General features: G+C 43.7%; 34 protein-coding genes and 2 pseudogenes. 17 read left to right on the forward strand and 19 right to left on the reverse strand.

Annotated elements, in window-relative coordinates; all coding sequences use genetic code 11:
* Positions 1–162: 162 nt before the first annotated feature.
* Entirely contained in the window at positions 163–1,269 is a 1,107-nt protein-coding gene (locus P5683_RS02350) for a hypothetical protein (protein ID WP_006619712.1), read from the reverse strand.
* 180 nt (positions 1,270–1,449) lie between these two features.
* On the opposite strand from P5683_RS02350, the gene P5683_RS02355 reads away from it, so the two are divergent.
* The 9 genes and pseudogenes from P5683_RS02355 to P5683_RS02395 all read left to right on the forward strand — a co-directional run bounded on the left by P5683_RS02355 (position 1,450) and on the right by P5683_RS02395 (position 6,009).
* Positions 1,450–1,578 carry a hypothetical protein gene (locus P5683_RS02355; RefSeq protein WP_257720193.1) on the forward strand — a complete coding sequence of 43 codons (129 nt, stop codon included), beginning with the start codon at positions 1,450–1,452 and terminating at the stop codon, positions 1,576–1,578.
* An 88-nt stretch (positions 1,579–1,666) separates the two neighbouring features.
* Positions 1,667–2,434, forward strand: a complete 768-nt coding sequence (locus P5683_RS02360) for a HAMP domain-containing protein (RefSeq protein WP_006619711.1) — start codon at positions 1,667–1,669, stop codon at positions 2,432–2,434.
* Positions 2,435–2,491: 57 nt separating this feature from the next.
* The gene (locus tag P5683_RS02365) at positions 2,492–2,710 is read left to right on the forward strand and encodes a PAS domain-containing protein (RefSeq protein WP_273249788.1); all 219 of its coding nucleotides are present in this window, start codon (positions 2,492–2,494) and stop codon (positions 2,708–2,710) included.
* 174 nt (positions 2,711–2,884) lie between these two features.
* Positions 2,885–3,601 (forward strand): adenylate/guanylate cyclase domain-containing protein, encoded by a 717-nt coding sequence (locus P5683_RS02370; RefSeq protein ID WP_006625716.1) that lies wholly within the window; start codon positions 2,885–2,887, stop codon positions 3,599–3,601.
* Between the two features lie 431 nt (positions 3,602–4,032).
* Positions 4,033–4,236 carry a hypothetical protein gene (locus P5683_RS02375; protein WP_315669409.1) on the forward strand — a complete coding sequence of 68 codons (204 nt, stop codon included), beginning with the start codon at positions 4,033–4,035 and terminating at the stop codon, positions 4,234–4,236.
* A 225-nt stretch (positions 4,237–4,461) separates the two neighbouring features.
* Positions 4,462–4,822: pseudogene (locus tag P5683_RS02380) on the forward strand (hypothetical protein).
* Between the two features lie 313 nt (positions 4,823–5,135).
* Positions 5,136–5,426 carry a hypothetical protein gene (locus P5683_RS02385; RefSeq protein ID WP_006669170.1) on the forward strand — a complete coding sequence of 97 codons (291 nt, stop codon included), beginning with the start codon at positions 5,136–5,138 and terminating at the stop codon, positions 5,424–5,426.
* A gap of 45 nt (positions 5,427–5,471) precedes the next feature.
* The gene (locus P5683_RS02390) at positions 5,472–5,708 is read left to right on the forward strand and encodes a diguanylate cyclase (protein WP_273249494.1); all 237 of its coding nucleotides are present in this window, start codon (positions 5,472–5,474) and stop codon (positions 5,706–5,708) included.
* A gap of 25 nt (positions 5,709–5,733) precedes the next feature.
* Positions 5,734–6,009 carry a diguanylate cyclase domain-containing protein gene (locus P5683_RS02395; RefSeq protein ID WP_260379065.1) on the forward strand — a complete coding sequence of 92 codons (276 nt, stop codon included), beginning with the start codon at positions 5,734–5,736 and terminating at the stop codon, positions 6,007–6,009.
* Positions 6,010–6,015: 6 nt separating this feature from the next.
* On the opposite strand, the gene P5683_RS02400 is transcribed toward P5683_RS02395, so the two are convergent.
* Complete coding sequence (locus tag P5683_RS02400; protein ID WP_006625708.1) at positions 6,016–7,344, reverse strand: hypothetical protein; 1,329 nt, start codon at positions 7,342–7,344, stop codon at positions 6,016–6,018.
* 218 nt (positions 7,345–7,562) lie between these two features.
* On the opposite strand from P5683_RS02400, the gene P5683_RS02405 reads away from it, so the two are divergent.
* The gene (locus tag P5683_RS02405) at positions 7,563–11,291 is read left to right on the forward strand and encodes a PAS domain-containing protein (protein WP_046319750.1); all 3,729 of its coding nucleotides are present in this window, start codon (positions 7,563–7,565) and stop codon (positions 11,289–11,291) included.
* A gap of 66 nt (positions 11,292–11,357) precedes the next feature.
* Positions 11,358–12,608, forward strand: a complete 1,251-nt coding sequence (locus P5683_RS02410) for an ATP-binding protein (RefSeq protein WP_046319748.1) — start codon at positions 11,358–11,360, stop codon at positions 12,606–12,608.
* Between the two features lie 6 nt (positions 12,609–12,614).
* Here the strand turns inward: P5683_RS02410 and P5683_RS02415 are convergent, their stop codons facing one another.
* The 4 genes from P5683_RS02415 to P5683_RS02430 all read right to left on the reverse strand — a co-directional run bounded on the left by P5683_RS02415 (position 12,615) and on the right by P5683_RS02430 (position 17,268).
* Complete coding sequence (locus tag P5683_RS02415) at positions 12,615–13,565, reverse strand: NAD(P)H-dependent glycerol-3-phosphate dehydrogenase (protein WP_006625705.1); 951 nt, start codon at positions 13,563–13,565, stop codon at positions 12,615–12,617.
* A 69-nt stretch (positions 13,566–13,634) separates the two neighbouring features.
* Complete coding sequence (glpD, locus tag P5683_RS02420; protein ID WP_006625704.1) at positions 13,635–15,329, reverse strand: glycerol-3-phosphate dehydrogenase; 1,695 nt, start codon at positions 15,327–15,329, stop codon at positions 13,635–13,637.
* Positions 15,330–15,430: 101 nt separating this feature from the next.
* Positions 15,431–16,939, reverse strand: a complete 1,509-nt coding sequence (gene ggpS, locus P5683_RS02425) for a glucosylglycerol-phosphate synthase (RefSeq protein WP_006625703.1) — start codon at positions 16,937–16,939, stop codon at positions 15,431–15,433.
* Between the two features lie 182 nt (positions 16,940–17,121).
* The gene (locus P5683_RS02430) at positions 17,122–17,268 is read right to left on the reverse strand and encodes a hypothetical protein (RefSeq protein WP_008050757.1); all 147 of its coding nucleotides are present in this window, start codon (positions 17,266–17,268) and stop codon (positions 17,122–17,124) included.
* Between the two features lie 192 nt (positions 17,269–17,460).
* On the opposite strand from P5683_RS02430, the gene gghA reads away from it, so the two are divergent.
* From gghA to P5683_RS02455, 5 genes are all read left to right on the forward strand, one after another.
* Positions 17,461–19,968 (forward strand): glucosylglycerol hydrolase, encoded by a 2,508-nt coding sequence (gene gghA, locus P5683_RS02435; RefSeq protein WP_006619699.1) that lies wholly within the window; start codon positions 17,461–17,463, stop codon positions 19,966–19,968.
* 205 nt (positions 19,969–20,173) lie between these two features.
* Positions 20,174–20,389, forward strand: a complete 216-nt coding sequence (locus tag P5683_RS02440; RefSeq protein WP_006669175.1) for a hypothetical protein — start codon at positions 20,174–20,176, stop codon at positions 20,387–20,389.
* 310 nt (positions 20,390–20,699) lie between these two features.
* Entirely contained in the window at positions 20,700–20,870 is a 171-nt protein-coding gene (locus P5683_RS02445; RefSeq protein WP_315639505.1) for a hypothetical protein, read from the forward strand.
* Entirely contained in the window at positions 20,867–22,684 is a 1,818-nt protein-coding gene (locus P5683_RS02450) for a polysaccharide biosynthesis/export family protein (RefSeq protein WP_006625699.1), read from the forward strand. Before P5683_RS02445 ends, P5683_RS02450 begins: the two co-directional genes overlap by 4 nt.
* Positions 22,685–22,708: 24 nt before the next feature.
* Positions 22,709–24,355, forward strand: coding sequence for an AarF/ABC1/UbiB kinase family protein (locus P5683_RS02455; RefSeq protein WP_006625698.1), 1,647 nt, complete (start codon positions 22,709–22,711; stop codon positions 24,353–24,355).
* Between the two features lie 6 nt (positions 24,356–24,361).
* On the opposite strand, the gene P5683_RS02460 is transcribed toward P5683_RS02455, so the two are convergent.
* The 13 genes from P5683_RS02460 to P5683_RS02520 form a co-directional block, all read right to left on the reverse strand.
* Positions 24,362–25,024 carry a Na(+)/H(+) antiporter subunit B gene (locus tag P5683_RS02460; RefSeq protein WP_006625697.1) on the reverse strand — a complete coding sequence of 221 codons (663 nt, stop codon included), beginning with the start codon at positions 25,022–25,024 and terminating at the stop codon, positions 24,362–24,364.
* Positions 25,024–25,653, reverse strand: a complete 630-nt coding sequence (locus tag P5683_RS02465) for a DUF4040 domain-containing protein (protein WP_006625696.1) — start codon at positions 25,651–25,653, stop codon at positions 25,024–25,026. Before P5683_RS02465 ends, P5683_RS02460 begins: the two co-directional genes overlap by 1 nt.
* Positions 25,643–25,924, reverse strand: coding sequence for a monovalent cation/H(+) antiporter subunit G (locus P5683_RS02470; protein ID WP_006669178.1), 282 nt, complete (start codon positions 25,922–25,924; stop codon positions 25,643–25,645). Before P5683_RS02470 ends, P5683_RS02465 begins: the two co-directional genes overlap by 11 nt.
* A gap of 3 nt (positions 25,925–25,927) precedes the next feature.
* Entirely contained in the window at positions 25,928–26,188 is a 261-nt protein-coding gene (locus P5683_RS02475) for a hypothetical protein (protein ID WP_006625694.1), read from the reverse strand.
* The gene (locus P5683_RS02480; protein ID WP_006625693.1) at positions 26,185–26,583 is read right to left on the reverse strand and encodes a Na+/H+ antiporter subunit E; all 399 of its coding nucleotides are present in this window, start codon (positions 26,581–26,583) and stop codon (positions 26,185–26,187) included. Before P5683_RS02480 ends, P5683_RS02475 begins: the two co-directional genes overlap by 4 nt.
* Positions 26,580–28,040: a cation:proton antiporter gene (locus P5683_RS02485; protein WP_006625692.1), complete on the reverse strand. Its 1,461-nt coding sequence runs from the start codon at positions 28,038–28,040 to the stop codon at positions 26,580–26,582. Before P5683_RS02485 ends, P5683_RS02480 begins: the two co-directional genes overlap by 4 nt.
* Positions 28,037–28,375, reverse strand: a complete 339-nt coding sequence (locus P5683_RS02490; protein WP_006625691.1) for an NADH-quinone oxidoreductase subunit K — start codon at positions 28,373–28,375, stop codon at positions 28,037–28,039. The genes P5683_RS02485 and P5683_RS02490 overlap by 4 nt, the downstream gene beginning before the upstream one ends.
* A gap of 135 nt (positions 28,376–28,510) precedes the next feature.
* Positions 28,511–29,971, reverse strand: a complete 1,461-nt coding sequence (locus P5683_RS02495; protein WP_187757830.1) for a cation:proton antiporter — start codon at positions 29,969–29,971, stop codon at positions 28,511–28,513.
* A 191-nt stretch (positions 29,972–30,162) separates the two neighbouring features.
* Complete coding sequence (gene adhE / locus P5683_RS02500) at positions 30,163–32,829, reverse strand: bifunctional acetaldehyde-CoA/alcohol dehydrogenase (RefSeq protein WP_006625689.1); 2,667 nt, start codon at positions 32,827–32,829, stop codon at positions 30,163–30,165.
* 245 nt (positions 32,830–33,074) lie between these two features.
* Positions 33,075–35,681, reverse strand: a complete 2,607-nt coding sequence (locus tag P5683_RS02505) for an adenylate/guanylate cyclase domain-containing protein (RefSeq protein ID WP_006669181.1) — start codon at positions 35,679–35,681, stop codon at positions 33,075–33,077.
* A gap of 128 nt (positions 35,682–35,809) precedes the next feature.
* Complete coding sequence (locus P5683_RS02510; protein ID WP_006669182.1) at positions 35,810–36,943, reverse strand: glycosyltransferase; 1,134 nt, start codon at positions 36,941–36,943, stop codon at positions 35,810–35,812.
* Positions 36,944–37,045: 102 nt separating this feature from the next.
* Positions 37,046–37,843 (reverse strand): DUF3153 domain-containing protein, encoded by a 798-nt coding sequence (locus P5683_RS02515; protein ID WP_006669183.1) that lies wholly within the window; start codon positions 37,841–37,843, stop codon positions 37,046–37,048.
* Positions 37,844–37,926: 83 nt separating this feature from the next.
* Positions 37,927–38,742 (reverse strand): carbohydrate ABC transporter permease, encoded by an 816-nt coding sequence (locus P5683_RS02520; RefSeq protein ID WP_315639504.1) that lies wholly within the window; start codon positions 38,740–38,742, stop codon positions 37,927–37,929.
* Between the two features lie 850 nt (positions 38,743–39,592).
* Here P5683_RS02520 and ltrA point away from each other — a divergent pair.
* A pseudogene (gene ltrA, locus P5683_RS02525) lies at positions 39,593–41,372 on the forward strand (group II intron reverse transcriptase/maturase).
* Positions 41,373–41,764: the final 392 nt, after the last annotated feature.

Consider the following 41,764-nt stretch of genomic DNA (forward strand, 5'->3'; position numbering starts at 1 on the left):
TAATCTACAACCGTCTAATATAATTCTACCACAGCTTCAGCGATCGCTTTACTTCTATATCTCCTCAAGCCTGATTTGGCACAAGCTGCCCCTACCCTCCTGACCCGGAAGGCCAAGGGCAAGCTCCGTTTTTCTGTTACTGACAGCCTAATCTACAACCGTCTAATATAATTCTACCACAGCTTCAGCGATCGCTTTACTTCCATTTTTATCTAAAGTTTCCGATAAGCGAGGGGGGTTCAGGGGTTCGCGTAGAAATTCCCAATTTCCCGTCAAAAACTCCGCAGCCGTCAGAATTTGGTGGAAACCATAATTTTCTAACCCCTCAATTAATATCGGAGACTCAGCAAAACCAGACCGCACCAAAGACACTAGGGGAATATCCAACCGCAATGCTTCCGAAAATGTACTATAGCCTGGTTTAGAAATAACTCGCCCACACAAAGGCATCAAATCTACCGGACGCAGGCGGGAATATTCCGCTAATGAAGGGCTAGATTTCACCATATCTCTAGGCTTAATTAAATTATCCATATCCGGGGAATTACTATCAAAAGTAATGAACTGATAATCAGGAAACAGCCCTAAATTATTATAGGGAATTGCGTCTAGTCCTAAGCCTCCAAAAGTCAGCATAATAGTTTTTTCTACAGGGGATTTAATCTGAAAGTCTGACCTAATTTTGGATAAATTATAGCGAGGATCACCACCAGTTAAACCCATATCTTCAATGACAGGAAATGCCGTCATCTGCTCATGAAGAGGCAGCCTAAATAAGCGATCGCATTGCCCAAAACACTCCCCAATCCAATCCGCTATTTCCTGGAATTGCTCCCCCCAATCACGATAAATAAAATCCCACCCAAAATTACTCATCATCCAACCAGGAACCCCAGCCGACCGAGCTATAGGCGCAGCCAAAGGTGGAATATCCGACAGCACTAAATTAATCCGATTTTGACGAATAAAATCAACTTCTCTGGCTACAATAGACCTCTGCCGCTGCTTAATATCCTCTAACTTGGAACGAGTCGCCAATTTATCCATAGTGATACTATCCGACTGAACTACCCCCACATCAAAAGCCCGCGATCGCACCACAAAATCACCCGAAATATAAGACTCCAATAACCAGCGGGGAGCCTGAGTTACTAAGAATAATAAAACATCAGGACAAAATTTCTGGATTTGAGCAGCTACAGAAGCAGCACGAACAGCATGACCAAATCCGTGATTAGTAATCGCAATATAAATAGCTGGCCTGGTCATAGTCGAAATTAACTCACTCAAATTTTGGTAACATATTTTACCCTAAATCCCCCCAGTGCGATCGCCTCAACATAATTCCCTCCACCAAAGAATTTAGAATTCCCAATCAATCCGGTATCAAATCGTGTCAGAATGTATTGGTTACATACAATCCATGTCTACTTTTTACTTTGATCAGTGGTGACAGTTTTCAGCGTCGGGGCGATCGCATTTAGTCAGGCTAGGGCTTCAATTAAAACCCTAGTTTTTGAACGACCCACTATGACTGTCTCTACCCCCCTACGGGATAATCAAGGTGAAACCCCATAGGTGTTCTCGCCGCTCACCTTAGCCTAGAGCAGATGGATCTCCGATTATCTTCGATTCTACTGGGCTAGGAGAACAAGGGGAAACCTATTTGATCAATAACTTGCGCGTATTTGTATCTGGGGAAGAGTTTGGCCGACAAGACCTTCCTAGAGGGGGTCACAGCGAAGGCATTGATCGCGGGTTGCAACGGGAAAATGGGCGCGGCAGTTATTTAAACTATGCTGGCGTTCCTGTACTTGGTGTGTTTCGCTGCTTAGAACACCAAGAACTTGTCCTATTAGTGGAAATGCCACGGTCGGAAGCCCTAGATCCCGCTCGTCAGTTGGCTTGGACTACTTTGGGGGTCGGTTTAACTTTTACCGGCTTACTCACTGTCGGCGTTTATCTATTGGCGAGCCAAATTTCTCGCCCTATATTGGCGATCGCTACTGTTGCTACCAAAGTCGCAGACGGCGACCTCACCCCTGTGGCTCCCGTAATGACCGATGATCAGGTGGGAACCCTAGCTATGGCTTTTAATCCCATGACTGGACAACTGCGACGACTCTATGCCGGTCTACAGGAAAAAGTTACCCTACTTCAACAGACTGAAGTTGAATTGAATCAGAGTCTTGAACAGTTACAGATCGAAAAACAAGCCGTTGAATATCACCAAGCCCAAATTAGTATTGCTAATCAGGAAATTACCTTACTTAACGATCGCCTCAAAAATGAAAATATAGATTTGGCTCAGGAGTTAAAGGTTAGTAATAAACTTCTGCGTCAGTTTCTCGAAGCTATGCCTTTGGCCGTTGTCGTTGTCGATCATCTTGGGCAACTTTACTATACTAACCAGGCCGCCCACATCCTCTTTTGACCAGGGACAGTCCTAGATGATTTCACTAATCAAAATTCTGTCATTTATCCTAGTTATATTGCCGGAACTGACCAACTATATCCCGATGATAATTTACCCCTAGAGCGAGCTTGGCGAGGGGAAAGTGTCGTAGTTGATGATATTGAAGTGCATCAACCTGATCGGATCATCCCTGTGGAAGCTAGGGCTAGACCTATTCATGATGCCCACGGAAATATTACCTTTGCGATCACTACTTTTCAAGATATCAATGAACGCCAAAAAGCTGAAGCATAACGACAAAGTTTTATCGAAGAAATGTTGATAGTTAACTGTGATTTATAACTAGCCCTTAATGAACAAGAAGAACTCACCGATGCCGCTGGCAGGTTTGTTCCTAATCAGTTTTTATCCTGCCTCGGTTATGAAAGTATTGTCGAAGTTAAATCAGGAGATGCCGTCGAAAAACAAATGTCCATTTTGTTTTCAGATATTCGCCAGTTTACCAATCTTTCTGAAAAGATGAGCTTGGCTGATAATTTTAAGTTTATTAATGCCTATTTATGCCGCATGGAACCGGCAATTATTGAAAATTGCGGATTTATAGATAAATATATTGGAGATGCAATCATGGCATGGTTTGGCCGCAGTGCTGATGATGCTGTCCAGGCGGGAATCGCTATGCTCAAATTATTAAGCCTCTATTATTCTACCCGCCAACGACCAGGAAGACCACCTCTGAAAATTGGCATTGGTATTAATACTGGAACTATGATGTTAGGTATTGTTGGAGGTAAAGATAAAATTGATACCACTGTCATTAGTGATGCCGTTAATCTCGCCGCTCGCTTGGAAGAGTTAACTCCCAAATATGCCGTGCCACTTTTGATTAGCCAACACACATTCCTGTCTCTTGAAAATCCTAATAGTTACGCTTTTAGAATTATTGATAAAGTCGCCGTCAAGGGGAAATCTGAAATGGTCTCTGTCTGGGAAATATTTGATGCTGACCCCCCAGAAAGTCGCGACGCTAAGTTGAAAACTAAAACTCAGTTTGAGTCAGCATTAACCCTCTATTATCTACATCAATATAAGCAAGCTGCTCAATTGTTGCAGATCTGTTTAGCTGAAAATCCTGGTGATGCTGTGGCTCAAATTTACTGGAAACGGGTTGTTGATCAGATGTGATCCTAGATTTACCCCTCCCACCCCTCGCTCACTATCCAACTCTAGGCAAATTATCAAAAATATGGTATCCTTAACTTGAAATCCATTAATAACAACATCCTATGCTCTGACCCCTAAGAAATGTCTCTCAATTTTTGGGAAACTTTATCCCTGGAAATTACCTCAACTATTTAAAGTCAAGCGGTACACCTACCAAAAGTTATTAAACCTTGAGTTATTCAACATAACATGAAACGAATTTTTGGAGAATTTTTGGAAGCACCAAGTACCAGCAATGAGTTTTTGGTGATTGGGTTGTCCCCCACTTCCGTTGAAACAAAGGTGGATAAATTATGGTCTATATGACAACTTTATGGCTGATTATGTCACTACATTTTTTCCAAACATGGAACCAGATCAAGACTCAGTTAGTCGCCAAATGAAAGTCAAAATTGCTGTCAATTTCGTGGCTCATGATTTATGGAAAAATGCTATTAAATTTAGCGATAAATCATCAACATATCAGATTAAATAAAATACAGCTATTTTGGCAGCACGATCATCTCTCATTTTTGGTGGCTAATAGTATCCAGAAAGACGCGGTTAGTTCTTTTCAAGACTACATTGAAGAGTTGCTGATTTCTGAACCTCAATAGATGTATATTCATCAGGTAGAAAAAAATGTAGAAAATGATACCGAATCCGGCTGAGGATATTTAACAATGGTTAATGACTATATGGCTAAACTAGGCTGGAAGTTTGAAACCCTAGAACCAGATCCCTCCCAGACTATTGTTACTACAATGGTTCAACTCACCATATAATCACCATCTCAAGTTGTTAAATATCATTTGTTAAAAACTTGAATACAGGAATTAAACATGGTAATTCAATCATATCAAACTCAAGATTATATATAGCATTGGTTACGATAGCCAAATCTCTACTATTGCCCGGAAAGGGTCTCTCAGACTCAATGGCATAAAAGAGTCGAATGCAGTGGTTAAATTACTTAATGATGTATTAGATATCGAACCTTCCCCAATTACCCTCAACCTTAGAGAGTTGCAATTTCTCAACAGTTCGGGAATTAATATGCTGTCTAAATTTGTGATTAAAGTGAGGCAGAAAAAAAATATGAACTTGGTGTTGTTAGCTTCTAGTAAAATACCTTGGCTAGGAACATCCCTCAAAAATTTGCAGCGATTAATGCCTAGCCTAGAATGGGAAATTGATGCCTAAATTTAACTAAATGCTATGATTTAACTCAACAATCATATATCCCTCACCGCCTAAAACTGGGTTAAATATCACTGAAAAACTTGTTCATCTCCCAGACCTATACTCAGTTAAATTATCCCAGTTACTCCAGAGCTTTATCTAGGTATTATTATCTAGGTATTCAATGATTGATGAACTGCTAGGTAGTCCCCAGCCAGCAATATAGATCATCAAAATTTGTCGAAAATTGACGACAGCTATCCGACTGCATTTATTTAATTTTAACCCTAGTATTTGTGCCTAATTAGAATTAATTTAGGGGGTCCGTATGGGGATGCCATCAGAATCTAATAGTGAGAGTGATTTGGTTTTACAAAATCATAAATTGCCGGAGGAAATTGAGAGACTGAAACCAGAAAAAATAGACCTGGAAATTTTACTAGAAACCACGATGCTTCATGCTGATTTGGTGGAACAGGAATTGTATCATTCTCATCATCAACTTCAGGAGGAAATCAACCAGCATCAAGTGACTGAGCAGCAATTGAGAACTTCTGAAAAAAAGCTACAATCTTTATTAGAAAGGTTATCTCAAACTAATACTGACCTAGAAATTATGTTATAGACAACCACGGCTCATGGTGATTTGATTTAAAAATTTTCCCATGACTTGAGTATTCGTGACTCTTTGACCGGATTATTTAATCGTCGCTATATGGAACAGTCCCTAGTCCGACATTTAGAACGCCCTAAAGAACAGCAAGAACCCCTAAGTCTTATTATAGGCGATATTGATGATTTTAAAGGATTTAACGATCGCTGGGGACATCAAGCTGGAGATGTCGTCCTGAAAGCCGTCAGCCGATTTTTAACAAAATCATACTCGCCTATCGGATACTACTTGTAGATATGGGGGAGAGGAGTTTCTCATTATTTTACCCTCCACCACTATTGAGGAGGCTCATAAAATTGCTGAATTTCTTAGGAAAGGTATCAAAAATCTATACCATCAATATTCCTATATTTTTATGCGGGGACTCACTATGTCTATGGGGATAGCAGGTTGTCCCATACACGCTGATTGTCAGTCTAGTTTAATTACAGCGGCAGACATGGCATTATACTATTCTAAAACCAACGGACGCGATCGCGTCACCATGGCCTCTTCAAATTTATGCCAAAGTCTCAAAAATGACCATCATTCATAACTTAATTTACAATTGACTGCGGGTATGTCGTGCTTTTTGTAACAGTTCTTGAGCCTCAGCATTAACAGTAGTTCCAGGTCGCACTAACTCTAATGTATAAATAACCTCGGATATCTTATTGTTTAAAGATGCAAAACTGGGATTAGAAGAAGCAGTCAACTGTCGCCATTCAACAATTAATTGTCTGGCTCTATCCATGGCGGCTACAGAATCTCTTTCATCCTGTAATCTTTGTTCAATTTGCCGACGATTTGACCGATATTGAGCTAGTTTTGTTTGAGCTTCTAAATAACTAGGATTGTCTTGATTAATCTGTTGTAAGCGTTTAATCGCCTCATCCCAATGCTCGATTACCTGCTGCCAATGTAATTGACTATGGGGTGGATTTTGAGCTTCATTAGCAGCCTTACTAGCAAAAATTTGCGCCGCCTCAATTAAAGTATTACCCTGTAAACGACCAGCGACAAACCCCACCTGCTGCTGAAAATCCCGTTCCGCAGTGGTTAACTGCTGTCGTGCATTCTTTCCAGACAAGGTGGCTTGGGGGATTGGTCGGAGTTGATCAATAGCCTGTTGCCAAACTATAATGGCTGTCTCTTTATCCGCCGCCGACTGTGCTTGATTATACTGTGCTGTAGCTACCTGTAAAGCCTGTTGAGCTTCCTGTAAGGCTTGATAAGCATTCTGTTCCTGGAAAATCTGCGCTTCCATGCGACCCACCAGTTTCCGGGCATTTTGATACTCATCAAAAGTAAAGCGCCAGGTGCAACCCAACAAATTGCAATAAGCCTTTGGGTAATATCCTAAAAACCATACAGGTAACTTATCCAAGTGATGTTGAGCCTGTAGGGCTTTCTCGCTTCCTAGTTCAAAGTCTGTGATGGCTGTGGCTCGATTCACCAATTGATCAGCCTGTTCTACTAAAGCGATCGCCTGTCGGTAGTTATAATCCATGCTAATATAACTGGGAAGCAACAGCAAGGGCGCAGTTCTAGCCACAGGTTGGCGGATCATTGGTAGTGGTAAATTAACTAACCAAACGACCCCGCCTAGTCCCCCTAGGACTGCTCCTCCCCAAAATATCTTTTTCAGCGCACCAGGCGGACGGTTAGCCCGGGCGGCTTGATCAATTACTTTGGGGTTAAAATCAGGAAACTGATCTGTAAGTAATTCCTCAATTTCCGATCGCGTCAGGAAATCTCCCGATGGCGATCGCCTTTTGTTCAACCGGGATACTACAAGATCAGCCCCAATTCTGTCAATGGGATTTTCTTTAACCCGCCGATTGATCTCGGTCAGCAGAATATCAAAGGATTTTGGCGAAAGTCGTGCCATAAGTACACCTTCCTACCCCAATGATTAAAGTTTATATTTTCTATAGGATAGCTCCTGTGCATCTACAAGCAATAGCTATATAATTCCTGAAATCGACTGACGATTTTAGGGATTATTAAGGTATCCCTACAGGTAGATGTGTCAATAGTAACAATAATTCATCCTTGAGATAGAGGCAATTTTTCTGTCAGCTTAGTCTTATACAAATTTCAGTATTAATGGTTTTAACAGTAATGGCAATGGTCAGTCAACTATCAGCCCCAGATCTAGCTTTAATCGCCCACCTAGGATTTATAGAGCCAATGGTGTTACCACAGAGGGTATCTTTTCTATTGGCGATCGCTGACTACATTCTCGCCCTGCTGTTATTCTACATCATCTGGAGCTGGCGGGATCTTCCCCTGCGCCGATTAATCTTTCTATGTGCGTTGTTTGTCCTCTGTACTGGTAGCTTTATTCTGTTACAGGGAGAGACTTGGTTAAATCCTACACCTAACCTGATTTTAACAGTAGGGGCGATCGCTTTCATTATTTCCCTATCAATTATCCAGGGACTACTTAAATTAATCCCCGGTCTGGGGCTGGGTGAGTCAACCCCCCAACTCCAAAACTCAAATGGTCTACTCCTCAACCCTAATTCTTGGCCAGAAACCACCCGCTACCCACGGCAACACACACAAGCACCTGTCAAAAATAGCCAATCAGATCTTCTGTTGACCATTCAAGATCAGACCGCTGAACTTCAGGAAACCATTAAACAATTAAAACTACAAATTCAACAGCAGCAAGTGATAGCCACGAATGCTACACAAGAGAAACATTTGCTGCAAGCTATTCTTGATAACTGTCCGGCGCTGATCTGTGCCAAAGATAGTCAAAACCGTTATATTATGGTTAATCGTCAGTGCGAAATTTTCTTAAATCGACCAGCCCAGGAGATTCTTGGTAAAACCAACTATGATTTATTGCCAACAACTATCGCCCAAAAACTACAAGAATCGGATCAAAAAGTTTTCGACAGTGGTAGAGTGCAGCAAACTCACCAAAATATAGTCAATTATCATGGTAAAATTCGCCAATTTATATCCGTAAATTTTCCGATTTTTAATCAAAATAGACATATTTTAGCCGTGTGTAATATTGGTAGTGATATCACGGAAGGCAAACACCAAGAACAGAGGCTTAGGTTACTAGAATCAGCCGTCAGCCACACCACTGATGCGATCGCGATCGCTCAATCTAACCCCGAAAACACGACGGATTCCCAGATAGTTTATATTAATAAAGCCTTTACTAATCTGACCGGATATCAGCCCGAAGGTATCATTGGTAAAAATCCCAATATTCTGCAAGGAATAGACACAGACGAGCAACAATTAAAGCGAGTTGAAGTCGCCCTCAGCCAGAGTGAGTCGATACAAGTGGAATTGATTAACTACCGTCAGAATGGCTCGAAATATTGGGCGGATCTTAGTATTTCTCCGGTCACTGATGACACGGGAAAAGTCAGCCATTTTGTCTTTGTACAACGTGATATAACATCCCGAAAACTGAAAACTAGCACCCTCCAAAAAGAGCGAGAACAACTCCAGCAAATTATTACTAATGCTCCCGTGGCTGTAGCCATTTTAGATTGTTCTATGCGCTATATAGCTTATAGCGATCGCTGGCTACAAGAGTATCATCTTCCCCAAGAATCCTTAGTTGGTCGTAGCCACTATGAAATTTTCCCCCATATCTCAGAAACCTGTCGAGAACTGTACCGTAAAGCTATTGCTGGCGAGGTTATTTCCTGCTCGGAAGATGTGATGACTTATCCCGATGGTTCCCAGGGATATTTTCGCTGGGCGATTCATCCTTGGTATACCTTAAATCAGGAAATAGGCGGGGTGGTTATTGCCACTTATCCCATTGATGAATTGGTGAAAGCACGAGAAGCAGCCTTGGAAAACTCTCGGCTAAAATCCCAATTTCTCGCTAATATGAGCCATGAAATTAGAACCCCTATGAATGGGGTTTTGGGGATGACTGGATTATTGCTGAAAACTGAACTAGATACTAAACAAAAAGATTTTGTCCAGGCGATTCGCACCAGTGCCGATCATCTCTTGTCTATCATTAATGATATTCTCGATTTCTCCAAATTAGAAGCCCAAGAGATTGAACTAGAAGAACTAGATTTTGACCTGGAAGAATGCCTAGAAAATATCATTGATTTATTGGCAGCCCAAGCTGAAAATAAGGGCATTGAATTAGCCGCTATTGTCGATCGCAATGTTCCCCGTTATCTGCGCGGCGACCCCGGTAGACTGCGACAGGTACTTTTAAATTTGATGAGTAATGGCATTAAATTTACCCCCGCTGGAGAAGTAACCCTGCGAGTTAGCCGCCCTCCTAACTATGATATTAATGCTCCTTTGACATTACGTTATGAAGTGCAAGATACTGGCATTGGTATTCCGGCTGAGGCTCAAGAACGGGTATTTGAGGCTTTTTCTCAGGTAGATGCTTCCACCACCCGTAAATTTGGAGGAACCGGGTTAGGCTTAGTAATTTGTAAGCAACTTTTAGAGGTTATGGGGGGAGAAATTGGCTTGGAAAGTGTGGTTGATCAAGGTAGCACTTTTTGGTTTACTCTGCCTTTTTCTATATCCAAAACTGCATCATTTCCCAATTTACCAGATACCTTAACTAAGTTAAAAATTTTGGTGGTCGATGCTAATGCGAGTGTGCGCCAGTCTGTCCGCTATCTGATTCAATCTTGGGGGATGGAACTTCAGGAAGCCTCCGACCCAGAAATGGCTTTGTCAAAGTTGCGTGATGCCGCCCATAATAACCAACCCTTTAATTTGGCAATTTTTGACCAAAATCTGTTAATTTATGGAAAGCAAAATTTAGCGGCAGTTATCCAAAATGAACCCCTCATGAGTGCGACTAAGTTAGTGCTAATGACTTCTATGCGCCGCCTAAGTTCGGTGGAAGATTTATTAGATGATGGCTTGGCTAAAAGTTATTTAATTAAACCTGTGCGCGCTTCTCGATTATTTGATGCTTTACTCACAGCTATGGCTAATGAAATTACGGTGAATTTAGCCGAGTTTCATTCGGGTCGTGATAGCTTGGGGGATAATTCTAGCACCCTCTCCCCTGCGGGTTTGGATTTAAAAGTTTTACTGGCTGAGGATCATCCTATTAATCAACAGGTATTGTTAAATCAGTTGAGTTTATTAGGTATTGAAGCTGATTTGGCGGAAAATGGAGAACAGGTGCTGGAATTATTAAACGATCGCCATTATGACCTAGTGTTTATGGATTGTCAGATGCCTAAATTAGATGGTTATGCCACAACTGAGGAACTACGGAAACGGGAAGGAAACGATCGCCATACCACTGTCATCGCCCTCACCGCCCACGCCATGCCTAGCGATCGCCAAAAATGCCTATCAGCAGGTATGGATGATTATATCAGCAAACCCATAACCCAGGAGGAGTTAGCATTTAAACTGCAAACTTGGGCCGCCCGTCGGCAACAAATGCCCGGCACAAATGCCCCTACAACCAGCCAGACCCCCAAAACCATACAAAATAACCAAAACCAGGATAAACCCAGCCGGCTGGTCGATTTAGACCGCCTCCAGACAATTTCTAGGGGTAAGGTTGAATTTCAGAAAAAGCTATTGGCTGTATTTATGGAAAATGCTCACCAAGATCTAGCGAAACTGCGCCAAGCTACCAGCGCATCAGACTTTCAAGTTATGGCTATGGTAGCTCACCGCATCAAAGGTTCTAGTGGTAATGTGGGAGTAGCGATTTTAACTGCGATCGCCGCCGATATCGAACAAAAAGCCCGCCACCAAACTATCGAGGGATGTATGAGTCTAATTGACTCCCTCGCGGAAAATCTTAGCCGGGTGGATAGTTTTATTGAACAAAAATTTTATAGCTGATCACAAAACATGGCAAAATAGACTAACTAACATCACAGTAACTACTCAATTAATCAATATCAACCCATGGCAACTATTCTAATTGTTGATGATGACATCGCCACCCAAATGATTCTACAGAATACCCTAGAAGAACAAGGGTATAAAGTGGCGATCGCAGAAGATGGTAAAACCGCCCTAGAGTTAGCCGAAAGTCTGTCCCCAGAGTTAATTATTTGTGATTGGATGTTACCGGAGTTAAATGGCTTAGAAGTATGTCAGAAACTGCGTTCCCATCCCACATTAGCCCCTACCTTTTTCATCATCTTGACCGCCCAGGAACAACTAGAGGATTCTAGTTCAATGGCGGACTTAACTGCTCAATACCGAGTGGATGAATGGATGAGCAAACCCATTGAAATTGATGGACTTTTAGCGCGGGTGCGATGTGGTTTAAAAATTTCTGCCCAAAATAAACATTTAAAACAGGCTTATCAACAACTCTTATACAGCGAAAAGATGCTGAATTTGGGGCAAATGGTGTCCGGTATTGCCCACGAAATTAATAACCCGGTTTCCTTTGTGACTGGTAATATTAACCATGCGACTGGTTACGCTCAAGATTTAATGGAATTGGTAGAGTTGTATGGTGAAACTTATCCCGAACCTGCGGCAGACATTGAGGAAAGAATCGAGGATATTGATTTAGAATTTCTGCTAGAAGATTTTCCGAAACTGCTAGAATCAATCAAACTGGGAACCGACAGAATCCGCCATTTGGTGGAGTCTCTGCGTAATTTTTATAAGCAGGATGATGGGGAATTAAAAACCGTTGACATTCATCAAGGTCTGGCAGATATTCTCCTGATTTTACAAGGACGTATTAAAGGTAAAAAAGGTCGCGGGATTCAGATGGTTCAAAACTACGGGAAATTGCCCCAGGTGCAATGCTACCCAGGGCAACTTAATCAGGTGTTTATGAACTTGTTAAATAATGCGATCGACAGTTTGGATACTAACCGAGAAGAAGATAATGAGTTTCAGCCCCAAATTCAGATTACGACGGAGGCGGAAACTTCGGATAAATCAGGGGAGGGTTGGGTAACAATCAGGATTTATGATAATGGTGACGGCATTCCCGAATCAGTATGCGATCGCATTTTTGAACCCCTATTCACCACCAAACCCCCCCAAATAGGTACAGGTATGGGATTAAGTCTCAGCCATAAAATTATCACCGAAAGCCATAGGGGAACCATCGAAGTTAAATCCGACCCCGAAACCGGAACCGAATTCATCATCAAAATTCCCCAACAGCAAACCCCAACCAGTGATTAAACACAATTAAAACTCTTGTTCGTGAAACTCCGGTTTTAAATCCCTTTCCATCAAGGCTTCAACCGCTTCTTGGGGGTTGATTTCATTGTTCAATAAGCGATAGACCTCTTCAGAAATGGGAACCGGAATTTTTTCGCGGTTAGCAATAGCAATCAGTACATTAGTGGTATTTACCCCTTCGGCGGTACTACCCAACTCCTGTAAAATCACCTCCAAGGTTTTACCCTTAGCCAAACCATAACCCACCCGATAATTACGACTTAAAGCACTATTACAGGTGGCTAACATATCCCCCAAACCGGACAGACCAAAAAACGTCTCTGTCTGTCCCCCCAAATGGGTCCCAATGCGGATCATTTCCGTTAGCGCCCGGGTCAGGAGGGCAGATTTGGCATTAATGCCCAATTCTAAACCATCACAAACCCCAGAGGCGATCGCAATTACATTTTTCAAAGTCCCCCCCAACTCCGTCCCCATGGGGTCATTACTGGTATAAACCCGCAGCAAACTGGAAGCAAATAGCTTTTGGGCGAACTCCGCCGCCGCCATATCAGCACTTGCTACCACCGTCGCAGCCGGAAGATGTCGTTCAATTTCCGCCGACAGATTAGGTCCAGATAGTACCACAATGGGATGATCTGGGAAATCCTCGTGCCAAATTTGAGAAGGAGTCCGGGTACTTTCCGCGTCCAAGCCTTTAGTCGCAGTGACAATAGGAACATGATCGGGGATACCAATTTCCTGGAGTTTTCCCGCCGTCGCCGCCACCCCTTTCATAGAAATAGCAGAAACGATTAAATCAGCGCCTTCTACCGCTTCCTCCAAAGTATTACCTAAACGGCGAGACCAGAGATTAATTTTATGGCCATTATGACCCGCCAACTCAGCCAGCGCACTACCCCAAGCCCCCGCCCCCAAAACTGTCAGGGTTGCCTGTTCCTTATCTGGAAATTCCATAAAATCTTCGTTATTCTATCTAAACAAGGGTACATTTTCACAGGGACTAGCCCTCAGCATCACCAATGGTTAAACCATTTGAGGTGATACAGCCTTTTCCCCAGCCTCCAATTCATAATCGGGAATGCAGTTTAACCGCATATAGTCATGGTAGGCTACCAGTTCGCGATCGCATTTTTCTTGAGTCCAGCCCGCATATTTTTGCAGAGTCTCAGTGATAGTCGGTAATAAATCTAACCCATAGCGCGCGTGCATCGCTAGAGTAGTTCGTCGCCGGGTAATATCCACCAAAGTTTTTGCCATTTCCGATCGCACTCCGTAGACCAGTTGGGCTTTAATATCAGGTAAAGCCGGGGTAATTTTTTCCCTCAACTCTTCATGTTCATCAGTTAGCTGCAACACCTCCAGCGCCCGCGCCCCATAAATCGAAAACAGATGATGAATAGTTTTGAGAGGTAGTTGGGGGCGATAATCATAAAGGGCTTGTCCGATGCGAGTATCATTAGGGAAAATTGCCCCAGGTAGTGGCGTGTCCGTCTCACACCGTGGCGCAGGTCGCCCCATTTTCTGATAACTCGCCTCAACCAACTCTTCCGCCACCTGGCGATAGGTGGTTAGTTTTCCACCAATCAAAGATAGCAGATTTTCCACCCCATCTTTATCATGGTCATAAACAATGTGTTTCCGGGTGATAGCAGCCGTTTTTTGGCTAGGTTCCACATAGGGAAGGGGGCGGACCCCAGAATAGGTAAACTTCACGTCTTGACGCGAAAGTTCAGCGGTAGGAAGAATGCCATTAGTTTCCCGCAACAGATAATCAATTTCATCATTATCTGCCTTAATGGCTTCCAGATTCTCATTAAAATAAATATCCGTAGTGCCAATGAGATACATTCCCAACCAAGGCACAATAAAAAACGGTCGTCCGTCGGATTTTGCCTCTACATATAGGGAAGTTTCCGGCGCACCAGGGAAGGGATCTACAATAATATGGCTGCCTTTAGTGCCACCGATTTTGCGAGTTGTGCCAATGGGCGCGGCTTCGTCTTTCTGTCGCCCCAATTTACAAACGCGATCGACCCAAGGGCCAGAAGTATTGATAACTACCGCCTTCGGACTACCCTTAACCGTAAAAGTTTCCCCACTGAAAACATCCCGACAATTCAGTTTATTAATGCGTTTTCCTTCCCGGTCAAGTCCCGTCACTTCCACATAATTAAGAATGGTTGCGCCCGCTTGTTTAGCCGCGATAATATTTTCCAGACACAACCTCTCAGCATATTCTACTTGAGCATCATAATACTGAGCGCCGCCTTTCAGATTTTCCTTATCTAAGGACCGGAATAATTGCTGAAATTGGGTGTTAGGTAGCATTCTATGAGTCGGTAAACTCTTGTCATAGCTGAACACATCATAAAGCAGCATTCCCGCCCAAATTTTCCAATAAGGACGCGATCGCCCCCCATAAACTGGTACAGTTAATAACAGTGGTTTAACTAAATGGGGCGCTGTCCGCAGTAAAATTTCTCGCTCTCGCAGGGACTCACGCACTAGGGGAAACTCGAAATATTCCAGATAACGTAATCCTCCATGAACCAGCCTAGTAGACCAGCTTGAGGTCGCCCCCGCAAAATCCCCTTTTTCAATTAAAATAGTTTTTAAGCCCCTCAGCGCCGCATCACGAGCTACTCCGGCTCCATTTATACCACCGCCAATCACAATTAAATCGTAGGTTTCCGCCTGAATTTTTTGATAGTCTCCCATGATGATTAGAGTTGAGTTTTCTTGGCTACTTTAACATCAGAAATTCGGCTAATTGATGTCCTTTCCGCATGGTATCACCAATTAACCGAATGGCGAGTTTTTTAAACAGCCACCGCCTGTTTAACAGCAGCTTTTTGATGTGTCATAGACTCGAAACGTTCAAACACATGATCCGCCCAATACTTGACATCATATTTAACTACAGTTTTATGCATTTCAGCCATCCGCTGTTTTTGTTCTTGGGGGTCCATAGCCAAAGCATATTCGATCGCCTCATCCATGCGCTGAGTCGAATAGGGATTAGTCAAAACCGCCTGGGGAAGTTCCACCGCCGCCCCCACAAATTCCGACAGCACCAAGACACCGCCGCGATCTTCTCTGGCGACCACATATTCTTTAGCTACCAGGTTCAAACCATCCCGCAAGGGAGTAGTCCAGCAGACATCAGCTAATCGGTAATAGGAAAACAAATCCGACAGCGGTATAGGCTGGGTAAATAACAAAGTCGGCATCCAATCTAGGCGCGCAAATCTGCCGTTAATTTTCCCTACTAATTGCTCGATTTGATGTTGAGCCGTTTTATAAACCCGCATCCCATCAGCCGCCGATACACAAGTCATCAGAAACTGAACTTTTCCATGTAAATCTTGGCGACGTTCTAACAGTCGCTCATAGGCTTCTAACATCTGCCGATTTCCCTTGACATAATCCACCCGACCCGCAGCCAAAATCAATTTGCGATCGCCTAATTCTTTACTAATTGCCGTCAATCGTGACTGACCCTCTGGCTTCTCTAAAACCGATTCTATGAAACCCGGATTTGTACCCACCGGGAAAGCGTCAATATTCACTATTTGACCCTTATACTCAAGTTGGCTGACCATTTCTGGTTCTGCTAAAGCCGTTCCTACTTTGGTAAGATGAGGGGCTACAGGTTCCCGTTTAACCACTTTTATCTCGCACAAACTGCGGGCGACATTTACAAAATTCTCCGAGTAGCGAGGAATATGGAAACCGACTAAATCGCAGCATAAAAGACTCTCCACAATTTCCTGTCGCCAAGGTAGGATATTAAACACATCCACCGACGGAAATGGCGTATGATGAAAGAACGCAATCCGTGCATCCGGTTTCATTTCCCGAATGTAGCGCGCCGCCAACCATAGGTTATAGTCATGAATCCAAATTAAGGCATCATCTGCCGCCTCTTCGCAGGCTGCTTCTGCAAATAAACGATTAATCGTGGTAAAGTTTTCCCAGTCTGCTGTTTCCGAGGTGAAATGGTAGGGGAACGAGTGTAGAACTGGCCAGAATGCCTCTTTAGAGGTGATGTGGTAAAAATGTTTAACCTGGTCCGCGTTTAAGGCTATGCGGCGCACAGTATAGTTGCCTTCATCTTCTACTTCTACTCTTTCTTGAAAGTCCGCTTTTTGCTTCGCCGTTACTTGTTTCCAAGCTACCCAAGTGCCTTTATTAACGTTAGCAAAGAAACTTTTTAGGGTCGGTACGATACCATTAGGGCTTTTTTTGGCTCGGTAGTGAATTTTTCCATTTTCGATTACCTCATCGTAGGGTTCGCGATGGTACAGAATTACCAGTGAAGATTTCATAATTTTTGTGTTTTCCGTGAAACAATTTTGAGGTTTACAGTTATGCGATCGCCTGAATTTTCAGGAGTCTCGCGCCATGTTCATTTGCGGTCAACTCCCACGCTAAAATACAGCGCGTCTGTGGGTCAATTTACGAGTTGACTTGCTTGATGAACAGGGATATATAGATTTATTCATGAAAACTATATTGACAACAACAAATTGATGGTTAAGTATGTTAGTGTTAACTTCCCATCAACGCCATACAGTAGGTAGGCTATAATTATGCGATCGCCATCAAACATCAACCACATTTGAGCGATACCGCACCTAATGGTCAATTGAGCCATTGACCTATTACACTTTAACTCTATTACTGGAGCCTAGCCTTCGCAGGTTAACAAAACTTAACCATAGTTAACATCTATCCTAGGGTTGATTCACAAATGGGGGAAGCGATCGCAAATTTAAAACTAACGCTAGAGTCGGAAACCCCTGGGTTAGACTAGAGTTAAATTGTCGAGTCAAGTAGAAAGTTAGTTTTGGTAACCACAACAGAACCCACCATCAAACTGGTAGACGAAGAAACCGAAAATCTGCTAAATTGGGCAGCGACCGTCGAGCATTCCAAAGCCTCCTATTTTGAAAAAGCGCAAATTCTCGCCCAAAAATTAGGAGCGCACTGGCTAGGAGACGGACTCACACAAATCGGATTTTGGACCCCCAAATTAACCTCCCAAGTCATGCGGAGGCTAGAGATTTTCCTAGAGGTACTCACCCCCATAGATGAAATAGACCTGCGGGCAGATCAGCAAGTAGTCCGTTTCCACCGTACCCGACTCAACCTCAAACAACAGGGAGAATATCACTGGGGGGTTGTGGCCGGAATGGAACCCGGAAGCCGAGAGCAAGTCGGATCATTCTATTGGCTGCGCTACATTGACCAAGCCGAAAAACTGCAAGCCATCCGTGACCCCCTAGCCTACTCCCTTCCCTATGGAGTATTCGGACCCGCCGAACTTTACGACATCGAAACCCTACAAGCCCAACGCGCCGACCTAGAATATTTGAGCCGTCGGGGAACCTCCCGCCACCCCACCATTGATCTACATGATGATGATCTCTCCCCCCTACCCAACCCCAGATTAATTCCCAGGGTTCGGGCTCCCAAAAACATTCTGCAACTTCATGTAGGAACCGCCACCGCTGCTGGAACCTTTGAGGGATTAACCAGCCTTTATAGTCGCATTTCCGATAAATTAGCCAAAAATATTCCTCTGACCCCCCTCGAGGAAAACTATATCGGTTATGGTGCTGTCCAACTGCTACCGACAGAACCCCCCATCGAGTTTAGGGATGAATATAGTCCCGAAAGTGAGTTTTTCGCCTTCATGTCAGAAGATGAAGACATTATCGAGATTAATCTTAGCAAACCCGATACCCAGGATTGGGGCTATGATGTGCCAATTTTAGGTTCTTCTACCACAAATCCCGCAATTCTAGGCAGTCGTCGCCCTGATGAGGTAGTGGATTTTATTGCCACATTGCATAATTTCTCTACCGGACCCATTCAGGTGATTTATGACATTGTTTATGGTCATGCTGATAACCAATCAGAATTACTCCTGAATCGTCAGTTCCTAAAAGGGCAGAATATGTATGGTCAGGATTTAAACCACCAACTGCCAACGGTGCGGGCAATTTTGCTAGAAATGCAGCGCCGTAAAATGAATACCGGAGTTGATGGGATTCGCATTGATGGCGGTCAAGATTTCCGCTTTTTTAATCCCTTAACTGGCTTCGTGGAACAGGATGATGCTTATTTGTTAGCCATGAGTGATGTCGTCCAAGATATTGGCGGCTATCAACGGTTACTGTTTACTATTTTTGAAGATGGCAGACCCTGGCCAGAGGAAGGATGGGAGGAAATTTCTACCTATCGAGATCTGATTGAACTGCGCCCAGACTCCTTCCAATGGGGGCCGTTGATTTTTGCTCATAATACGCCCACCTTAAAGGGTTTTTGGGATAGAAAATGGAAACGAGTTTGTGAGGTGATTTATCAGGGAGAAAATTGGATTACGGGTTGCGCTAATCATGATACCGTCCGACGGGGTAATCAGGTTGAGTTAGACCAAGAAATTAATTGGAATTTGGGTAAAACTTGGTCGGAGGTTTTGCATAATGGTTATGATAATCCGGCGGTGACATTGTGGGTATATGGCTTTAGTCCGGGTTTACCCATGGATTTTATTAATGCTACCACCAGAGCCCCCTGGATGTTTTTCCGCAATACTGATGAACGCTATGGCGTGAAAGTTGTTGCCGAAGAAATGGGCTTTTTGGATTGGCAAATCACCCCGGAATTGTATCAGCAAGATTTTGTGTTTTCTCGTTTAAAAAGTTTGGGATTTGAGGACTTAGAAGAACTCAAGCAGTTTGGGAAGGCTTTACAACAGGCGATGATTGATGCTGATTATAGTCTACCCGCTGTGGTAGAGGCTTGTCAGGCTTGTTTTGGCGATTCTGCACAAGAGTGTAAACTTGAATATTTGCAAAAGATTAATCACCCGGAAATGGTGGAGTTTCTCAAGGATCTCGATATTCCGAAACTCAAAGAATTTGCCCTCAAATTTATGGAGGACTGCTACGAAATCTGTAATGTCTCTCACTATGGTGAGGATCTAAATGCTGTGCAAACTAATTTTAATTTGCAGTTGCGTCGCTTCCGACACGATCGCATTTGGTTGCGTCAGAATTTGATGGGAACAGATCAGTTTCACAAAATCGGTGATCAGACTCAGACCGTGTTTTATGGAGTCCGAGGAAACCCTTACCGGGAAGAAGACCAAGTGGTGATGGTGGCCAATATGGGAGGGGAACCAATGACGGTAACCGTGGGAGATTGGCTAGAATTAGACTTATCCGAGTGGAAAGTGGCGATCGCCTCTCCCGGAGTCCAATTAGATGATAACCTAGCTTCCTTGAAGAAATTTGAACTCAAAGATAGTCAAGGTGTCCTGTTAGTACCCCAACAGCCCCAGAAATAACCTGTAGATCATAGCTGAATTGCTACCCATGCTACAGGCATTCCCAGAAATTAATGTTAGGTTGGAGTAGGGACGGTAAACAACAGGGTTGATTTTGACAAGTTCATCCCTGAGAATGTATCTTCTGTTTTCAGGCTGCATATCTGTTGCCGTCCCTAACAATTTCCCAACTTGATCACACATTTTGATTGAACTGGTGGCTATCATGGAACTAAACGACTTTTTGACCCCCCGTTATCCTTATCGAGGATCAGACCAACCCGAAAATATGCTATTTAACGCCAACCTGCAAGAATTTGCTCAACAGGTTAGTTATATTGCCGCTTTGCAAACCAACGGGAAAATGTCCACATTAGAGTCTTATAAAAAAATCAAACAACAGTGGAAGAGACTCAAAAAAACCCATAAACAACTCACGTAGTAGGTCAACTCATCAATTGACCTACACACGGCAAAAATTCGGGAGTTTGGTAGCTCCGTCTTTTGAAAGCGGGGCGGAAAAACGACTCGGCGGCTTTAGCCGCAATGACTATGATAGAATGGTATCGCCTTCTCTATGACCCAAATGAAAGGGGCTTAACATCCCGTGAGGGCAGACTTGCATCATGCAGAAATGTCGGCAGCAAAGACGTTTCATTGGCGAGAGACAAAAGGTGATTGAATGAAAATAAGTAAAAGGAAGCCTTCGGGCCACCTATAGAGGCGTATTTGACTTCGCCTAGGAGTCCGACTTGTCGGAAGTTCTGAAATCCCTCCGGGGAATCCCCGTCGCTTTAGCGCGGGGAGTAGTCAAAGATAACTGCGATCGCCCTTTGGTAGGGGGAGAGGTGGAAACTAGGGGATATAATCTATACCTAACTAGGCAACCCCTCTCCCTCTGCTACTTACTTATGTATTTATGATGAAATGCCATTATGCCGCCAAACAATATATTTCCCTAACCAGTCTGGGTCTACTCGTCTATGGTGCGATCGCTTTACCTTCCCCCAGTTGGGCTGAAAACCCCACCAATAACCCCCCTCCTCACCTTTCCCAGCTTTCAGCGCCACCAACCCAAGAAGCCCCATATACCTTGGGTGCGGGTGATGTAATCCAAGTATTTATTTTTCCCGTCGAACAATATAGCAGTCAACAAGAAGTATTAGTTGACGGTACAGTTAACCTTCCCCAAGCTGGTAGTATTTCCGTAAGTGGCATGACCTTAGAAGAGGCGGCTAGGGCTATAGGCGATCGCTATGAAAGCGCCAGAGTATTACGAAACCCCAGAGTAACCATCAGCCTCATTACTCCCCGTCCCCTCAGAATAGGCATTTCAGGGGAAATCAACCGCCCCGGTTCCTATACCATGGCTAGGGAAGGTTCCCAATTTCCCACCATTACCCGCGCCCTACAATTAGCCGGAGGTATCACCCAAGCCGCAGACCTGCGACAGGTGCAACTACGACGACCCCAGTTGGGAACATCAGAGCAAATCATCAATCTAAATCTGATGGAACTTCTGCAAACAGGTAGTCTCAGCACCGATATCCGGCTTAGGGATGGAGATGTTATCTATATTCCCACCACCACCGAAATTGACCCAGAAATGGGGCGACAAATTGCTAGGGCTAGTTTTGCTAACAACGAAGCCAGCCTAATTGATATTGCCGTATCTGGAGAAGTGCGCCGCCCCGGTCCCTATACCATCCCCAGTCAAGGAGGACCAGGGGGAGTCGCTACCATTAGCCAAGCCATTAAGCAAGCTGGAGGAATTCGGCTAATGGCGGATATCAGTCGGGTGCAAATTCGTCGCCTCACCAACCAGGGACAAGAACAAATACTAGAAGTAAACCTAGAACCTATCCTAGACGGGGATAATCTGCAACAGGATATAGTTCTACAAAATGGTGATAGTATCTTCATCCCTGCCTTAGAAACGGCCAATCTGGAACAATTATCTAACCGCCGCGCGGCGAGTTTTGCGGCTGACCAAAGTGAACCTTTAAATATTGCTGTGATTGGGCAAGTATTTCGACCGGGGCCTTATACTGTTACTGGCACTGCTCGCACCGGAGATGCTGGAGTCCCTGGGGCGGCGGGTGGTGGTAGCATCCCCACTGTTACCCGCGCTATTCAGGTGGCGGGAGGGGTTAAACCAGAGGCTGATATTCGACAGGTGGAAATTAGGCGCTCTGATAGTCGTGGGAGTCGCCAAGTGATTACTATTAATCTTTGGGAATTACTCCAAAATGGTGATGCTACCCAGGATACAATATTACAGGAAGGGGACACGGTTTTTGTACCCACAGCTACGGAGATTAACCCCGTGGAAATGGGGGCAATTGCTAACGCTAGTTTCTCCCCAAACAATATTCGTGTTAATGTGGTGGGGGAAGTGCAAAGGTCTGGAGTTGTTCAAATTCCCCCTAATACTCCCTTAAATGAAGCTATACTGACGGCCGGGGGGTTTACCTCTCGCGCCCATCAGTCCTCGGTGGAGTTGATTCGCTTTCGCCCTGATGGTACTGTGGAACAGCGCCGCCTACCAATAGATTTTACTCAGGGAGGTAATTCCCCGAATAATCCTCCTCTCCAAAATAATGATGTGGTGATTGTGGGGCGATCGACCCTGGCGAGTATTTCGGATACAGTAGATACTATCATTACGCCGTTAAATAGAGTGCGATCGCTTTTTGTAGTTCCCAGCGCGTTTATTGATATTTTCAGGAATTACTAAGTCCGTTTTATCCCCGATAAATTTATGTTCTCCATTACTAAAAAAAGCTCCCGAAAACGCGAAATTTTGGAAATTGTTTTCAGCAACGGCTGGGACTATATGCGGGGTTTGTTAGTGGGGGATAAACCAGAAGAACCTCGGCTACCATCTCCTGATGTTTTACGGAATATTTTAATTGAATTGGGTCCGGTTTATGTCAAGTTAGGACAACTTTTATCAACTCGTCCTGATTTGCTACCGGGAAGATATGTTGATGCTTTAACCGATTTACAAGCTAATGTTCCCGCTGTGGCTTGGGGGGATATTGAAACTCAACTTAGACAACAGTTTTCTCAACCTTTAGACCAGATTTTTAGTCGTATTGAAACTGAGGCGGTGGCGGCGGCATCCATTGGACAAATCCATCGCGCTACGTTGAAAAGTGGCGAAGAAGTGGCCTTAAAAGTACAGCGTCCAGGAATTGCTATTATTGTTGAACAGGATATTGAGTTAATTAAATCTTTGGCGGATTTAGTGGCGATTACTGAGTGGGGAGAAGATTATGATATTGTGGCGATCGCTGAGGAATTTACTAGCGCTTTAAAAGCTGAATTAGACTTTACCTCAGAAGCTGAATATACAGACAAATTGCGGCAAAATCTCTCAAAAACTCGGTGGTTTGACCCCGAAAAGTTAATTATTCCCAAAGTTTACTGGGAATTTACAACTCCTAATTTACTGGTATTAGAATGGTTAGATGGTGTACCTTTATTGTTGTCAGAACCTTCTAAGAAACAGACCAATGAGGATGATCCACGCCGGGGAGAAATTACCAGTTTATTATTTCGTGCCTTTTTTCAGCAAATCTATTTAGATGGCTTTTTTCATGCGGACCCCCACCCAGGAAATCTGTTTTATCTTAATGATGGACGGGTAGCTATTTTAGATTGTGGAATGGTGGGAAGGCTAGACCCTCGGACTCAGCAAATTTTAACCGAAATGTTACTAGCAGTTGTGGATATAGATGCTAGACGTTGCGCCCAACTTACCTTAGAATTAGCAGAATCATCGGAATCGGTGCAACTGGGTCGCCTGACTAATGATTATGATAGTATGCTGAGACGATATTATAATCTGAGTCTGGCGGAAATTAATTTTAGTCAGGTATTCTATGAGATTTTGCAGATTTCTCGCAATAATAGAATTCGCCTCCCTAGTAATATGGGATTATATGCTAAAACTTTGGCGAATTTGGAGGGAGTCACCCGCAGTTTTAACCCGGAGGTTAATTTACTCAATGAGATTAAACCATTGATGACGGAGTTATTCCGCAATCAATTGTTAGGAGATAACCCCCTAGAGACTCTGTTAAGGACGGCTTTAGATCTCAAAAGTTTATCATTGCGATCGCCTAGTCAAATTGAACTGTTTTTAGACCGGGTTACTTCCGAAACTCTCAAATGGAATATTAGAATCCCAGAATTAACTAGCCTGAAAAATAGCCTAAATGATGCGGCTAACCGCCTGTCTTTTAGTATTGTACTCGGTTCGTTAATTATGGGGGCGGCGATGATTTCAACTGGGGCGCAAACTCCCCAGTTGTCTCTGATTAGTAATATCCTCTTTGCGGCGGCTTCCCTGGTGGGGTTATGGCTGCTGGTGAGTGTATTGCGATCGGGAAATTTACGGTAAATTAACCTATAATAAGCCCCGATAGCGAATAAAAATTAACACCGCCGCCCAGGACCCCAAAGCCACCTTTAAGGCAACTAAAATATTCAGTAATGGCATAATCCCACCACTGACTAAACTCCCTAATTCACCATGAGGTAATTCTATACCAAACAGAGTAATTACCGCCAATAAAATAAAGATGAGGACGGAAATTTTCTCCCAAATAGATGCCTGCCAACGCTGATAAATTCCCTGCATTAACTCCGGTGGAGAAGTGATCGCAATTAAACCGATCGCCGTCCCTCCTGCTACTCCGGCAGCAAAACCACCCCCAGGGCTAAGATGACCCCTAATGGCTAATTCAATACTCACCAAAGCCGCAATAGTCGCGCCTAGTCGCGCTAAAACAACGGAAGGCTGATCAGTAAATCGATACACTTTACTAAGGGGTTTCTCATTGGCGAGTAAAAAATTACAGCCCATAATTGAGATGGTAAAAACCACTACCTCGAAGATGGTATCATAGAGGCGATTTCTGAAAATGATGCCGGAAACCGCATTAGGTACACCACTATCTTGCACTACTACTTCCACAATGGAAGGACCCAACCATTCATCGATCGGGTTGGCAATCAGCAACATCTTGAGATAAAGTATCACACCCACAGCGACATAAACCCATTTCATTAGTGTTTCTCCCCAGATTCTGTTAAATTAAAATAGTTTAAAATGGTTCGGGATGATGTCAGTTCGGCTTGCATAATGTCATAGAGCCGTTTCAGCCTAGTAGTGGTATAATAGGGTAAAGGTTCCGGTTCTGCCGATTCTGGCGATTCTGGCGATTCTGGTTGATGAGATTTGGTCGGGTAAGGACTGGCAAATATTGAATGTAAAGGCTGGATACAAGTGGCATGAATTTCCTTGGTGACTAAGGCATGATGTAACTCTTCTAAGTCCTTATAAGGTACTAATTCAACCCGCATATAATGTTGGCGAAAAATTCCCCGTAATTCATCGACCAGTTGACCAAAAGGGCGATCGCTTTCCGGCTGTTGTAATTCCTCTTTCAGGACACCCAAACGCATAACCAAAGAAGAACGCACCGCCACCCCATACAGGGTAATTGCCAGCATCGTCCCCACTAATGCTTCAGTTAAGGCTACATCTGCAGCCCCTAAGATCGCATAAACCAAAGCAGCCACAGCACCCAATATACCACGAATTACTAAGGCATGATAGGGGTTAACTTGTAAAACTACCATGGCGGTGGCTAGAGGCATTAACGCCGTGATTAGATAGATAGTATTATCGTTCATCGTCACCTTCACTACTGGAACAGTAAGCTAATACATATCCTAAAACAGTATTCCAAATTGCCAAAGAAATAATGGCAAGAATCAGCAGGGGCCATTCGCTGGGAATTCTCAGTAATAGTCCGAAAACTATGGTCATGGAACCCAAGGTATCAGAGACTGATAAACCATGTAGTTTGAATAATACTGAGCGATCGCCGACTAGGGGAAAAGTTCCCCAAAACCAAAAGACCACCCCAACTAACATCAAAAGGTCACTGAATAAGTTAATCATGATTCACTTAGTTAATACATCACTCATGCGTCTAAGAATTTGAGCCAATAGCATTAAAGACGCATTCCCAACACTGAGAATAATTACCCCAACTACGCCAATCATCCAATCATCTCTTAAAACCGAGACAACTAGAATCATGATCGATGTTTTACTAGCAATACTAGAAAATGCTAACACCTTTTGCCAAATATTATCATCTTGGCAGGCTTCGTAAATAGGAATCATTAAAGCTACCAGCATTATCATTAAAATATTGTTCATGAATCAGGCCTCCGGCGACGTACCCAATGGACTTCATACCAGCCCTCTTGGTGATATTTTAAAACAATTGTTTTCGGGGTAAAGGTAATGATAAAGATATCTAAAAAAATTAAACCCGGTGTTCTTTGGGGTTTCACTCTTTCCATGGTGATATCTTCATAATTATGGGGTTTTAAGATAATCTCAAAAGCCTCTAGGTAGGCTTGAGGCACTGACCTAATGACTTCCCCAAAAGCCCTTAACCAGTCGTTTAAAGCCGCCTTAGAGGGGCTACGACCGGGTAATAATAAACACACACTCACCCCGATAATGATATTAGCTAAACTCAGGTCAGCAGTAATCAGAAACCAAATAGCTAATCGCAGAATTAAGTTGAGAGACAGATATTTAATCATGCTATACCCACCGCGAAAATAAACCAAAAGAGCACTGTTAACATGATGGTCATTCCACCAATAATATGTTCCAGCTTTTCCCAGGATCTGGACAGGTTCACTACTAAGTCTTTAAACAGCACAAAATAAGCCAACCATCCGACACTTATAGTTACCAGAGATTTGACAATATTATCAATGGTGTAAACTGATTGATAATAGAAAAAGTTAGCCAAAATCAGCCCCCCCAGCAGAATTACCATGGCTGGTAATAACCCCCGTTGCTTTTCTTCAGTTTCTGGGGTTGCTGGTAGTTGAGTATGGGGAATAAAGATGAATTTAGCAAAGTATATGGTTGTTCCTATGGCGGCTATATTAAGGATGATTTCTTGCCAAGACCACAGATTTTTAAAGGTGATAATCTTCGCACCAAAGCCAGACAGTAAAGGGAAACCAGAGACAGACAAACTAGCTATCAATAATGGTATCCAAACTGAGGTATTAATGGGCTGCGCCTGTAGTTGCTTAAAGCTGCGACTAGGTAAACTTCCAGCTATTAAGAATAAAGCTGATTTAACCAAGCCGTGGGTGAGGGCATAAAAACCGCCAACTACTGGGGCGGCAAGAACAAATCCTAACTGGGAAATGGTGCTAAAAGCTAGGGTTAGCTTGGTGTCTTTTTGAAAAACTGCATAAACCACACCGAAAATGGCGGTGCTGATACCAAAGATTCTTAGCACTGGGTCAATCTCTGGTACAATTAGGGCGCAACGAATTAGGGGAAAGACTCCGGCTTTGACTACGACTCCTGAGAGAAGGGCGGAAACGGGGGTTTCCGATTCGGAGTGGGTTAGCGGTAGCCATAACCCAGAGACAAACACGCCACCTTTGACTAATAGTGCCATTAAGATTAGGGCTATGGCTTCTGGAGGTGAAGTCCGTAAGCCACTAAAGGCAAAGGAATGATCGGCTTGGTAGACAAGACCGACCCCGATCAGGTAGAATAGCATGGCGGTGTTGCTCACAAATAGATAGCGTAGGGCTATCCAAATTGAGCGATCGCTACGAGGGTAGGAAATTAACAGGAAAACTGCGATTCCTAAAACCTCTAGGGCTACATACAGGCTAAGAAAATCCTGACAAACAAATGTGGCATTAACACTGCCATGTAAAATCATTGTCTGGGCATAAAAAAAAGCGACTTTCTCCCGGTTCCAACAGTAAAAAATCACTGCAGTTGTGACTAGGGCGTTGGTCACAATCAAGTAGCCACTTTGTTGATCAACTAATAGTTGAACACCGAAGTTATCTAGTAGTTTGATTGGCAAATCTGTATCATTTAACAGAACCTGCAACCCATAAGCTAGGGAACAAAGGGCTGCCAAAACAGCTAGATAGCGATCGAATTTGGGAAGTAAATAGATACTGAACCCGATAAACATTGGTAATGCTATCAATGCGATCGTAATATTGGTCATGGGGTATTGTTCTTTTCGATCTCGTCGGTTTCTAGGGTGGGGTTATCGCGGGCTAACTTCATGACACCAACCAGCATTAATGCTTGGACGGAAAAGCCAATTACGATCGCTGTCAAAATCACCGCCTGTGGCACGGGGTCGGCATAATTGCCATTATCTCTGGCATTACCGATAATCGGCGTAAAAAAGCCATCTCGGGAGGCGATAAGTACATAATAGGCGATTACCCCTGTACTCATCACATCCATGGAGATAATTTTCATCATCAGGTTCTTTTTGAGAATGATGCCGAAAAATCCGAACATCACGGAGGCGAATACTAACGACTCTAACACAATGATCTGTCAGCTAAAGGAGTTGGTTAATTATATGTAAAGCATACACTATTTCCGCAAAAAACAAAATATCTTTTTGGGAATTTTGGCAAAATTTTAGTTAGCCAAAATGCTCGGGTTTATCATGGCAAAAATTTAGGAAATTTTTAACCACACAACCAGCCAAAATATACCAGTTAAACTCAGAGTCATGACCCCAATCAGATGGTCTAATTTTTCCCAAGTTTTCGGGAGGTTAATTAGGGAGTTTTTGAAAATCATAAAATAGGCTAACCAACCCACCCCAATAGTAGCTAAAGCCTTAGTAATCTTCTCGACGGTATAGGTAGACTCGTAGTAGGGAAGATTAGCGAAAATTAAGGCAATAAACAGAATACATATAGCTGGAATTAATGCCACTTTTTGAGAGTCAAATTTTTCGAAGGAGGCGGACTGTTCGTGGGGAATAAAGATAAATTTGGCAAAATAGATGACGGTTCCCACTGAGGCAATATTGAGAGCGATATCTTCCCAGGCTGACAAGTCTTTAAAAACGAGGGCTTTTGCTGAAAAAATAGATAACAGGGGGAAACCAGATATAGATAAACTAGCCAGGAGTAGAATTAGCCAGAGGAAAGTGGTAATCGGCTGCTGGTGCAGTTGTTTAAAGTCGCGACTAGGTAGACTTCCTTCTATGAGGAATAAAGCTGATTTAACTAAGCCGTGAGTGAGAGCATAAAAACTTCCGGCGACGGGGGCGACAATCATCAAACCTAATTGGGAAATACTACTAAAAGCGAGGGTGCGTTTGGTGTCTTGTTCAAAAATGGCATAAATTGCACCTAACAAGGCGGCGGCTACCCCAAAGATGCTTAGAACTGGGCTAAATTCGGGTAGAATTAAAGCTAAACGTACTAAGGGAAAAACTCCGGCTTTGGTGACAATTCCTGAGAGAAGGGCGGAAACAGGGGTTTCTGATTCAGCATAGGTCATGGGTAGCCATAACCCTGAGACGAAGATACCACCCTTGGCTAATAAACCCATGAAGATTAGGGATATAGCCTCTGGAGAGGAACCCCGTAAGCCAGCAAAAGCAAAGGAATGATGGGCTTGGTAGACAAGGGCGACCCCTACCAGGTAGAATAGCATGGCGGTATTGCTAACAAATAGATAGCGTAAGCCTACCCAAATTGAGCGATCGCTGCGAGGATAAGCAATTAATAAAAAAACGCCTATTGCTAAGACTTCTAAAGCCACATATAGACTAATAAAGTCCTGGGACATAAAAATTGAGTTAAGGCTGCTATGAACAATTAATATCTGAGTAAAAAACAAGCCAGTAATCCGGGACTGCCAACAGTAGACAATCACTGCCATAGTGACTAAGGCATTGGTCAAGATTAAGTAGCCACTATTCTGATCAATTAATAATTGAACTCCAAAGTTATTCAATAATTGAATATTCAGGTTGGGGGGTTCTAAGATAACCCATAACCCGTAAGCAAAAGACATCAGGACAACCGCCATAGCCGAATAGCGATCGATTTTGGGGAATAGATAAATGCAAAATCCTACCAAAATTGGCAGTAATATCAAGACGATGGTGATATAGGTCATGGGCTGTTATGGTCATCCAGATAATTACTCAAATCAGGTTCTTAGTGAGAATCTAATATTCGGATTATACATGATAGACACCAAAATATTTATGGCTATGCTGGCCCCCATTTGAGCAAAAAAAAGAGGCGATCTGATCTAGTCAGAAACTCGCCTCTCAAATGGGCTTCAATTTATAGGTAACTCACAACCTATTCACCCATCATAACTGGTTCCGGGCCAAAAGTCGGAAATACAGTTTTGCCATTATTTTCGGTAGCGACGACTGGATGCCCATAATAGGCATCAATAATCAGTTGTTTGAGATCCTCAATTAAGGGATAGCGAGGATTGGCCCCTGTACACTGATCATCAAAGGCTTGATCTGCGACTTCATCAACCTTAGCCAAAAACTCGGCTTCGCTTTCTTTAACGACTTCTTTCATGGCTTTAGGAATTCCTACCTTATGCTTGAGTTCTTCAATAGCCAAAATTAGGCGATCGATTTTTTCATCATCAGTATTTCCGCCCAAATTCAAATAATCCGCGACGCGAGCATAACGCCATTTAGTGTTAGGATATTTGTATTGGGAGAAAGTGGCTTGTTTGAAGGGTGCATCAGTAGCATTGTAGCGAATTATATAGCTAATCATTAAGGCATTCGCTAAACCGTGGGGAATGTGGAATGTCCCCCCTAATTGGTGGGCAATAGAATGGCAAATACCCAAGAAACCATTAGCAAAAGCCATCCCGGCCATGGTAGAGGCATAGTGCATTTTTTCCCGCGCTTTCGGGTCATTCGCGCCATTGTTATAGGAACTAGGTAGATACTTGAAAATCAGCCGAATTGCTTCTAAAGCCATACCATTGGTGTATTCGGAAGCCAACACGGAAACAAAGGCTTCTATGGCGTGAGTTAAGGCATCAATACCCCCAAAAGCGGTTAAACTTTTTGGCATATTTAAGACCAATTCGGGGTCAACGATCGCAATATTAGGAGTCAAGGCATAATCTGCCAAAGGATACTTAATATTATTGCGGCGATCGGTAACCACAGCAAAGGGTGTCACCTCGGATCCAGTTCCCGAAGTAGTAGGAATTGCTACCATTACTGCTTTTTCTCCCAGCGGCGGCAAATCATAGACCCGTTTACGGATATCCATAAATCGCATCGCCAAACCTTCAAACTCAATATCTGGATGTTCATACATGAGCCACATAATCTTAGCAGCATCCATAGGCGACCCACCACCAATGGCAATAATGACATCCGGTTCAAAGGTATTCATGAGAGTTAAACCCCGTTGTACGGTATCCAAAGACGGGTCAGGTTCAACATCATAAAAAACGTCATATTTAACCCCGATTTCTTCGAGGACTTCCTCAAGAGATGCGGTAATTCCCAAATTAAACAAAGGCTTATCAGTGACAATAAAAGCCCGTTTTTTACCTGCCAACTCTCGCAAAGCGACGGGTAGGGAACCATACTTGAAATAGATTTTGGGAGGGACTCGGAACCACAGCATATTTTCCCGTCGTTCGGCAACGGTTTTAATATTCAACAGGTGAGTAGGTTCGACGTTTTCACTAATGGAATTACCGCCCCAAGTTCCACAACCCAGAGTTAAAGAAGGGTCAAGACGGAAGTTATACAAATCTCCGATCGCCCCTTGAGATGAAGGGGTATTAATTAACACCCGCGCCGTTTGTACCTTACCCTCAAAGGCATTAATATGATCAGTATTATTGGGGGAAGTATACAAAGCGGCGGTGTGACCACGACCTCCCAACTGTACCAAATGTTCAGCTTTCAGAACGGCATCCTCAAAATCTTTCGCCCGATACATAACCAAAACCGGCGATAGTTTTTCATGGGCGAAGGGGTCATCATCATCAATTGCCGGTCGTTCCCCGATAATCACACGGGTATCATCAGAAAGATTTAGCCCCGCCATTCCTCCCAATTTCTTAACAGTTTGACCGACAATTTCGGGGTTAAGATGACCGTCTACAAAAATCACCTTCGCCATGCGATCGGTTTCTTCTGGGGTGAGGAAATAAGCACCACGGGAGAGAAATTCCTCCCGTACCTGGTCATAAATAGAATCAACGACAATTACAGACTGTTCACTAGCACAAATCATGCCATTGTCAAAAGTTTTACTGAGGATAATCGAAGATACCGCCATTTTAATATGAGCAGAATCATCAATTAAAGCCGGAGTATTCCCCGCACCAACACCTAAAGAGGGTCGCCCGGAAGAATAAGCAGCCCGCACCATTCCCGGACCCCCTGTAGCCAGTATCAGTTTAACATCTTGATGCTGCATCAACGCCTGAGATAGGGGAACTGTCGGTTCATCAATCCAACCAATAATATCTTCGGGCGCACCGGCTTCAACGGCTGCTTCCAGAATAATACGCGCCGCCTCATTAGTACATTTTTGGGCGCGGGGGTGGGGTGAAAAAATAATCCCATTGCGAGTTTTTAAGGCAATTAAAGCCTTAAAAATAGCGGTAGAGGTGGGATTAGTAGTGGGGACAATACCTGCTAAGATGCCCACAGGTTCGGCGATTTTTTGGAATCCGAAGGATTTATCGGATTCAATAACACCACAGGTTTTGGTGTTTTTATACTTGTTATAGATGATTTCTGAGGCGAAGTGATTTTTAATCACCTTATCCTCAACTACCCCCATACCGGTTTCTTCGACGGCTATTTTAGCTAGAGGTATACGCGCAGCATTAGCGGCTAGGGCTGCTTTCTTAAAAATGTAGTCTACCTGTTCTTGAGTGAAGCCAGAGAATTTTTGCTGGGCTACTTTTACCCGCGCAATCAAGTTCTCTAATTCTTCGATATTGGTCACTCGATTAACCATGAAAATACCTCAGATAGGACTATTACCCAACTATGTACAGGGTCTTAGGCTGACCCATGCAGTACAGTAGTGGCTCAAAGATTTTGACTATCAGACAGTATAGCGCTTGTTTGTGATTTGTGTAGGTAGCATCTGCTCAAACATCAAGTTTGCTTGACTCCCCTACCGTTGATTATAGCCAAAGGGTGTATCCCATGATACATAATCAATCAATAATAATGAATTATTGAATCATTAATTATTAATTATTTAGTTGTCATAGTATGGATACCATCCCAGTCGGGGGGTGGGGGATTTTGTAAATAATTCTGGGCGCGACCGATGTGAATTTCGACAGCCCTATCATCCGATCGCATTTTTTGAGCTACTTCAAAATGCTGAATAGCCAAAGCAAAATCCCTAGCCAAATAAGCCTGTCGTCCCAGGTTATAATAGCCCAAAAACTCGACCAATTCATCATCTAAAGCCTGAGATTTTGAGGCAATCAACTCATAAATATTAACGGCATTATTTTTACCTTTCACCCGGACTTTATCCAACTCTCTCACCCAAATGCGATCGCCACACAAATGATAAGTCATCTCACTTAAAATAATATCACAGCCATACAATTTAGTCAGTTGTTCCAAGCGGGAACTCAAATTAACCCCATCGCCAATCACAGTATAATCCATCCGTTTTTGAGAGCCAATATTTCCCGATACGACTTCTCCGGAACTCATACCAATACCAATTTTAATTTGAGGTTCATTAGGTCGAGACTCATTAAAATCTTTCAACCGTTTTCGCATATCCAAAGCGGACTTAACCGCCATCCAAGCATGATTATCTCTGAGGGGAAGAGGCGCACCAAACACAGCCATAAGTGCATCCCCGATAAACTTATCCAAAGTTCCCTCATGGGAAAAAACGGCTTCGACCATAGTTTCAAAATATTGATTTAACAACGCGACGACATCAGAGGCTTCCAAATTTTCAGTTAAGGTGGTATAGCCACGAATATCAGAAAATAGAATAGTTACTTCTTTCCTTTCCCCAATCATCAAAGCATCTTCTCCCAAAGCCATAACCCGTTCAGCGACTCCGGGAGTCATATAGCGATACATGGTAGTTTTCATACGTTTTTCGCGGCTAATATCTTCCAAAACCACCAAACCACCCCGGACACCACCTTCGGGGTTAGTCAAAGGATTAACAGTCAAATTAATGCTACGTTCTAGGAGTCTAATTTCGGAAGCGATCGCCTCATTATCAGCCAAAGAATTGCCATCCAAAGGCTGATATTCTTGACCCCAAACATGATAAATATCTGGTTTTTTCTCATCAGGAACCACCAAAATGGGGATGGGTGTTGTATCTCCAAATTCCCCAACTATCATTTCGACTAATCCTACAGTTAAACTTTGTTCGGGGACAAAATGGCGGGCGGCAAATTTGAGACTATCCTCAAGACGCAATTGCAAATTTTCAATAGGAAGAACATCCCAGATATATTGTCCGCTAAGTTGATATTCCCAATATTCGCGAATTTGTCGATGGCGGGGACGGTGACGGGGACAGCCGAGCAATTCTAAAGCGGCATCATTAATGGTAACAATGCGACCTTGTAAATCGGTAGAAATAACCACATCTGAGAGACTTTGGAGAATATCTTTTTGATACTGTTTCTCCACCATGACATTTTCAAACAGTTGGGCATTTTGCAAAGCAATACCCGCCTGAGCATTAAAAGCCCGCAGAAATTCCTCATCAGAATCGGTGAAACTGCCTTTATGTTTATTAATTAACTGAGTGACACCAATCAGCTCACCTTTAGCGTTGTCAACTGGCATACAGAGAATATTACGAGTGCGATAGCCAGTTTTGCGATCGGTTGTCGGGTCAAAGCGAGGGTCTGCATAAGCATTGGTAATATTTAGCACTTGACCTGTGGAAGCCACATAACCCGCAATTCCTTTATTAGCGGGAATGCGAATTTCCATCATGGTTTTACCATCAGCCTTAGCTACTTTAGTCCAGAGTTCCTCGGTTTCTTTTTTGAGTAGGAAAATGGTACTGCGATCGGCTTGCATTAGGTCTCTCGCCTGTTCCATTACGGATAACAAAGTAGTTTCGAGATCTAAACTTTGACCGAGGGTAGTGGTAGCTTTGAGGAGGGCTGCTACACCTCGCTGGTTACGGGCGGCCACAAAAAACGATTGACAGCTTTCGAGGATAATGCCAATAGAATCAGCAAAGGAGCGAAATTGCTGTTCGTCTTCCTCGGTAAAAGGGCGATCGCCTGCTTTATTGAGGAGTCGCACCACGGCGACGGCCTCTTGAGGATTTTGGGTGCTAAAAATGGGCATACAGAGAATGCTGCGCGCTTCGTACCCTGATGGTTGATCAATAGCGGGGTCGAAGAACTCATGGGTTTGAGCATCAGTGATATTGAGGGCTTCTCCGGTACAGGCGACATGGCCGAGAATACCCACATCCATAGGTAGGCGAATTTCCTCGGTATGTTTAGAGTCGGAGTTCCCCTCGCCGTCAGTTTCGTTGTTTTCGGGAGAGGTTTTGTACCAAAGCTGACCCTTGCTGCGATTAATCAAAAAAATGGTAGTGCGATCGGCTTCTAAGATTTGTCCGATTTTGAGAGTAAAGGCATCGAGAAGCTGTTCGAGGAGGGTTTCGATCGCTTCATTGTTAATCAGTTCGATAGCTCGGAGAAATTGTTGAAATTCTGCGGTAATGAAATCGAGAATACAAATAAACTCTCCCATTGGCAGATTTTTTACACGATCTGCCAACAAGCCCATGCGATTAACTTGAGTCAATGTAGCCAGAATGCTACCTGCGTGGGAAACTGTCATGGGTCGGGGTTAAATTGACAAAGGACTCCATCTGAACGGTTTATCCCCCGATTCAGTAGCCTAAAAAGGAAGAAGCAAGGAACAGCAATAATCCATTCCTTGTCTCAAGTCTACGGGTTTCCTCTCAGCTAGGCAACAGAGGGCAGTGATTGACGAGCTAAAATATTTTGATAATAGCGTCTCAGTTGGCTAGTGGCAGCAGCCCACCCCCAGCGTTCGGCTTCTAATCGGGCATTTTGTCGCAACCTTTCCCGCTCATCACTATGGGATAACAGTCTACTGGTGGCTTTGATGGCTCCTTGTTCATCCCTGGGGTCAAACAGATAGCCATTTACTCCATCAGTGACAATATCGGGAATTCCCCCAGACCGCGCGGCTACTACGGGGGTTCCTGCGGCCATAGCCTCGAGGAGGACTAAACCTAGGGTTTCTGTCCGGGAAGGGAAAATGAAGGCATCAGCGCAGGCGTAAGCGGCCGCTAATTGTTCTCCCCGCAGATAACCCACAAAGTTGGTGGGAGTTCCGGCGAAATGTTGTTCTAGGTTTTCTCGGTTCGGACCATCTCCGACTAGGGCTAGACGGGCGTTGGGTATTGCTGCTAGAATAGGTTTAATGCGATCGATTTCTTTTTCGGCTCCTAGTCTCCCCACATACAACAGTAGGGTATCGTCTGGGTTTCCCATACTGAGGCTCGCGCGCATTTCTTTAGTGGCTTTGTGGGGCTGGAACAGTTCTGTATCCACCCCCCTCTGCCATAGGTCTACCCGTTCAATGCCATGATTGCGTAATTCCTCAACCATAGCTGTGGAGGTACACAGGTTTAACATAGCCTGATTATGGGCTGTACGCAATAACCCCCACAGGAATTCCTCCAGCATTCCTAAGCCGTAGTGGTGCAGGTATTGGGGTAGATGGGTATGGTAGGAGGCTACTAACCCGACGTTGAGTTTTTTACCATAATATAAGCCACTTAAGCCTAATACAGCCGGGTTAGCCACATGGATAATATCTGGTTTAAATTCGGCTAATTTTGCCCCAATTCCCGGATGAGGAAGACCGATTTTGAGTTCGGGATACATAGGGAGAGGAAATCCATCTACACCGTAGATTTGACAGCCTTTATATTCGGTTAATCCACCTTCTGGAGAAACTATTAGCACCTCATCACCTAGGCGATTTAGTTGTTCGGCGGTATGACATAAACGGGTAACAATCCCATCTATTTTCGGTAAAAATGTTTCAGTAAAAAGGGCGATTCTCATAAAAATTTAGCGCGGCTTGTCAAATATTTTGGAGGGCTTTAGAGACCATAAAAAACGAGTCTTTAAAACTACAGTCATCACCATAGTAAAATTTACCCAGTTTTAGCTATCCGAGGTAAGAGGTTGATTATTATTGGCGGCTGGTGTGACAGTCGGTGATAACAGTCGATACTTCAGCAGGAAGCCAAAATATGCGAAAACGGCAATGATAGCTGTACCAATACCTACAGGACTAGGAACCCAGAAAATGGCTTCGAGTCGGTTAATCTCTCCAGGTTTGAGAGTCCATACTACCAACTTGCCGTTTTCTTCTGTGGTCGGGTTGGAGTCAGAGTCGGGGTTGCCGTCTCCTATGACCCGCGCCCCCCAAGGAGTAATCAGCCTAAATTCTAGGTCGATCAGGTTTTCTGCCCCAACAATAACGTTATCCTCGCTGGCTACTAGGGCTAGGGATGTTAGGTCTAATTCTAGGTTAATCCGATTACGCAGAGCAAATATTAAGTTATTTTGCTTTAAACGCAAATCTGAGGCAAATTGTGGTAGTTGCCCTTCTGTAGCCGGAAGCGATCGGCTAGAGGGGGGGGTCATGGGGTTAAAAAAGGCGCTAAATTTTTTCTGCAAATCTGCCCCATTGTCAAAGGGGATAGTAACTTCAATCTCCTGATTGGACAATTGTTTAGCTTTACCGTTGAGAAGTTTGGCGCGACGACGCAGACTCGGAAGCCACTCATCTAAAGCGTCAGATCCGAAGTTAGTCACTCCTTCGGCTAACCGGATATGCTGGACAATTTTGCCGTGGGTCTGATCAGAAAATTCAATCCCTATATCGGAGTGAACACATCCCCCCAGCATCAGGGAAACTAAACAACTGATGATCAGAACTCGCAATCGTTTCAACATCCAACTTGGCCTCACCAGAAAATCGGCTGCTCATCTGTTTCTCATCAAACCCGATCGCCAAACCATTGTCAATTGCTGAGGGGTTAATTTTTAATTCCTGTGGTAGCAATGCCTCGGATGAACTGTCGCTGACCCAACAGGAATAAGATCACCACGGGGACAGTGGCAATAACTACGGCGGCCATTAGTAGTTGCCAACTGCTGGTAAACTGTTCCTGAAATTCGGCTAAAGCTAGTTGTACGGTTCTTAACTCGGGTCTGGTGGTAAATACCAAGGGCTTGAATAAATCATTCCATTCGCCAATGAAGGTAAATAGAAACAGGGTTACTAGGGCAGGACGGGCTAGGGGTAGCATAATTTGGGTGAGAATTTGCCAACGGTTGGCCCCGTCAATGGTGGCCGCTTCCTCTAAGGCTACGGGAATGGTGATGAAATATTGGCGTAACAGAAAAATCCCGAAGCCATTGACGGCTGTGGGTAGGATTAAAGCCCAGTAGGAGTTGAGTAAATGACCCCATTTGAGGACGAGAAAAATGGGAACTACTAATAATTGAAAGGGAATGACCAAAGTCGCCAACACTACTAAGACGATCGCCTGGCGGCCGCGAAATTTGAGTCGCGCTAAGGCATAACCCGCTAAGGCTGAGGTGATCACCTGAAAGGCGGTTACAGATAAGGCGACAAAGGTGGAATTGGCGAAGGCTAACAGGAAGTTACCCCGCTGCCATGCCTCTTGGTAGTTTTTCAGGGTAAGCTGAGAACCCTCGACGGCACTAGGTTCTGATAGGGAGGATCCTACCACAATCACTAGGGGTAGTAGGACAATGGCCGCCCCCACCAGTAACAACAACAGGGTCAGTACCTGAAAAAAAGTAGTCCAGTTTACAGATTTTTTCATAAAGTTGAGTTATAAGGCGATCGCTAATTGGATTAAGATAAACTTATCAAAAATGCTATGATCATTAAGTTTAACTGGGTAGGTCAGGAACTAATCCTAGAAAATCCTACAAAGTTGGTCAATTCCTGGAATAAATAGATAAAGTAAACTATAAGTGCGAGACGTTTAGGAGTCAAATAAGGCTGCAATGCCTGAAATAACCTCCTAGTGGGACTTTCACCCCTTGGTGAAATATAAGGGACTCGTACCCTGACCATCCCATAACTGTTTATATGTCCCAACGTTAGGTATAGAAATATACAAAACAAGGCAGGGAACTCAAGGTCAAAACGCTAAATTAGAAATCTTAATGATTCCTTAACAATTGCGTTGAGAGTAACGGCGATAGCCACCCCCAGTTTTAGGATTCACAATCCTGGGATTGAAGCGGGGAACGGAAGGCGTGAAGTAGAACCTACTACCAAATACGACCACTGCCAACCATCTATGACTAAGGAAATCTGAATGTTCCGACTTGAACCATCGTAATTGCTAAGTAGCGAAATAGGTTGACACGCTGCGCTCAAAAGAGCAAGGGGAAAAGAAGAGGTTTTTATATACCATCTTCACAGACCTTTAAAAGTACCCCGGTGGATAGGACAAGTCTAAAGATGGAATGCCCATATAAACGGAACGTTATAACCCCTTTTAGGCTCTGATTATCTGGTCGAGATAGTTAGTAGTGATAAGTGTAAGCGTAAGCCTATTAGGGGGTGAGATGTGACCAGAAGCCAACGCCCAACTGTAATGGTAGGGATATGCTAACGGGTCACGGTTTGATTGTAAAGAATAGAGTCTAGTAGGAGTTACTATGACGAAAGCGAGTTTAAAGAAAGGATTTGAGAAATCAAAACCAATCAAGACGTGCGTTTGTATCGAAAGCTATTCCCTGGGCGAAAGTTCAGAGAAAAGTTTTCAAGCTCCAAAAGAGGATATTTCAAGCAGCTAAATCGGGACAGGACGCAAAGGCACGAAGGTTGCAACGTCTATTGGTGAAATCATATTATGCCCGACTCTTAGCAGTACGGCGAGTAACCCAAGATAATCAAGGCAAGAAAACGGCTGGAGTCGATGGAATGAGAGCAATCTCATCAAGACAAAGGTTTGAACTTGTTGAGAATATTAAGGGAAACCTCAAAGCAAAACCACTGCGACGGGTGTGGATTCCAAAACCTGGTAGGGATGAAAAACGCCCTCTGGGAATACCCACAATCCAAGACAGAGCAAGGCAAGCCTTGGTTAAATCGGCTCTCGAACCTGAATGGGAATCGAGATTTGAAGGCACAAGCTACGGGTTTAGACCGGGAAGGTCAGCCCACGATGCAATAGCAAGGATTTACCTAAGTATCAACAAAGGAAGTTATTACATACTGGATGCAGATATAGCTAAATGCTTTGACCGAATAAACCATGAATACCTACTGTCTAAAATTCATTGTCCAAGCAGCCTAAAAAGAGACCTGAAACAATGGCTTAAAGCAGGTGTGCTAGATAACGGCGTATTTGAGGATACAGAAACAGGGACACCCCAAGGAGGGGTAATAAGTCCACTCCTAGCTAACATCGCACTGGATGGGATGATTAGGTTAATTGAAAAACTGTATCCTAAAAGTACCAGTGGCAAACCTTACGCAACGGTAATAAGATACGCCGATGATTTTGTAGCCATATCCAAAGACTTAGGAATCATTGAACAGTGCAAAACTGCTATTTCCAAATGGTTAAAACCTGTAGGATTAGAGATTAAACCCGAAAAGACTCGAATTTGCCATACGCTCAAACCTATTGAGTATGATGGAAAAACAGAAGAGCCCGGGTTTGATTTTCTAGGATTCAACATCAGGCAATATCCAGCAGGGATACACAAAGCTGGAAAGATGAATAGGGATATAAGGAAAACCTTTTTAACCCACATCAAACCCAGCAAGAAAGCAGTTAAAGCCCATACAGAAGTGATTCAAGGGGTAATTAAAAAACATAAAACTACACCCCAGTCAGCCCTGATTAACAAGCTAAACCCGATTATTCGGGGATGGTCAAATTATTATTCAGGAGTAGTTTCATCAGAAACTTTCGTAAAGCTAGACAACCTAATCTGGCAAATGTTGAGGGCATGGACAGTTTCAAGATGCGGAAAGGTAAGTTACGAAAAGCTAGGAAACTACTTCCACAAGGGAACGGTTAAACTTAGCAACGGGAAAGAAAGACATGAATCTTGGTTATTCAAGACTAAGGATGGATTACATCTATGGAAACATAATTGGACTCCAATTGTCAGACATACCATAATACGCCCTGACGCAACACCATACGACGGAAATTGGACTTACTGGGCAACCAGGAAAGGACAAGCAATTGAAACGCCAAACAGGGTAGCAAAACTACTCAAAAAGCAAAAGGGTAGGTGTACCTGGTGCGGACAGTATTTCGCACCATCGGATTTAATTGAAGTAGACCACATTGTACCTCGAAGCCTAGGTGGAAAGGATGAATACAAGAATCTTCAGCTATTGCACCGCCACACCCGCGACGATAAAACGGCGTTAGACAACGCCAGTGCTGTATCCTTAACAATGGAACAGTCAGACTAGGAGCCGGATGAGGTGAAAGTCTCACGTCCGGTTTTGAATGGGAGGGGATGGAGGCGACTCCATTCTCGACCCCTACTAGATCCTAATGCTTGCTGATGCTCAAGGCCATTGAGTTGGTCAGATACCATGATTGTGTGTGTCTGGATTATCAGTATAATGGCCAATAAGGAGTGAGGCAAGCTATAAAATAGACGATTTTTCGACCCCACTGTACGGTCAGGCAGATCGAAACAGGTTCTCGGGAATGAGAGCATGATTTAATCTCAAATTAGGTTAACATTTTACGGCAATACGGTATAATACCAAGTATGGTGCGAGACCTTCGGGTATGAAATCGAGCTGAAATGGGCGAAATAACTACCCGGTGAGGACTTCAACCCCTTGGTTGATTC

This window comes from Limnospira sp. PMC 1279.21 (assembly GCF_032349615.1).
GTDB classification, from domain to species: domain Bacteria; phylum Cyanobacteriota; class Cyanobacteriia; order Cyanobacteriales; family Microcoleaceae; genus Limnospira; species Limnospira fusiformis.

Coding starts and splice junctions, on each gene's coding strand:
- P5683_RS02505 (WP_006669181.1), bottom strand. CDS start 35,681: ATGACAGTTTCCCACGCAGGTAGCATTCTGGCTACATTGACTCAAGTT.
- P5683_RS02520 (WP_315639504.1), bottom strand. CDS start 38,742: ATGAAAAAATCTGTAAACTGGACTACTTTTTTTCAGGTACTGACCCTG.
- P5683_RS02440 (WP_006669175.1), top strand. CDS start 20,174: ATGGAACTAAACGACTTTTTGACCCCCCGTTATCCTTATCGAGGATCA.
- P5683_RS02465 (WP_006625696.1), bottom strand. CDS start 25,653: ATGAACGATAATACTATCTATCTAATCACGGCGTTAATGCCTCTAGCC.
- P5683_RS02485 (WP_006625692.1), bottom strand. CDS start 28,040: ATGACCAATATTACGATCGCATTGATAGCATTACCAATGTTTATCGGG.
- P5683_RS02385 (WP_006669170.1), top strand. CDS start 5,136: ATGCCATCAGAATCTAATAGTGAGAGTGATTTGGTTTTACAAAATCAT.
- P5683_RS02350 (WP_006619712.1), bottom strand. CDS start 1,269: ATGACCAGGCCAGCTATTTATATTGCGATTACTAATCACGGATTTGGT.
- ggpS (WP_006625703.1), bottom strand. CDS start 16,939: ATGAAATCTTCACTGGTAATTCTGTACCATCGCGAACCCTACGATGAG.
- P5683_RS02400 (WP_006625708.1), bottom strand. CDS start 7,344: ATGGCACGACTTTCGCCAAAATCCTTTGATATTCTGCTGACCGAGATC.
- P5683_RS02405 (WP_046319750.1), top strand. CDS start 7,563: ATGGTTTTAACAGTAATGGCAATGGTCAGTCAACTATCAGCCCCAGAT.
- P5683_RS02450 (WP_006625699.1), top strand. CDS start 20,867: ATGATGAAATGCCATTATGCCGCCAAACAATATATTTCCCTAACCAGT.
- P5683_RS02480 (WP_006625693.1), bottom strand. CDS start 26,583: ATGATTAAATATCTGTCTCTCAACTTAATTCTGCGATTAGCTATTTGG.
- P5683_RS02510 (WP_006669182.1), bottom strand. CDS start 36,943: ATGAGAATCGCCCTTTTTACTGAAACATTTTTACCGAAAATAGATGGG.
- adhE (WP_006625689.1), bottom strand. CDS start 32,829: ATGGTTAATCGAGTGACCAATATCGAAGAATTAGAGAACTTGATTGCG.
- P5683_RS02430 (WP_008050757.1), bottom strand. CDS start 17,268: ATGGCTCAATTGACCATTAGGTGCGGTATCGCTCAAATGTGGTTGATG.
- P5683_RS02475 (WP_006625694.1), bottom strand. CDS start 26,188: ATGAACAATATTTTAATGATAATGCTGGTAGCTTTAATGATTCCTATT.
- P5683_RS02370 (WP_006625716.1), top strand. CDS start 2,885: ATGTCCATTTTGTTTTCAGATATTCGCCAGTTTACCAATCTTTCTGAA.
- P5683_RS02410 (WP_046319748.1), top strand. CDS start 11,358: ATGGCAACTATTCTAATTGTTGATGATGACATCGCCACCCAAATGATT.
- glpD (WP_006625704.1), bottom strand. CDS start 15,329: ATGGGAGACTATCAAAAAATTCAGGCGGAAACCTACGATTTAATTGTG.
- P5683_RS02470 (WP_006669178.1), bottom strand. CDS start 25,924: ATGATTAACTTATTCAGTGACCTTTTGATGTTAGTTGGGGTGGTCTTT.
- P5683_RS02495 (WP_187757830.1), bottom strand. CDS start 29,971: ATGACCTATATCACCATCGTCTTGATATTACTGCCAATTTTGGTAGGA.
- P5683_RS02460 (WP_006625697.1), bottom strand. CDS start 25,024: ATGAAATGGGTTTATGTCGCTGTGGGTGTGATACTTTATCTCAAGATG.
- P5683_RS02455 (WP_006625698.1), top strand. CDS start 22,709: ATGTTCTCCATTACTAAAAAAAGCTCCCGAAAACGCGAAATTTTGGAA.
- P5683_RS02515 (WP_006669183.1), bottom strand. CDS start 37,843: ATGTTGAAACGATTGCGAGTTCTGATCATCAGTTGTTTAGTTTCCCTG.
- P5683_RS02415 (WP_006625705.1), bottom strand. CDS start 13,565: ATGGAATTTCCAGATAAGGAACAGGCAACCCTGACAGTTTTGGGGGCG.